Raw genomic sequence first — 57,143 nt, forward strand, 5'->3', positions numbered from 1 at the left:
GGTTGGTCAGCGCGGTGTCACTGGCGCTCGCCTCGCGTAACGCGCGGTGATGAGCCTTGGCCAGTTTTGCCTCGGGGCAAAACAGGTAGGCGGTGCCGATTTGCACTGCACTGGCACCCAGGGCAAACGCCGCCGCAATACCGCGTGCATCGGCGATACCGCCTGCGGCGATCACCGGCACCGACACGGCATCGACAATTTGCGGCACCAGGGCAAAGGTGCCGATTTGCGTGGTCAGTTCGCGGTGCAGGAACATCGCCCGATGCCCGCCCGCTTCGTAACCCATAGCGATAATCGCGTCACAGCCGTGGTGCTCCAGCCATTGCGCCTCGTCAACCGTCGTGGCCGAACTGAGCACCTTGGCCCCGCTGGCCTTGACCCTGGCCACAAACTCCGGCGCCGGCAGGGCGAAATGAAAGCTCACCACTTCGGGGCGCAGTTCCTCGACGAGGGCGCAGGTGGCGTCATCGAATGGCGCGCGGCTGGATACCGGGGTCGGCGCGTCATAGTCGGCGCCGAGTTCGCTGTAGTATGGCTTGAACAGCGACTTCCACTGCTCGATAGCGGCCTCGTCGTACTCCGGGGGCTGGTGGCAAAAGAAGTTCAGGTTAAGCGGCTGGTCGCAGACCGCACGAAAAGCGGCTACCTCGCTGCGAATGGCATCAAGACTCAACGTGGCACAGGCCAGGGAACCCAGCCCTCCGGCCTTTGCGACGCCGATCATGATATCGGCGCCAGCGCCCAGCATCGGTGCCTGGATCAGGGGGTGGGCAATGCCCAGCAGATCGGTGAAGCGCGAATCGGGCCAGCAGCTCATGAGGGCTCTCACGGTCGACAATCGGGAGCTGGATACTAGGGGCTCGGCTGCGGCTGAAGCAAGTTGCCCGGGATTATGTAGCAGCTGACGAGCGGAGCGAGGCTGCGTTCGGCGTGATGCGGCACCCCGACGCAGCCGTCGTAATGCCTGAGTGCAGATTGCAGCTGACATACCGTGGTGCCTGATTTCACGACGGCTGCGCCGCCGAACGCAGCCTCGCTCCGCTCGTCAGCTGCTACGAAAATGTGCAATTGCCGAATTATTTTTTGCCCGCCAATGCCGAAATCAGTGCCGGGTCATGATTATAGATATCCGGCGCATAGGTCACCTTGCCGTCCTTGTTCGCCTGGGCCGTCCAGTAGGTCATCAGGATCGGCGTCGGCTTGGACAGCCTGAACTCATGGGTCAAGCCGGTGCTCAACAGCTCTTCACTGCGTACTTTTTCGGCAGGTGTCACCAGCAGGTCGCGCAACTGGAATACCGCTTCGACCCGCACGCACCCCGAGCTGAACGCGCGCGGCGCCTTGCTGAACAGGGCTTGGCTGGGCGTGTCGTGCAGGTACACCGAGAACGGATTGGGAAAGCGGATGGCAATTTTGCCCAGCGGGTTTCTTGGCCCGGCCCCCTGGCGCAGGAGGATGTTGCCCGGGCGGTCCCAGTCGATATCCTGCGCCGCCAGCGGCTGGCCGTTGCTGTCGACGATCTGCAAATCCTGGCGGCTGAGGAAGGTAGGGTCGCGTCGAATCTGCGGCAGTTTGTCTTCGCGAAAGATGGTCGGCGGGATGGTCCAGGTCGGGTTGAGGGTCAGGCGATTGACCCGGGACTTGAGCAACGGGGTCTGGCGCTCGGCACGGCCCACCTGGGTACGGGTCTGCCACACCGGCACACCGTTCTGGTACACGGTCAATTGGGCGGCGGGTACGTTGACCAGCAGGCTGTCAGGCTCCAGATCCTGGGCGATCCAGCGAAAACGCTCCAGGTTGATGCGCAGTTGTTCGCGCCGGTCACGGGGGCTGACGTTCAGTTCCTTCAAGGTGCCGGCGCCGATAACGCCGTCGGCCTGCAGTGAGTGATCAAGCTGAAAGCTCTTCACCGCAGCCACCAGCTCATTGCTGTAATGGTGATCGACAGTCGTCGGCATGTGGTTCAGATAGCCTTCGCTGACCAGTCGCCGGGCCAGGTCCGGCACCCGCGCATCCTGCATGCCAGGGCGCAGCAAGGGGCCGCTGGCCAGCGACTGCCATTGTGGCAGCGGTTGCTGGCGCAGACGCGCATAAACCTTGCGCAAATTCTGGTACAGCTCATTTTGCGGGCGCGCCTGGGCAAAGGCCCGAGGGACATCGTTCAGACCCGGGCCGGCCAAGGCCAGAGTCCAGGCCTGACGATCTTGTGGCACTTCACTGGCATGCCAGACCGGCTCGAAGCGCGACTGTTGCAGACGGCCATAGTGCAGATCCTGCAAGGCCTGCAGGTAGTGCTGGCTGGTTTCGATGTCGGCACACAGGTCATGCCCGGCAGGCACCTTGTAGTTACCGGGATCAAGGCCGTCGTCGGCCAGTTGCGTCAGCGCCGCTTGCAGGGCACCCAGGCGGCCATTGACCGACCACACCGGCTGATCGCCCTGGCCCTGATAAAAGCCCTGCAGCAGTTGCTGCATCGGCTGACTGATGTGTGTAGCCAAACTTGGACAGGCCTGGGGCAGTTGGTTGAGCGCCTGTTGCACCGGGTTTTCGGCGCCCGCCTGTAGGGGATCGGCTACAGCGACCAGTGGCGCAGTCAGTAAGGCAATGCTCAAGTAAAATGCGCGTTTTTTGAACAACTGCTTTACTCCAATTAATGGCCATGAACTGAATCGGCCGTCACGGCAAACCCACAGGCTAGCAGTTAATACAGGCGCGCCAAGTTATCGGCGCAGGGTGCTGGCCAGACTACCTTCGAGAACACACGAACCATGCTGATCTTTTTACGTCGCTTTTGTCTTGCAGCCATTGCGCTGAGTGCAACCTGTAGCACTGCATACGCAGCCACCGCCAATCCCGTCCTGCTCAACAAACTTAGCCACGCCGCCCCCGAACTCAACCCGCAAGCCCTCAAAAGTGCCCTGAGCGCCATGCAGTGCGCGGTCAACAACGGCGCCAAGCAAGCCCGGCACCTGGCCGTGATCGATTACTCGGAGCCTTCGACTGCGCGCCGTCTCTGGATCTTTGACCTCAACCGCAAGACGTTGGTTCTGCGTGATCTCGTCGCCCACGGGAAAAAATCCGGGGAAAATTTTGCCACCAGCTTCTCCAACGCCGATGGCAGCAACCAGTCCAGCCTGGGCCTGTTCAGCACCCGCGAAAGCTATATCGGCAGCCACGGCTACTCGTTGCGCATGGACGGCCTGGAACCGGGGATCAACGATCTGGCCCGCGAACGGGCCATCGTGATCCACCCGGCCAATTATGTGAACCCCCTGTGGAGCAAGACCCAGGGTCGCATCGGCCGCAGCCTGGGTTGCCCGGCGGTACGCCCGCAAGTGGCGCGTCAGGTGGTCGACAAACTCAAGAATGGCCAGTTCATGTTCGCCTGGTACCCTGACCAGCAGTGGCTGCAATCCTCGGCTTACCTCAACTGCCAGCCACGCCAGGTGGCAAGTATCGTCTCGGCCAGGATCGGGGGTTGAAAGCTCGGCGTTAATGCCGCTAGATAGCGCACACCTGTTCAAGGAGTTACACCATGTGCGCACAGCCCTGCACTTACCGCCCCATGAGCCCGGCCGATTTGCCCGCGGCTCATGGGCTGTCCGCGCAACTGAACTGGCCCCATAGCCTCGAAGACTGGAGCCTGTTGCAGCGTACTTTCAAAGGATTTGTGGCCTGCGTCGATGATCAATTGATCGGTACGGCATTTGCCTGCCCCCAGGGCGCGTTTGCAACCATAGGCCTGGTGGTGGTCAACCCCGACTTTCAGGGCCGGGGCATTGGCCGCCGGTTGATGGAACAGGCACTTGAAGCCTGCAAGCCAGGCATTGCCATCCTCAATGCCTCCGTCGCCGGCGCCCCCCTGTATCTGAGCCAGGGCTTTGTCGAATTCGGTATCATCGAGCAACGCCAGGGCCCGGCGCATGCCGTAGAACTCCAGGCCTTGCCCGAAGCCGAGCATTGCCGTGCTCTCGGCCTGTCAGACCAGGCCCGACAACTTGCTCTGGCCAATGCAGGCAGCGCACTGGAGCGCAGCGCCATCTTTGCGCAGTTGCACGACACGCTGGAGCACACGGCAGGCATCGAACGTGACGGTCAGTTACAGGCCTTGGCGCTGTTGCGCCGTGCCGGTCGAGGTCATTGCATTGGCCCGGTCATCGCTGAAAACCTTGAGCAAGCCAAATATCTGATCGCTACCCTGCTCGCCCGGATCCCCGGCCAGTTTGTGCGAATCGATGTACCGCAGGACAGCGGCCTGAGTGAATGGCTGACGCTGGCCGGCCTTGAGCCAGTAGACTGCGTCACCCAAATGGCCCTCGGCACGCCCCCGCAACCTGCTGGCGGTGTTCGCCAGTACGCACTGGTTTCGCAAGCAATGGGTTGATCGGCAAGAGCCCACAGGACTGATCCGGCGATAAACCGTCAGGGCAGGTCAAAAAACTATGGGATAAAACAGAGATATGGGTGACTGGCGGGAGTGCGTCAGGCCATATGGCGTTAACGCTGAACTTGAAGATGCTTGCCCGATGCTGGACAAGATCTGGAATATGGCAGGGGCGGCTGGATTTGAACCAACGCATGGCAGGATCAAAACCTGCTGCCTTACCGCTTGGCGACGCCCCTGTAGATGTTGCGATGAATGCCTGGCATTCACTTATCGATTCTTGCAGCCTGCGAATGTTGCCAATCGCGCTGAACCTGTAAGGGTTCGCTGTGAGAACGAGCGCAAATATACCCGCACTCTCAGGATATGGGAAGCACTTTTTAAATAAATTTATTCAAAAACAGCTACTTAGTGGTACTCACGGGCAGAAAGTCCCGTTTTTACGGGCTTTGCCAGCGCCTGCGAGATTGCCCCATGACGCTCCCCTGTCGCAGCCGGCCTAGCGGGCCAGGTCAAAGGCAGGCCTGGGCAGAGCATCCAAAAGCGCATCAAATGCCCGCAGATCATACCTGCGGGTATTGGCAGAGGTTTGCGGGATCTTGAAGTCAAGCGGCAGATGCCAGAGCACCCGCCCAGGAAACACCTGCTCGATTGCACGGTACCAATCCAGCAGTGGTGCTTGCAGACTCAGGTGCAACTCGAAATTTTTGCGTGTACGGCCTGGGTCGCCCGCCATGTGCTGGCGCGCTGTCGCGGCGTCGATAGCCTTGACCAAATAAAGGTCGGCAAAACCCAGCTGCTGCGCGGCGACCGCACGGCGAGCTGCCTGCCAAGCGAGTTGCCACTGCGCCTCAGTGCCCTGCCCAACTTGCCAAAGACACCAGCTGTAATGCAGCTTCAACGGATCGGTGTCGCAGACGGCCACCGCGTACAACTGCTCAATCGCGCACGCATCACTCCAGCGCTTGGCATTCCAGCGGGTCCAATAGGCTGCTACCTGCTCGTCCTGCACAGGCTGGCTCATTCGATCCGCAGGAAATGACTCCGGCAACAGGCTGGCTGATGCGGCCTGATTGCACCAGGTGGTTTTACCTGCGGCACTGATCCCTTCAACCACCACAATCATCTTGCATGCCTCCTTGGCCAAACGGTCGATTGTTTCAGTAAACGGTCCTGGTGTGAATGGCAAAGCAGATTGATCTTATGGCCTGTTGAACAACACAACCGGCTGCAGGGCACGACCTTAACAACTCATCCAGTCAAGCGCTCAACCACCACAGCCCTTATGTAAGGCATGGACAATGACTCGCAGGCAACACCGACAGGCACAAAATTTACGGCGAGCATCAATTGCGAGACAACTGCCTGACCAGCGACCCCATGGAGGGTGCTGATAATGGTTACAAGCCATCGCCAAACTACAGGCTTCAACAGACGCTGCGCCTGCCGTTAGTCACTGGACAGGGCTACAGGGCTGCACTAGCCTCCAGACCAGGCGTTTCAACTCGGCCAGAGAATCATCCATGATGCTACTTTTAATTCTCATCTTGATCATTGCATCGATTTTGCTCGGCTTTTTTTTTCATACTGCCAAGCAGCCGTCGAACCCCAGAAAACTCCTTAAGGCATGTGCCTTCAGTGGCTTGGCATTTATTGCTGCCATACAGATTATTCAAGCAACTTACGAAGGCAAACAGTCCATTGCCGAACAATCGCCCTTGATATTCTTTATGGGTATGGGTGTCGCCATCGTCATTTGCTTCTTCTTGGGCTGGTCTTATGCCGGAATAAGACAAGAGAAAAAAATCTGAATCGCTAACCTGTGGCCCCTATAGCGTTGCGTAAATGCGCCCATACTGGGGCGTTCGGCTTTTGCCCGGATGATGCCCCGAGTGTTCTATTCAGCCAGCCCCCCTGAGCCCTTATTCCACCAGCGTCTGGCTGACTGTTTGGTGCTGCCCAAGTAGCGACCCTGGCCATTTCAAGCACGTCGCGGTCGATCATTACCTTGACCATCGCCCCAACGCGATTGGCCCGCTCGATGGCGCCGGGCTTGGGCTGTCTGTTTTTGGGCGAAAATCTGGCTCTCTTGATACACTTGCGCCCCTTCACACTTCACACGGATCTGCGCGGTATAACGTACCGTGCCGTCGGCGAGTTTTCTGGATCTGATCGTAACCATAGTAAAAGTGGTACACGTCAGTTTTCAGGTGGTACATTTTATTACCACCCACCCTAAAAAACGCCCTTTTACCCCCTAAAACACGCCTAAAACACGTAGAGCAAAATGCTAGAAAAATCAGCTACAACCCCCGTAAACAAAGGCTCTGCGGTGTCCAGGCGCTTTAGTGTGGCGCCTATGATGGACTGGACCGACCGCCATTGCCGTTTCTTCCTGCGCCTGCTCTCCAAGAACGCCTTGCTGTACACCGAAATGGTCACCACGGGTGCGCTGATCAATGGTGATGCCGACCGCTTTTTACGTCATGACGAGGCTGAGCACCCGCTGGCCTTGCAACTTGGCGGGAGTGTTCCGGCTGACCTGGCCGTTTGCGCACGCATGGCTCAGCAAGCAGGTTATGACGAAGTGAACCTGAATGTCGGCTGCCCCAGCGATCGAGTGCAGAACAATATGATCGGCGCTTGCCTGATGGCACACCCGGCGCTGGTAGCCGATTGTGTCAAGGCCATGCGCGATGCAGTCTCTATCCCGGTCACGGTCAAGCATCGTATCGGCATCAACGGCCGCGACAGCTATGCACAGTTGTGCGATTTCGTCGGTACGGTCCGTGATGCCGGTTGCACCAGTTTTACTGTGCATGCGCGTATCGCCATTCTCGAAGGGCTGTCGCCAAAAGAGAATCGCGATATCCCTCCCCTGCGCTATGACATCGCCGCACAGTTGAAAACCGATTTCCCTGAACTGGAGATCATTCTCAACGGCGGGATCAAGACCCTTGATCAATGCGAGGAACATTTGCAGGTGTTCGATGGTGTGATGCTCGGCCGCGAGGCCTATCACAACCCGTATATCCTGGCCGAGGTCGATCAACGCCTGTTTGGCAGTTCTGCGCCTGTCATTTCGCGGGCACACGCGCTGGCTCTGTTGCGCCCTTATATCGCTGCACATTTGGCTGCGGGTGGTTCAATGCACCACATCACGCGGCATATTCTTGGGCTGGGCCAGGGGTTCCCTGGCGCCCGACGTTTCCGTCAGTTGCTGTCGGTGGATATCCATAAGGCCAAGGACCCGCTAGCATTGCTGGATCAGGCCGGGGAATTGCTGGAAGGCCGCTAAATACCAGGCGCCGGGCCGCTCTGTTGGCCTGCATGGTTATTGCCTGCAGGCCACTGGTTTTACTATCGAGTTGCATCGACGCAGGCATAACTGCCGGCATCTTCTACATCGCCCTTGCCCACATAACGGGCCACCTGCGGCCAGGCGCACAGGGGACGTGTACGCACGACCTCGCCATCTTCAACTTTTGATGCAACGATGCGCTGCGGCGCCACGCCGTGCTCCACCCAATTGTCGATAGTGGCCAGCTTGTCGAAAGTGTCGCAGCCCGCCCCGCCATAGCAATGGCCCATGCCCGGGATCAGGAACAGGCGTGCCGAAGCCTGCGCCGCAGGGCCCGAGTCGCGCAGCAGCGACTGGTAGTAGTCGATCAGTTCCTGGCCGTTATGAAAGTCATTCCAGCCCACATACAACAGCAGCTTGGCTCCCCGGTCGAAAAACGGCGCAAGGTCGCTACCTACATGCAACAGCGGCCCGAGCTTGCTCACGGCCTCGTTCACGGTCTTGTCCCAGTCAAGGGTCGTCCAGTCCCAGTCCGGGTCCTGGAAAGCCGCGTACTTGAACAGGTCCAATGCCACCGGGAACGCTTTGCCATCGACAAAATCACCTAGCAGGCGTTCATTGCCCTTGGCCACGCCGGGGAAAATCACCTCCTGGGTTCGCGGGTTGATCGGGCCCCGATAGAGCTGTTTCATCAGTTCGACCTGCCCCGCTGTCAGGCAGTCGGCCGTCTCGTCTTGCTTGCACAGCAATTGTTCGGGTTCGAAGTCACAGTGCTGCGGGTCGTCGATAAACCCCTGCTTGAGGCCAATCGGTGAGGCGCAGGCCTTAAGTGCGGCCTGGCTGATCATCTCGAACTTGGCTTTAGTCATGTTCAGGTCACGGTTGCGCCCCAGCAGCCAGCCGGGCCAGAGCTGGGCGGCATTGAACTTGACCAGCGGATTGGGCGGCGCACCGGCGACGATGCCATCGTAGTCATCGGGAAAGCGCCCGGCTTCGATCAGGCCTTCAAGGCCACCCAGCGAGCAGCCAACCCAGTACGCGCGGCTGGCCGGCTTGCCATAGTAAGCCTTGACCAGATCCTTGGCATGCACCGTCATCAAGTGGTCAGCACGCCAGGCATAGTCGATCAATTTCTCCGTGTGGCCGAGAGCGAACCGTCCGCCCTGGCCCTCTTCTGTGCTGCTGTCGTGACCGGTATCAGTGGCCACCGTGGCGTAGCCCTGCTCAAGCCCGGAGAGCATGGCCGGGTACATCATCGCCCCGCCCCAGCCAAAGCTGCCCACACCGAGCAACTTGCCGTTCCAGCCCTTGAGCGGCAACCACACTTCGATCTTGATGTCTGAATCGCTGCTGGGCGCAAGCGTGGCCGCCACCTTGCAAAAGGCCGGGTTGGGCCCGATGGCGGCGCGCCCTGCCGGGTTCATGCCTGAGAAACTGGCCAGCCGCGTCAGCGGGTTCTGCGGCATGGAGTACTGCCCCGCGGCAATGACCCGGGCCTCGGTGATGGTCGCATCGGGCAAGGCCCTGGCGGCCAGGGCACTGCAGGCATCTTCGGCACGGGCCGCCGAGGCCATTGCCAGGGCCAGCAGACCCAGGGCAATAGCCCCGCGGGGCGTTGAGCTGTTTGGTTTCATTGGGGTATCCCTGCCGTTGAATCACGCTCGAGAACAGATGCCGGGCGCAACCGATCAATGATTGCGCCACCACGACCTTAGTTGCATCGTGAAGAAGTTCAAGGCACGACATAGTCCACCTGATGCCTGGCAATCCGCGAATCGCCCAGTTCCCGACGTACCCGCAAGTGCTCGGGGTGGGTGGCATAAGCAGCCAAGGCCTCATGCGAGTCGAACTCGCTGTAGAGCACGACATCACAGGCATAGTCGATGCGGCTGACATCAACCCCGACCTCTATTTTCAGCAGCCCCGGTATCAACCCGGCAAGGCCTTCGAAACGCTCTTTGAGCAGCAGGCAGGCCTGCCGATTCCTTTCCAGCGTGTCCCCTGCAAGGTTCCACATCACAATATGTTTGATCATTGCAGTCTCCCTGCGGTGTCATCCATGCCCGGCATATCAACCCTTGTTTTTCTGGTAAACGTCCACGAACACTGCCGCCAGCAATACAGCACCCTTGATCATTTGCTGGTAATCGATACCGATACCCATGATCGACATACCATTATTCAGCACGCCCATGATGAATGCGCCGATCACCACGCCCACCACCTTGCCCACACCGCCGGATGCCGAGGCACCGCCAATAAACACGGCAGCGATCACATCCAGCTCAAAGCCGGTGCCACCGCGGGGTGTCGCGCTGTTGAGGCGGGCGACAAAGATCAGCCCCGCCACAGCGGCCAGCACGCCCATATTGACGAAGGCGAAGAAGGTTACCCGTGAGGTATTGATGCCCGACAGCCTGGCTGCCTTGAGGTTGCCGCCGACCGCATAGACCCAGCGGCCGATCACGGTACGGTTCATGATGAAGGTGTACAGCCCGATCAATACACTCATGATCACCAGTACCGTCGGAATGCCGCGATAGGTGGAGAGCAGGTAACAGAAGTACACCAGCAGGCCGGCAACCAGGCCGTTCTTCAGCGCAAACATGGCCAGGGGCGCAACATTGCCGCCGCTGTTCTGGATACGCGCACGGCTGCGGTATTCGATCACCCAGAAGGTCACGGCCACGGCGATCCCCAGCAACAATGAGGTGATGCGCAGATGCTCATGGGCAAAGAAGTCTGGAATGAACCCCGAACTGATCGCCGCAAATTCTGGCGGAAACGGACCGATTGATTGCCCCTGGGAAATGGCAATCGTGGCACCGCGAAAGATCAACATGCCAGCCAGGGTCACGATAAAAGACGGCATGCCCCAGACCGCTACCCAGTAACCTTGCGCCGCACCAATCACGGCACCGGTAAACAGGCAGATCACGGTGACGGTGAAGAAATCCAGGCGATACTGGACCATCAGCACCGCCGCGATGGAACCGACCACGCCCACCACCGAGCCCACCGACAGGTCGATATGCCCGCACACGATCACCATCAGCATGCCTAACGCCATGACCACGATATAACTGTTTTGCAGCAGCAGATTGGTCAGGTTGAGCGGCTGCAACAACGCCCCGCCAGTGGCCACCTGAAAGAACACCATGATCACGATCAGCGACAACAACAGGCCGTATTCACGGGCGCCGCGCTTGAACGCTGTCAGGGCATTGGCCCTGGATGAGAGAGACATACTGGCTTCGCTCACTGGATCACCTCATTTCTCATGATTGCGTGCATGATTTTTTCCTGCGATGCCTCGGCTATCGCAAACTCGCCCACAAAACGGCCTTCATTCATCACATAGATACGGTCACAGGTTCCGAGCAGTTCCGGCATTTCCGAAGAAATCATCACCACGCCTCGCCCCTCACTGACCACCTGATTGACCACCCCATAAATTTCGTACTTGGCCCCCACGTCGATACCGCGGGTAGGCTCATCAAGGATCAGTACCTTGGGGTTGGCAAACAGCCATTTGCCCAGCACTACCTTTTGCTGGTTGCCACCCGAGAGTTTTTCCACCGACTGAGTCACGTCAGCGCTGCGGATACGCAGACGTGAGCGGTACTCCACTGCCACCGCCGTCTCGGCCAGCTCGTTCATCACCCAACGGCTGGACACTGCAGCCAGATTGGCCATGCTGGTGTTGCGCGTAATGCTCTCCCCCAGCACCAGGCCCGCGCCCTTGCGATCCTCCGTGGCATACGCCAGGCCCTGATCGATCGCCTTGCGCACGTTGCCCAGGTCGACCTCACGCCCTTCCAGCAGCGCCTTGCCGCGAATGTTCACACCATAGGAACGACCAAAAACACTCATGGCAAACTCGGTACGCCCGGCCCCCATCAAGCCGGCAATGCCCACCACTTCGCCACGGCGCACATGGAAGTTGACGTTGCGGATACGGTCGCGCTCAGGGCGCGCCGGGTCGCCCACTGACCAGCCCTGGACCTCAAACAGAACCCCGCCAATCGCAGCCACCCGCGCGGGATAACGGTCTGACAGTTCGCGACCGACCATGGAACGGACCACCCGCCCCTCATCGATGCCGACATCACGACAATCGATGACATCGACTGTGGTGCCGTCACGGATAACCGTGATTTGGTCAGCGACCCGGCCAATTTCGTTGAGTTTGTGCGAGATGATGATCGAGGTGATGCCACGACTCTTGAGCTCCAGCATCAGCTTGAGCAGCCTATCGCTGTCCTTTTCATTGAGGCTGGCAGTCGGCTCGTCCAGGATCAGCAAGCGCACATCCTTGGCCAGGGCCTTGGCGATCTCCACCAATTGCTGCTGACCAATACCCAGATTGCCTACCAGGGTTTGCGGCCGGGTATCGAGGCCAACCCTGGCCAGCAAGTCATTCGCGCGCGCATGGGCCTGATGCCAATCGATCACACCGTGGCGAGAGATCTCATTACCCAAAAACAGGTTTTCGGTGATCGACAGCATCGGCACCAGCGCCAGTTCCTGATGAATGATGCAGACCCCCAGCGCTTCACTGTCGCGTAAGTCCTGAAAGCATCTGGGCGAACCATCGAAGTGGATTTCGCCCTCGAAACTGCCGTGGGGATAAACGCCGCTGAGGATTTTCATCAGCGTCGATTTGCCCGCGCCATTTTCTCCGCAAATGGCGTGGATCTCGCCGTCGCCCACTTTGAGGTTAACCCCGCTCAACGCCTTGACCGGGCCGAAGCACTTGCGGATGTTGCGCATGTCGAGAATCGTTTGGCTCATTTTCGCTCTCCTGTCTGGCGGCTGGCCGCAGACAACGCAATCAACTAGCGCAACTGCTCAAGGGTGTAAAAATGGGTGTCGTCGACCAGCACTTTTTGCCAGTTCTGGTTGTCGACCAGCTGCGGGATCAGCAGTTGGGTCGGAACGATCATCGAGCCGTTGTCATAGGAGGTGCTGTCGTTGACCACCACGGTCTTACCGCTCAGTTCGGCATCCATCATGTCTGCCGCGGCTTGAGCCAGTACGCGGGTGTCCTTGAAAATCGTCGAGCTCTGCTCGCCACGAATGATGGACTTGATGCTGGAGATTTCCGCATCCTGCCCCGTCACAATCGGCATCGCCGACTTGCCGTTGCCGTAGCCCACGCCGCGCAGGGATGACACCACGCCATTGGCGATCTGGTCGTTCATGGCCAGCACCGCATCCAGGTGGGCAGTGCTGTAAAATGCGCTCAACACGTTGTCCATGCGCGCCTGGGCCAGGGCACCGTCCCAGTTGAGGGTGGCGACCTTATCCATGTCTTGCTGGCCGCTACGCACAACCAGCTTGCCACTGTCGATATACGGCTTGATTTGCGACATCACGCCGGCGTACACCACATGGGCATTGTTGTCGTCGGTGGAGCCGGCAAAAATCTCCAGATTGAACGGGCCCTTGCCCTGCTTCAATTCCAGGGCTTCGACCAGCGACTCACCCTGCAACACCCCAGTGCGGTAATTGTCGAACGTGACGTAGTAATCAAAATCCTTGGAATTGCGGATCAAACGGTCATAGGAAATGACCTTGATCCCCTTCTCCCGCGCCTGTTTGAGCACATCGGCCATCGTGGTGCCGTCAATCGGCGCAACGATCAGGCCCTTGATGCCCTTGACCATCATGTTTTCGATTTGCGACAGCTGAGTCGGGGCTTCGTACTGGGCATATTGCAGGTCAGTGTCATACCCCAGCTTTTTCAGCGAATCGACGATGTTGCTGCCATCGGAAACCCAGCGCGCCTCGGCTTTGGAGGGCATGGCAATGCCGATGGTGCCTTTGTCACTGCTCTCGCTTTTGGAGCAGGCACTGACGGCCAACCCCAGTACCACGGCTGCTGCAAGCTTGATGATGGTGTGCATAACGTCCTCTCTTTCTTGTTGTTGTGTTTCTCAGGGACGCAGCGGCCCTATCGGCTCGAATAAATCGAGCCGAAGGGGCACTTCGCGTACCGGGACTGCGCAGGTTTTACAACGCCAGGTGAACTTCCTGGCCGTTAGCATCGGCGGACTCGAACAGGGCTTCGAGGATCACGTTGATGTCATGCGCCTGTGTGGCAGGCACCGTCGAAGGGCTGCCGGTGCGCAGCGATCGGGTGAAGGCTGCGGCCTCGCGGTCGAAGTACACCGGGTTGCCGATTTCGGCGATTTCCGGGGAGTACACGGTTTTGCGCACTGCCCAGATTTCCGGAAAGCTGTTTTCGTTCCAATGCGTCCAGCCTTGCTGATGGCCGTTCTTGCCATCGTGGTAGAGCTTGTACGAGGCCGGCATCGGCGTGGAATGCATCACCCCGTGGGTGCCGTAGGCGGTAATGTCCCAGCTCTCGGTCCAGGGCATGGGGTCCCAGGACATAAAGTCGATGGTGATCAGCTTGTCGTCGTAGTTGAGTACCGCACCGACCGCATCTTCACGCGCTGACTCGCTCATCTGCCCGGCGAACTTGCTGATCCGCGCATTGACCGAGCGCGGTTTGCCAAAGTGCAGCAGGATGCGGTCGATGGTGTGGCAACCGATCACATAAAAAGCCCCGCCACGGTCACCCGGCTGTTTCATGTGGTTGGTATCGGCCTCATCATGGGAGCAACCAGCGTGGGCACGCACCTGCAACACCTTGCCGATTTCACCGCTTTGCAGCACTTGCTGCATCTTTTCAACCGACGGCGCGTAACGCCAGCAGTAACCAACCTGAAACAGCCCGCCGGTACGCTCGACCGCGTCGACAATGCGCCGGGTGTCCTGAGTGCCACGCCCGGCCGGTTTCTCGCACAGCACCGCCTTGCCAGCCTCAAGGGCGGCAATGGTCCACTCGGCCATCAGGTAGCTTTTGGGGTGTACCAGCACCACATGCACATTGGGGTCGGCGAGGATTGCTTCCATGCTGCGGGCCTGCAGGCCCAGCGCTTCGCAGAACGACGCCAGCAGCGGGCTGTCATCATAGGCCCCGAGAAACTGCACGTCGGCCATGCGCTTGAACGCTTTTACCCGACCCGAGGTGTGCGGGTGAGTGATCCCCAGGCATGCCACGCCAATGGGGGTGCCACTCTCAAGTTGGTAGGACATAACGGTTCTCCTGATGTTCTGGTGTAAATATCCGAATCAATGAGGTGGCCTCAGAGCCTGACTGCACGCCCGGTCTTGACCGACTCTACGGCGGCATCGGCCAACTGCAGCGCCTTGAGCCCGTCCTGTACGGTGGTTGGCATCGGTTTTTTGTGTACCAGTGCATCGATATAAGCATCCAGCTCGGACTTGTAGGCTTGCTGATAACGCTCAAGGAAGAAGTTCAGCAACGGCTCGCGCGCATCGGTCACGTCCTGGCTCCAGCGGCGAATGGTGGTCGCACGCAGGTTATCCATCTGCAGCATGCCGGTTGAGCCAAACACTTCGATACGCTGGTCGTAGCCGTAGACCGCCTGGCGGCAATTGTTGATATGGCACTGCTTGCCGGATGCCGTTTGCATCTGCACCATCGCGGTATCGTAGTCGTCGTATTTCTCCATCAACGCCGGGTCAATCAGACGGCTGGCAATGGCCGTCAGCTCGACCGGTTCTTCGCCCAACAACCAGCGGCCGATATCGAGGTCGTGGATGGTCATGTCACGGAAAATGCCGCCCGAATGCTCTATGTAGTCTTCCGGGGCCAGGCCCGGGTCACGGCTGCTGATGATCACCTGGCGCACTTCACCGATATCGCCGGCGTCAATGGCCGCACGCATCTGGGCAAACGTACTTTCGAAACGACGGTTGAAGGCCAGCATCACACGGCCATTCAGACGCTCCACCTCCTCCACTGCCGCCAGGCTCTTGGCCATGTCCAGGTCGATCGGTTTTTCGCACAATACCGCCTTGCCCTGGCGTACCGCACGCAGCATAAGGTTGATATGGGTGTGGGTCGGGGTGCCAATCACAATGGCGTCGACATCGGCCCGGTCAATGGCCGCTTCACAGTCGGTCATGGCTTGCGTGCCAAGCTCATCGGCCAGGCTGGCAGCGGCATCGGCGAAGGGGTCTGCGACCACGACCAGGGTTGCGAATTTGCTGGCTGCCACGTTGGCTGCGTGAATCTTGCCGATACGACCGGCGCCGAGAACTGCGATACCCACCATAGTTGTCTCTCCTGAAAACGCTATTGTTCGTTGTTGTAGCCAAGGAAAAATCGGTTATTGCCAGTGCATCAAGCCGGGAACTGGATGTTTTCAAACTGCGCCATCGTCGTGTCGAAGGCCCTTTTGGCCGCAACGTCCAACGGCAGCTTGCGCAACTGGGCACTGATCAGTTCCACGCCCCACGGCCCGCGATAACCGACATTGACAACCTGCTGGATAAACGCGGGAACATCCAGATCCCCTTCGCCGCATAACTTGCGATGATGGGTCGAGTCATTGAGCAATGACTCGACAATGGCGTGGCTGGCATCGTCCAGCTCGATGGACTTGATCAGCTCCAGCGGCAACTTGGCGATTTCGTCAAAATTCATGCCGCCGCGCGCTACATGCCAGGTGTCGACGAGCAAGCCACCGTTGGGGCGCACGCCCTCGGTAACGGCCTTGGCGCGATCAATGGTGTTGACGCTGGAGAACGGTAAAAACTCGATCACCACGTTGACGCCACAAGGCCTGGCCCGGTCGCACAGGACGGCGAACGCATCGCGCATGCGCGGTATATCGGGCGGGCCCTCTTCAAACAAACCACCGGCGACCTTCAAGCTGCGCGCGCCCAGTTCGCCAGCAATCTCCAGCAGCTCATCGCGAACCTTGTCCGAGGCCGCACGCAGCGGGCCATCGAGGTGCCAATCGGTCAGAAACTCGACTTCAAGATGCTTGATACCGTTATCCTGGAAGATACTGCGTACCGTGGGCAGCCCCAGTTTGGCGACGTTATGTACCAGGTCGGCGTGCACCAGGCCCATGCCGCGCCAGCCGGTCCGGGCGGCCGCTTCGGCGCGCGACTGCAGGGAAAAAGGGCTGATCTCGCTGGGCGCGCCCGGGTAGGTATCACCCGCGAGGGTCCAATAAGCAGCAAGCAATTCAACAGATTTGTCGGGCATGACGATCACTTTTGTGAGGTGTTTAAAACGAAAGGCCGCTGTCTCAGGCCGGGCTCAGGACAAAGTCCCAGTTGACGGCCAGAAAGGGGACTTGCAGGTCATAACGCCGGGCTGTGGCCTGGTCGGTTTGGCGGGTGAACTCGGCGATCAATTCTTTTTTCACGCCAAATACCGTGTCTTCATGCAAGTACGGGCAATCGGGGGTGAAGATATGGGTGATAACCTGATCGAAGCCCGGCGCCGTGACGATAAAGTGCAAGTGCGCGGCGCGGTGGGGATGACGCCCCAGCTCGCCCAGCAACTGGCCCACCGGGCCATCGGCCGGGATCGGGTAATGCCGTGGCTTGACCGTGCGAAAGGCGTAGAAGCCATCGACGTCAGAGGTGAACAGGCCGCGCAGGTTGTAATCTGGCTGTACGCCTTTTTGCTGCACGTCATAGAAGCCGTCGTCGTTGGTTTGCCAGATATCCAGGGTTGCCCCGGCAATCGGATTGCCTTGGGTATCAAGCACCCGACCGCTGACCAGGGTCGGCTCGCCCTTGCCGTCCAGGCAAATATTGGCGCCGTTCTCATAGCGGGGCGCATCGGCCACATAGAACGGTCCCAGAATGGTGTTCGGGGTCGCCCCCTTGGGGCGTCGGTGGTTGATGGCATCCACCAGCATGGTGGCCCCCAGCACGTCCGACAACAGGATGTATTCCTGGCGCCAGTCCGTGCACATTTGCCCGGTGCGGGTCAGGAACTCGATGGCCCGCAACCATTCGTCGTGGCTGGGTTCGATTTCCTTGATCGCGGCATGCAGGTGCCGGGTCAGCACTGCCATCACCTCACGCAAACGCGGGTTGGCCTGGTCGCTGATCCGGGCATTGACGATGTCGGCCGAGCGTTCTTCTTCGAAGAGCCCGCCTACCGGGATCTGGTTATCCGAGTACACAGTCATGGCGTGATGTCCTTGTTTATTATTGTTGAAGTCGGGTGCAGCACTGGCTGTCAGCTCAGTAGAGGTTGGCGCTGGCTTCGCCCGCACGCCATCTGCGCCCGCTGAGACGCTGCTGCATATGCTGTTCGATCTGCTCCAGGGTCATGCCCTTGGTCTCGGGAAGCCACAGGGTGCAAAAGATGATCGAGCCGATATTGATCAGCGCAAAGAGGAAGAACGTCATGCCGCCCATCTCGCTCAGCAACACAGGGAACAGGAAGGCGACGATGGCGTTGAACACCCAGAACAGACTGACTGCAATCCCGTTCATCAGGCCCCGGACATGGTTGGGGAACAGCTCTGACATCAGTAGCCAGTAGACCGGGCCGATGCACATCTGCATAAAAAACAGAAACACCAGCACCCCGGACAAAGCCATGTAGCTCTGCAGCAGCGAGTGCGGCATGAAGTTGATCACTACGCCGAGGAAGATTTGCGCCAGCACCACCACAATCAGCCCCATGAGCAGCATCGAGCGCCGCCCCATGCGATTGATCAGCCACATGCCAATCAAGGCCGCGATCACCGAGACCACACCATTGCCGATGGTGGCCACCAGGGCTGCGTGGGTGCCCATGCCGGTTTCCTTGAGAATCATCGGGGTGAAATACACAAAGGCATTGACCCCGGTGAACTGCAGGACAAACCCCAAGGCAATACCGATGCCCAGCAGCTTGAGCAGCCACGGCTCCTTCAGTGCGCTCAAGCCAGTGCCTTGGCGTTGTTCCTTGACACATTGCTCGACGATTTCTGTCAGCTCGCTGTTCACCTCGGCCTGCGTATCGCGGATACCTGCGAGGATAGTTCTGGCCTCATCAACCCGGCCTTTACCCACCAGCCAGCGCGGCGATGCAGGTACCAATTTCATGCCGACATACAGCAGCACGGCCGGGATCAGCGAGATGGCCAGCATAAAGCGCCAGGTTAACGGGCTGTCGAACAAGTGCGCCAAACTGGCACTGGCGATATAGGCCAGGCATTGCCCGGAAACGATCATGACCTCGCTCTGACACACCAGCCGCCCGCGATGACGTGGTGCCGCCAGCTCGGCGATCAGCACAGGTACAGTAGAAGACGCACCGCCGACGGCAATGCCGAGGATAAAACGGGTGGCAACCATGGCCCACAGCGTCGGCGCGACGGCGGTGCCCAGCGCTCCCAGTGCAAACAACACCGCCAGCGCCTTGAGCACGCCCAAGCGGCCATAGCGATCGGACAAATGCCCGGCAAACAAGGCGCCAAAGGCCCCGCCAAAAATCAGCGCCGATGCCACCAGCCCCTCAGAGACAGGGTTCAACCCCAAACCGCCCTGGCTGGCATCGAGCGCCATAAATGGCAACGCGCCGGAGATCACGCCGGTGTCATAACCAAATGCCAGCGAGCCCATGGTCGTGATGGCGGCGATGCGCCAAAGAATTTTCGACGACGCACTCGCCGTGGTTGGGTGATTCGACATGAGGTCAACCTTTATTGAATTTATGTGTTCGCTCAGTGGGGGTGAGACTACTGCGATTGAATCGGAAAACAAATGCGCGATCGGCAAATGTGTTTTCCACCTGGTGGAAAACTGAAGATCACGATCACGGGTGGGCACTGTCGAATGCAGTGCCTTGAAAGGGGTCCGGCGCTTATGCAAGTTCGTCTGAACAAACAGCCGTCAGCGCCGCGCAGCGGATAACGGCATTAACGCGTCCAGTAACGCTCATGTTCATGTTTCTTGAAGTCGGCCAACAGGAACTCGATAAACACTCGCAACTTGGCCGGCATATACCGACGACTTTGGAACGCCATGTTAATGGTCAGCCTGGGCAAGTCCCAATCGTCCAGAACCGGAATCAAACGCCCCGCCACCAGATCGGCATTAATGATGTATTTGGGTTGCACCAGAATCCCCCCGCCCGCCAGTGCCGCAGCCCGCACGATTTGCCCATCGTTGGTTTCCATGATGGGCTCGGCTTTGAACGCCACTTCGTCCTTGCCTTGGGTGAAGCGCATGACACGAGGCTGATTGGCGTGGCTATAGATCAACAGGTCGTGGCGGGCCAGGTCGTCAATGGTTTTAGGCGTGCCCATGCGCTGCAGGTAACCGGGCGATGCGGCAAGTACGCGGCGCGTCTCGGCCAGGCGGCGGATGGTGATATTGGAATCGGGCTCGTACTCCTTGGTTCGGATGGCCAGATCAATATCGCTGTCGATGATGTCGAAGTAGCGGTTTTCCCCCAGCACCTTCAGGGTGATGTGCGGGTACATTTTGCGAAAGGCCGGAATCAGCGGTGCAATATGCAACATGCAAAACGAAATCGACGCGGTCACCGTCAGCGTGCCCACTGGCTGTACCAGCGACTCGTTGAGCGATGCCTCGGCCTCCTTCAACTCGCCCAGCAGACTTTTGCAGCTGCCGTAGAACTGATGGCCCAGATTGGTCAGGGCCAGACGTCGGGTGTTGCGGTCGATCAAACGAACATTGAGACGCTGCTCCAGAGCCACCAGATGCCGGCTGGCTGCCGCATTGGACAAACCCAGCAGTTCGGCTGCTTTGGTCAAGGTCCCCACTTCAGCTGTTAATACAAAAAGTTCAAGTTCGGTCAGTCGATCCAAGGCGTACTCCTTTTTTATTCTTTCATATATGAAATAAAGAATTCCATATACGGCCTTTTCTTACATTCTGCGGAACTATAACGTGCGGCGCTATGGCAGAGAAGCCAATCCGCCGCCATTACTTGAGATGGCCAGGCAACTACAGAGCGCACATAGTCTGGGAGTCAACATGCGCAACTTGGACGAAATGACCATCACCCAAGCCGTGCTGGCCAATAACAGCGCTATCGGCGACACCCGTTTGTGCGAAATCATGACCAGCCTGGTGCAAAACCTGCACGCCTTTGCCCGCGATACCAAACTGACAGAAACGGAATGGCAACGCGGCATCGACTTTCTTGCCCAGACCGGTGCAGCCAACACGCCACAGCGCCAGCACTTTGCACTGTTGTCACATGTGCTTGGGCTTTCCACCCTGGTGCTTGCGCAAAATGACCGCAAGCCTGCAGGTTGCACCGAGACGGCGGCGTTCCATGCGCCATCGGCACAACCCGTCCTGCACCTCAATCCAGGCGCTGATCTGAGTGCCGGTGCCGCGCCCCCGAAAGGCTATGTGCGCGGTGCCGTGCTGGATACCAGGGGCAACGCCATCCCCCATGCCACGCTGGAAGTCCAGCCTGGCTGCACCCATGCGACCCGCCACATCGAGCGGGCCCTGCTGCAAGCCGATGAACAGGGGCGCTATCACTTTTGTACCTCCCTGCCGGACAACCCGCGCATTCTTCCTGATGGCCCTGCAGGCCAGTTGCTTGCCGCGTTGAACCGACCGGACAGGCGCCCTGCGCACCTTGAGTTCACCGTGCAGGCTCGCGGTTATCAGCGGCTGACCACCCAGGTGTTTCGCCAGGACGACCCTTGCCTGGATTCGGACCCGTTATTTGGCGTGCGCTCCTCACTTATTACGCAGTGGCAACGCCACCCGGGCGGTATGACCCCTGCAGGCACGTTCAGCAATGAACCGTTTTACACCCTGGCCTTCGATTTCGTTCTGGCGAACGAGTAGGCCGCATCACTGCACTGTTATCTACCCGCCGAGGTCAGCATGAACAGCGATTCAGCCACTACCGCCTTGATTGCGTCATTGGAAAACCAGCGCTATCAGGCGATGCAGCAGGGCGACCTTGACAGCTTCAAGCGCCTGGCCCACCCCGAGTTGGTCTATGTGCACTCCAATGGCGTGCAAGACGATCTCAGCCGTTACCTGCACAAGTGCCATAACGGGCTTTACCACTATCACCGCATCGATCACGCCGTGCATGACGTGCGCGTGTACGGCGATATCGCATTGGCCTTTGGGCACATGTCGGCCGATATCGTGTCCCACGGCGTGGCCAAGAGCCTCAACAACCAAACACTGAGCGTCTGGACCAAAACGGGAGAGCGCTGGCAACTGTTGGCCTATCAGCCCACCCCGGTCGCCCAGCGCCCTGCCCCATCCCCGCCCGCTACCTCTGGAGACCTGCCTTATGTCAACGCCCCCATTCATCTATAACGGCCAGCCGTCACGCGTCATATTTGGCCAGGGTTCACTGCAACAACTGGAGGCGGAAATCGATCGGCTAGGCGCCAGGCGAGCTCTGGTTCTCTGCACGGCGGAACAACATGCCCAGGCCGAACAGGTGGTGAACTTGCTCGGTAGCCGGGCAGCCGGCATCTTCGACAAGGCGGTGATGCACGTTCCTGTCGAAACGGCACAGCAAGCCCGGGAAGTGGCCCGCAAACTGGGAGCCGACTGCGCCGTGGCCATCGGGGGTGGCTCTACAACCGGGCTGGGCAAGGCCATTGCAATGGACTCGGGCCTGCCGATCCTCGCCATACCGACGACCTACGCCGGTTCCGAGATGACGCCCGTTTTCGGCCTTACCGAAAATGGCCTCAAACGCACCGGCAAAGATCCTCGGGTACTGCCAAAAACCGTGATTTACGACCCCCAACTCACGGTCAGCCTGCCTGTCGAGATGTCGATCACCAGCGGCATGAATGCCATCGCCCACGCAGCCGAAGGCCTGTATGCCCAAGATGGCAACCCGGTGATGTCATTGATGGCTGAAGAAGGTATTCGGGCCCTGGCCGAAGGCATGAAGGTCATCCGTCACAACCCGGCCGATCTTAATGCACGGGGGGACTGCCTGTATGGCGCCTGGTTGTGCGGCACGGTTTTGGGCAACGTGGGCATGGCGTTGCATCACAAGCTTTGCCATACCCTGGGCGGCAGCTTCAATCTTCCCCACGCCCAGACCCACACCATCGTGCTACCACACGCCATTGCCTACAACCAGTCGGCGGCACCTGGCCTGTCACGCATCTGCCGGGCATTGAACGTCAAGGATTGCAGCCCTGCGGCGGCCTTGTTTGACCTGTCCAGCTCACTGGGTGCGCCCACCCGGCTCAAGGACCTGGGCCTGAGCGAGGCCGATCTGGACCGTGCCACAGATATTGCCCTGTCCAACCCGTACTGGAACCCGCGCCCGATCGAAGCAAAGGCCATTCGACAACTGCTCCAGGACGCCTACGAAGGTGTGCGCCCCCGATAACCCCGCAGGCAAGCACTTGCCTGCTGCCCTGCAAAAGCCCCCCTGCCCGCTTGGGCAGGGGGGCCTTTGCGTGACAGCTGATGCCGCCTACTTGTCCAGGCTGACCCCGTAGAACGGCGTCAGCCCAAAAGGGCTGATCTTGAAGTCGGTCACTTCCTTGCGCATGGGCTGGAACACCGTCGAGTTGGCAATGGGGGTGATAGGCACCTGTTCCTTGAGGATTTTCTGTGCCTGTTGATACCACTGGATGCGTTGCTCACGGTCGTTGCTGACCTTGGCCTGCTGCACCAGTTTGTCGTACTGCGGGTTACACCATTTGGCGTAATTGCTGCCCTTGACCGCTGCACAACTGTAGAGCACGCCGAGCCAGTTATCCGGGTCGCCGTTGTCGCCCGTCCAGCCGTAAATCATCACATCGTGCTCGCCATTTTTCGCGCGCTTGATGTACTCGCCCCATTCGTAGCTGACAATATTGGCCTTGATCCCTACCTTGGCCCAATCCTGCTGGATGATTTGTGCCGACATGCGCGCATTCGGGTTGGAAGCGCGTTGCACGGTCATCGCCCACAGGTTGATGGTGGTGCCCGGGGCAACCCCGGCTTCTTTTAACAGCGCCCGGGCCTTGACCGGGTCGTAGGGGGCATCCTTGATGGTCGGGTCATACGACCATTGCGCCGGCGGCAAGGCGTTCTGCGCCAATTGCCCGGCGCTCTGGTACACAGCCTTGATGATCGCCGGCTTGTCGATGGCCATGTCCAGGGCCTGGCGCACCTTGAGCTGGTCCAGCGGAGCATGTGTCACGTTGTAGGCCAGAAAGCCCAGGTTGAACCCGGGTTGTTGTAGCACCCGCAGGTTGGGATCCTGCTTCATCACTTCGATATCCGCGGGCCGCGGGTAGCCGCTGACCTGGCACTCCCCGGCCTTGAGTTTCTGCAAGCGCGAGGCCGCGTCCGGGGTAATGGCGAAGACCAGGTTGTCGAGTTTTACATCCTCGGGCTTCCAATACTGTTTGTTGCCGACATAGCGGATCTGCGAGTCCTTCTGATAACGCTTGAACACAAACGGCCCGGTGCCCACCGGTTTCTGGTTGATCTCTTCGGCCTTGCCTTGCTTGAGCAATTGCGCCGCGTATTCGGCCGATTGCACCGAGGCGAAACTCATGGCCAGGTTTTGTACAAATGATGAATCGACGTTGTTGAGGTTGAAACGCACGGTGTGGTCGTCGATTTTGTCGACGCTCTTGATCGTGGTGTTCAGGCCCATATCGGTGAAATAGGGCGACTCGGAGGGGTAAGCCTTGCGAAACGGGCTCTCGGCATCCAGCAGGCGAGTGAAAGTGAACAGCACGTCATCTGCGTTGAAATCCCGGGTCGGGGTGAAGAAATCAGTGGTATGAAACTTGACGCCCTCCCGCAGGTGGAAGGTATAGGCCAGGCCGTCTTTGGAGACATCCCAGCGGGTGGCCAGGCCGGGTTCGACTTCGGTACCACCGCGCTTGAACTGGGTCAGGCGGTTGAACACGGTTTCGGCGGAAGCATCAAAATCGGTGCCGCTGGTGTATTGGCTGGGGTCGAAGCCGGCCGGGCTGGCCTCGGAACAGTAGACCAGCGTGCTGGCGGCATGGGCAATAGGCATAAACGCCAGGAGGCCAGCGGCAAGGAGGAGCGGTTTGAAGGCGATTCTGTCCATGGAGACCCCAAAAATGGCAGGTGTAGAAGCAGCGGCACAAACGCCAGCGGCGCCCGGCGAGAGTACCGCCGTGGCGGCGTATCAGTCGAGTGGCGCGTGCGCCTGCAGGGTTTCCAGGTCACTGCATGAGGCCAACACCTGGAACAAAATCTCGGCAGCCGTATCTTCGGCGTCCATTCGATTGTTCAGTTACCGCTGAACGTGCTTGAGAAGCCATCGATGATGATGCCGATTGCGCCTTCCAGCTAACTGCGAGGATCTCCCCGCTCCTGCATGGACACGATGATTTCAGGTAGTAACTATCTAACTCCACTCACTCACAACCTGCCCCTACATTTTCAGCCAATTTCCAAAAACCTGTGCATCGTAGGAGCGTGAACCGTGACGATTGGATCACCGACAAAAATGCCCTGGGATGCGCCAAGCTGTATCGCGCAGGCACCTATTACGAAGCGGTTAGCTTGATGAAGTACAACCGCGACTATGCCCATGTCTCAGGCCTGTATTTATCCGGAGAGTCGTTTTCCGTCGATGCGGGCTGGACCGAGCCTTGTTTGCGTGGCGCGATCGATGCCGTCATCCACCTGTGCCATACCACGCACGCACAATTCAACGGAGGCTTTACGCTGGCTGACTATCCGGCGTACCAGGCACGCCCCTAAGGTTGGCAATTAAACAGCTTGTCTACGCGCCAACACCTCTCCTCATGTAGTCCATACATACAGGTCGCTCAAAATTTACGCCTACGGACTACAGCCTGAGAGGAATCCGGCGATAGACGCTGGCACGGGTAACTCTTCCTACTAAATGGCCACCATGAGGTGGCCCCATAACAACACAACAAGAAGAGGTGTCAGTCATGAGCGAGTCTGTCGCAGTCAGCCCGGTACGCGTTGCAGTTATCCAGTTTGATCCGCAAGTGGGCACCGATAATTGTCTGTCGAATCTGGACATGAGCCTGGAGCTGGCTGCACAAGCGGCCGAAAACGGAGCGAATCTGATTGTGCTGCCCGAGCTGTCCAACACGGGCTATCTATTTGCCAATCGCCAGGATGCCTTCAACCACGCTGAGAGCATTCCAGATGGCCCCAGCGTTCAGGCATGGACCCGCTTTGCTCAGGAATATGAGGTGTATCTGGTTGCAGGCCTGGTCGAACAGGACGATATGCAGCTGTTTGACACGGCGGTATTACTGGGACCGGACGGCTATATCGGCAAATACCGCAAAGCGCATTTATGGAACCAGGAAAAACTCTGGTTCACCCCCGGGGATATCGGTTTCCCAGTATTTGAAACCCCGATCGGACGCATTGGTCTGCTGATTTGCTGGGATATCTGGTTCCCCGAAGTACCCCGCCTGCTGACTCAGCAAGGCGCCGACATTATTTGCAGCCTGAACAATTGGGTCTGGACGCCACCGCCGCTGTTCGATGCTTCCGGCAAATGCATGGCCACTTATCTGACGATGACCGCAGCACACGTTAACAATGGCTTTATCGCCGCCGCCAATCGGATTGGTCAGGAGCAGGATGCACGCTATCTGGGCTGCTCGCTGATTGCAGGCACCAATGGCTGGCCCATCGGGGAAGTGGCCCCGGCGGACGAGCAGACCATTCTGTATGCCGATATCGACCTGTCTACCGCGCGCAGCGCACCCATCTGGAACAACCTGAACGACCTGTTCCGTGACCGCCGCGTCGATGTATATGACGAGATGCTTGGCTATGGCCATCACTTCCGCTTCCCGCGTTGATCGGGGGCAGTCATGGAACATACATCTGCAAGAGAAGTTTCAGGATCTGCTGCACGTCTGCTGATTATGCTTATTGGCATTGCGCTGATGTTTGGCGCAGTAACCGCCTGGGTGGCCGTGGGGTATTGCGCAACCAGCACCGCTTGCTGGCCCACCTACAGCGACATGATGAACAGCATGCCCTCCCCCTGGGCCTGGTTGCGCTGGGTGCTTGGCGATATCAGCGAAGTAGCGTTTTACAAGCATGAGCTCGCCTCACTGGGCTTGTTACTCGGAGGCGCGCTGGGTTATTGGGCCAGCCGCTACGCCCAATCCTGGCAAGGGTTTAGCATCAGCTATGGCTCGGGATTATGGCCGTGGTTAGTGACCAGCTCACTGTTGGGGTTGCTACTGAGCAATGCCCTGTGGGGCTGGACCCTGACCGCTGACACCTGGCAACCCACCTTCGCCGCTTTCGTGTCATTACCCGCAGCCATGGTGCTGTTCTTTGGTGCCGGCTGGAAAGTCACCCTCAATGGCGCAATTCTGGGTGCGCTGCTGGTCACGCCGTCCTGCCTGCTGATCGTGAACTTCGTGTGCGTGCCCCTGGGCTTGCCGGCAGTGATTGGCAATGTGCTAGGCATGGCACTGGGCAGTGTGGCGGCCTTTGTGTTGTGTCAGCGATTTCCCGCGCTGGTGACACCCAAGCATGAGCAAAAACCAGAAAATCTACCCATAACTCCTGAGAAAAAGCCGAACTACGGCGCGATCTGGACATTACGTCGCGTACTGGCGGACTTTTCCGAAGCGCCCTTTTATGGCAATGAGTGGGCCAGCCTGGGCATGCTGGCGGGTGTGCTATTGGCTTACGCCTTGAGCCCGTTAAGCCCTGCCTATGGCTCTGGGCTGCTGTTGCCTATGCTCGCTGCGCAAGCGTTGACCTCATTGGTGGGCGTCATTGTCTGGCGCCGGCAATGGCAGAAACGTGGTTGGTATCCCACGTATGTGCCACTGGTTTCAGTCGTGCCTGCGGCGGTATTGACTTATGGCGGTGGTTTTACGGTGATGATCGCCAGCGCACTGCTCGGTGCCCTGATCGCACCGCCACTGGCCTGTGCCATTGCGCAGCAATTACCCAAGTACCTGCATCCCTATATCGGCAATGTGCTGTCGATGGCAATCAGTACCTTGGTGATCTTGCCTGTGATCGGTTTTATGATTGCTGAATAGCTTTAAAACCTGTCGAAATCTCGGAAGGCCTCGGTTTTTTGGGGCCTGCCCCTCACTCAAAGTCAAAGCACATACATTTGAATCAACGTACAGAGATCCCAACTGTACCTTTAGCAGCGCTCACCATCAGCGCAGGCATTCCTTCAACGCTCATCTGGCGGTGCAGGGTAATCAACAAACTTTCGTCGAGATCACTCGGTAATACTGCCCCTCCAGCCCATCGATGCGCTGAAGCCTGTCCTGATCGTCGAGAATCGAGCCGTTCGGGGAGCTTCTAGCCTAAGGGCGATTCAGTTTGGGGGATTTGATCTGGCCGCTCATTTTATCTGCGTAAAATAGCATCAATAGTATGATAATATTCTCGCTATTGAGTATTAATCTGAGGGTTGAATTATGGGAACTGTGCGTAAAACCATTACGGTGACTGATCAACAGGATGGCTGGATCAAAGCGCAGATTGAAGCTGGGCACTACACCAATGACAGCGAGTACATTCGTGATCTGATCCGTCGTGAGCAGGAGCGCAGCGCTGAGGTTGATGCCATTCGTGCCGCGCTGCGCGAAGGTGAGGCCAGCGGGCAACCTCGTGCTTTCGACCCTGATGCGTTCAAAAAGAGAATGCTGACTGCACATGGCTGAGTATCGACTGACTCCTGCGGCTGAGTCAGATCTTGAAGGGATCTGGCGTTACACCGCGCAGGAATGGAACGTGGCTCAGGCTCATCATTACATCGACATGCTGACAACTGCTTTTGCCGAACTGGCGGAGCAGCCTAAAACAGCTCCGGCCTGTGATCACATTCGACTAGGCTATCGCCGTCGTCGTGTTGAGCAGCACATGGTCTACTTCCGCATTACAGCTTATGGGATTGCCATTATTCGTGTTCTACACGACCGGATGGATTCGCTGCGGCATCTGTAAGTCTTCCGATCACTCCCCCATACCCTTGGCATGCTGCCATGCGTGATCAGTATTTGGTCACAGTTGCCGGTTATTTCGATAATTCGTTGAGCATATGGGGAGGCACTGCGTCAACATTTGTAGCGGTGGTGGCGAGCACACCTTCGCAACTAATCACCCAGCAGCAGAGTCCTGCCTCATTCCATCAGACAACGGCCTGTGACAGCCCCGCCATTGGTGGGGGGTTTAGTGGGGGTATTTCGCAGACATGAAAAAGCCCAACCTTCACAGATTGGGCTAAGTCATTGAATAATATGGTCGGGACGGAGTGATTCGAACACTCGACCCCTAGCACCCCATTCAAGCTGGACTTACTCAGCGCCAGTAAATACGGGACTCCAGCAACAGGCGCTCGCTGCAACGACGCCCAACGCTGCTGGATACCGAGTAACGATGTCACTCGAAAAGTCACTGAGGTTTTCTGTCTCTCCCAGTGTTATGCCAGGCAAACAAACCAAAAGTATTTAAAGCCACTCAGGAGCTTAAACACCGCGACAATTCGTGATTTTGTAAATGCTCAACAGCGGCCTGCAGGGTAGGGTTTTTTCGGAATTTCTAGCAAGCCTTCCCCCTACGGACCACTGCCTATCACACAACCTGAGGCTGAACACCTACGAAAACCCAAGTTCTATGAAAGCTTTTGTTACTATATTTCTTCTCTGACCAAACGAGAATTTCGTTAGAGCTCATAAATCTAGGCAAGAGAGCCTGCGACTCATGCGCTTACGATGACTTTAAGTTCAGTTCCAGAAATTGCTTTTACATATGAATAGCTTGTTCCCAAAACCGCTAGCATTTCATCAGATATTTTTGCTTTCGAGATAGCAGGCTGCACTATATAAAAACCCAATCTCAGCTCCAAATCCCTGCATTTATTTTTCAAGATATCAAGTTGCACTGCATCGCCCTTCAGCAGCCGATTGAAACCACTTTCCAACGAATTACTGTACCTAAACAATAACTGGCCAAATAACTCCCCCCCATTATGAAGCCATTTTGCAGAGCGACTTGCCTGCCCAGAGATCACATATGTATCTTCAACCCGAGCACCAGGCACATCCCCTTTCCTGCAATACTTGCAGTGATAGAAATCCACTTGTATATGATCGGCATTTTCACGAATCGCTACTAAATCCGCAACCTCACCTGCCCCATCATCATTAAAAACAATGTCGTAGCCATCTTTTATCTTAGTAAAGGTAAACCCTTGTACGGTATCAAGCTCTCCAAGCTTGCCCATAGACTCCTTATTTATCCGTACGCCTTTCCAGTCCCAACTACTTAGTAGCTTAGCGGGTAGCAATACATTGAGCGTTTTCGGACAGTAATTTCTATAGTTCCCTAAAATTACAGAACCATCGGTCTTTAACAGTTTCAGCGGGTTGCTTTCTAGGTAGTCAGAAAACCTCATCCCACCCTTGAATATTATTTCAACATTATTACAAACAACCTGATACCCATCCTGCACAAGCACTAGCTGTATGGAGAACACCTCAACATCTTCTTTCAATACAGGAATGGACAACTCTTTCTCGCCAACATATACAGGCGTACCACAAGAGAGATCCATGAGACTATACTTAACCCCTTCCACGACAACATAAGTACGACGTTCATTTTCTATATATATCGTCTCAGGCCAATCCGCAAAAAAAAGCCCCTTAGGCCACTTCCCGACAATTGGCTCCGTGCGAACCACATATTCAAGAATATCTTTAGTATTTATCTTATCATCATTGATTTTTTTTGATACGGCATCACACCAGCTTGTCCAACCATCAATGGAGTCAGAATCCATTTTCCAAATTTTACCTTTCGCAGAACATCCAGCAGTATTTTTATCACCGTTCTCAAATCCAATACCAAAAATATTAGATTTAATTGCCGTACCGTCTTCCAAATCACCTAGCACAGCAGTAACATCCCGTCCTACGTGCATTGTAAACCTTAGATCACGCGTACCACGGGTAAGTCCAATATTTTGGAACTTCAAGAGCTCCATATTATGCAAGACTCTAAACGTCTTATCACCAGTAACTTTTACAGCCTTACGGGAAATTCTATTTTTAAATTTTAACGCTTGCCTTTCATCCCCAGAGCAGTTAATAAACAGCGTACCTGTTTCCCTTTTATAGTATGCAAGATACAAATACCAATTAACTGAAGATATTTCTTCTGTATTAGCCCACGCCACAGAACACTCTTCGCGCGTAACCGCCATCACCAGATCTTGTTTTTCGCTGACCGTATAGAGTCTAACCTCTTCACCAGCAGAGTTCATTTCCTTTGCGCCAAAGGGTAGCCAGTCAACGGGCAAAACTGAATATGCAATTGCACTAATATTAGGCGCAGGATTTAAGGCAAGTATTTGATTTCCATCTTCAACATCATCGAACTGAGCATTGAAGGCCTCACGCTGCAACTCTCGAGATATTTTTTTCTCACTTACATCTTTAATTACAGAGCTCCAATCCGCGCTTTCAGAATACAAGGCTGACATTTGACCATCTACATTTTGATTGGCAATATTAGCGACAAACTTAGCAGCCCCCAACTTTGCATCCACTCGCGTTAAGCGACCAATAAATTGCAGCGTAATGGCTGGACTACAATGTTGATCATGCAAAGCGGCTATCTTTAACTCTGGAAGATCAAACCCTTCTCCGAGCATATTTACGCAAACGATGATGCGGTGCTTTTTGCTTTTGATATCATTTATCAATCCATCAGCAACACCACTTTTACTATGTACAAGAACAGGACATAAATCATCATGCGCTTTGTAAATACTAAATATCTGCTTGGCCTTTGTGATTGTTTTGGCGCGAGCCATCAAAATGTGATCTTTCCCCTCAGCAAGATCCTTTCGAAGCAACTCAATTGCCTTGTCGGCAATTGCTTGATCGGCAAGACTAGATTGATACTCTCTTACAGGGTGAAACTCTATATCTTGGAAATATCCATCACTCTGAGCATCTTTAAGTGGGTAATTGTAAATTATATCTCCTTCAAGAGCAGCTTTATCCTCTCGAAAAGGAGTAGCCGTAAATTGCAGACATGGCTTACCATCAAAAGCACGTTTAATCTTAGACCAGGTTCTCGCTGCTACGTGATGAGCCTCATCGACAACTAGATTACTAAAAGCAGCCACTAACTTGGCTAACGTTGCGTCATCGCATAAATCCAGAGCGTTTGGAGTAGAGATAACAATATTACTAGCAATGATTTTTTCAAAATCACCATCATTCAGTAAGCCACTCATTAAATGAATTACAGGAGCTAGTACAGCATCCCCGATAGCCCCCATTTTGCGAAGGTTTTTCAACTCAAGAAATTTATCCGCTGTCTGGCGCCGAAGTGCATCAGATGGTACGACAACTAGTGTTCTTTCGAAGCAACCAGCTAAAACTATTGCAATAATAGTATCTGTTTTTCCAGTGCCTGTAGGCATCACTACCGTGGCCGGCTTTGCCGGAGAAGATATCAGGTGCGCAAGCGACGTAAATACTGCAGCCATTTGAGGCTTTCGAAAGCCGAAATTATTATTAATCGCGCTTGGAGCAATTACTTTTAATGGATTATCTACCCAGCTTTTATAAACTAGGTTATCAGCATACATATCTAGGTTGAGCGTCATAGAATCCTTTCATACTTCCAGTTGAGGGAAAGTTTTCCCCTCTCTCTGATGGCTAAATACCATCACGCCCAGTAACAGTCAATTGGCCAAAATACTCAGTCTGCAGACAAAGCAGGCTTGATAAATTGATCTTTGGGTCAGGATGCAAGTCGGAATGTTGACGTATTACTACAGCTGCGCCTTTTATTTCATGCCTGAGACTTTTTTTGCGTAGGTCTGACAGGCTTGCAGCGCGATCAGTCCCTGATCGCCGTCGCCGGTGATTCCGATAATTCGTTGAGCATGCGCGGGGTCAAGTTGGACTCTATGGGCACCATGAACCACGCCGCCGGGGCTGGTGGTGGTTTGCACTGCGTCACAACCAGTTGCGGCGGTGGCGTCGAGTTGGACTGACAGCCGCAGGTCAGCACTAGCAAGGCGATCACGCAGACGTGCTTGTTTGGTTTTTTCATCGGTCAGGGCTCGGTAATGGGATTGGTCACTGGCTGCCAGCCACTGCTCCAGGGCGAGGCGCTTGCCCTGCTCTGCCAGAATTTGCGCGGAGTTGGCGTTGGCCAGATTGGTGCGCTCGGTTTGTTGGGCAGCTTCCTTGGTGGCCAACTGCTGACCATAGGCGTTGGCCTGCCACTCCCATGCGGCCCACGCGCTGCCCGCCATCAGGGCCAGGATGATCAGCAGCACCCCACCCCACTTCACCGCATCGATCTTCACGCCAACACCTTGAGCGCACGGGCGTACAGCGCCTGCCGATCCGCCGCGCCATTCTGGCCACCGTTGATGCGCTGGGTGATCTTGTCGAACTGGCCCGCGTCGGCCAGTGTGCTCAGGCCCTTGGTCGCCCAGAACCATGCCGCTGACATGCAGGCGTGCTGTGGTTTTTCCAGCAACTCGGGCTGCGTGATCAGGTCAAGGCCCAGCGCTTCGCCGCACGCCATGTAGTTGGCCCGGCCGGTGATCTGGATCAGGCCACGGCCACGGTACTTGGAGCCGTCACCGGCCACGGTGTTGCCCAGGTCTTTGCGGCCTTCGTATTTGGTTTGAGCGGCCGTTGGGCCCCAGATTTCCTTGACGTATTTGAGCTGGCCAGACTCATGGCCAATCTGCGCGATAAACGCGGCTACGCGCTTGGGGCCAATGATCTGGTAATGCCCCATCGCGGCGTTGAGTACCGGAACAAAAACGCCGGCAACTGGGCCAGCGTTGGGGAGAATCTGCAGGAGTTGTTGCTGGGTAATCGACATAAGTTGCCCTTACGAAAAAGCCCGCGCAAGGCGGGCTGGGAGTGGGGGTTTTCGGGTTAGAGTTGAACGATTTTCAGGGTCTTCTGAGGCTTCTTGCCTTTGACCTTGGCCTTGCCCTTCTTGCCGGCATTGCACTCGATCGTCGTCGACCAGCCGGATTGGGTGAAAACTTGTTCCTGGGAGTCCACCAGATACTCGCCATCGAGCCCGTCCTTGAACCCCTGCGCGTTGATCATCCGCTCTGCGAACAGATCAGAACGCCCGGGCATTTCCAGCCGCACACCGGCCGTGGAACGATTGAACGCGGCCAAGCGCGCCTTGGCGGCCTGCTCTGCGGCCGTCTTGTTCGGGTGGATATGCCGATCGGTATGCACCGGCGGAAGGCCGTCCGGAGCGTCGTCGTTGTTCAGATTCACCACCGCCAGTTTGCCGGTGGCTTTGTCCTGGTACTTGGTGCTCACAGCCTTGTGGGTCGAGCGATCGCCCAGCCGAAAGCTGTAGCGGCTGACGTCCGTTTTGTTGATGGTCACGACGCCCAGCGTCTTGCCGCTGGCCGTGACACCGCCCTGACGCGGCATAACGATCAACTTGCCGTCAGCGATCTTGGCCGTGCAGTCATGCAGCCGGGCCAAGCGGGTAATAAAGTTAAAGTCCGACTCACCCAACTGGTCAGCCCGGGGCACGATAGTGGCCACCGTACAGGCCGGCTCCCAGCCGTTACGCCGCGCCACGGCACTGACGATGGTGGCCAAGCTATCGCCCTCCCAACTGCCGCTGCGCGTGGTCTTGCCGCTGCCGCGCATATCACTGGCTTTGCCGCGTATCACCAAGGTATCCGGCGGGCCTGACACCTCGACCTCATCGACAACGTAGCGACCCTCCCGGGACAAGGTCGACCCGGCATAGCCCAGATAGATTTCGATACTGGCACCCCGCGACGGCAACGTCACAGCGCTGTCACGGTCATCAATGCGCAACTCAAACTCGTCCGACTCCATCCCCGGCTTGTCCGAGGTACGCAACAGCAACAGCCGGTCGTTGATCATGCGGGTGATATCGCTTCCATCGGCGACGATGCGGAAAACGGGCGTCATATCCAGCTCCAACAAAAAGCCCCGCACAAAGGCGGGGCTCAGGTTTTAAGGTGCGTTACGCGTAACGATCAGCTCCAGAGCTGGACGGCCTGCTCATCGCTGGCCAGCGCCAAGTCCGGCAACACGATCAGCACACCACCACGATACGGCTCCGGCTCGGCGGCCAGCCCGGGGTTGGCTTCCAGCACCGCCTCCACGCTGCCGTTGAGGTGCCCATAGGCGTTGTGGCAAATGGTGTAGAGTTTGTCGCCGTCAAGCGTTCTGCAGGTCTTCGCCATAACGGACGAACTCCAAACTAAAGCCCTGCTTGCGGGGAATTCCGCCCTGCAGGAACGCGCTTTGGTCCTCAGTGATCGAGGTCAGGCACCAATCCCCCAGGACGTAGCCATAGCCCGTGGTCAGGCCCAAAGGCACCAACAACCCACCAATACTGCGCAGGGTGTCCAGTTGCTTGAGGCCACCCCGGTGCCCGGGAAAGATCGAACCCTTGAGGGTGATTTTGTCGTCACCCATGCCCACCGCCTGCTGTGCCGGCCGCCGCATCAGGCGCTCTTGCGAGGCCCAGCGAAAGCCGCTCTGGCGGTTCAGTTCTTCAAAGGCCGCCGTGTCCAGGTTGAAGTAGTACGTTGGCGCTTCGTGCTTGTGCGGCTGCAGGATCAGCAAGTGAGGGAACGGCTTCACCGCTTCCACCGCCGGCGTGGTGTCCGTCGCAAAAATGCTGGTCGGCAGGATGTTGCCCAGTGCGGGATTGATCTTGCCGGCAATCTGGTTGATCGCGTTTTTTGCCCGGGTTGCCTGCTCTCCCAGTACCTCCAGCCGCTGCTCGATCTGCGAGGCGGCGCGGGTGGCTTGGTTGTAGACCGCGACCACCGACCCCACTTTGGCCTGCGCCGCGCTGATACTGCGCATGACCCGCTGCAGCTTTTCTCCGACCATCGGCCCAATGACCGGCAGGGTCTCCAGCTCAGAGGCCGCGCCGGTCATTTCACTGATTGCGCCGTTTACCGGCCCCATCATGCCGTCAAGGTTGCGCCGTCCTGCCTCCCCGGCCGTGGCCAAGTAACTGACCGTGCTTTGCATCTGCTCCATATAAGCCATATCACCTCCTTACCCGGTATGTGGGGCGTCGTATAACTTGCGGTCATTGGCCCGGCGGGCGTTGTCTTCCATCTGCCGGGCGAAGTCATTCAAATGGCCCTGCATCATGGGTTGCAGCTTGCGCATCAGCTCGTCGGGGTCTTTCACATCACCCTGAACCGTAATCGGCATATGCGGGGCAAAAGTGAACTTCTGATCGATCGGCGCCGGCTTGGATTCAGACTTGAGCACCAAAGGCGACGGGGCTTGTGACCGACCGGACTGCGCGCTCATCGAGCGCACCACATCACCCGGCTCTGCATCGCTGCCAAACAGCGACTTGGCAAACGACGTTTTACCGAACATACCGCCCACGGTGTCGCCACCCATACCCCCCAGGAACGCGCCGACCAGCCCGCCCATCGCCGTGCCAATGATCGGAACCACGGAGCCGATCGCCGCACCGGCAGCAGCACCGGCCATAGTGCCCGCCAGTCCGCCTGCAGCTCCACCGTAACCCTCGGCCTTCTCTTCGGCCGTTTTTGCCGTGGTGTAGGTATCAAATGCCTTGATGCCCGCCTCAAATAGCGAGCCGGCAGGGATGGCTTTCCCCGCCTTGCTGATAGTGCCCACGGCGTTCATCAATCGAGCGCCCAAACGCGGCGGTACGGGTGGCGGTGCCGGCGGGCGTGGCGGCCCTCGGCGCCGCGATCGACGCCCACCGCGACCTCCACCACCCGGGCCACCGCCGCCGATTTCCCGGGCGTTGACCACAAAGACCTTCTGCGTATGGTCAGGCCCGGCCTCATCGTCTCCGCCCTTCGCCTCCCGGATCACATCGAGCAGCTTCAGCCCAGTTTCGACCGGGTCCAGCTTGGTATCAGCAGCGCCCTCACCCTCGGCCGCCTCATCCTTGCGGCCCATCAGCGCATTGAGGCCTGCCGAGACCAGCGACTTGACCGCGTCCCCCTTGCCGTCCCCGTCATCATCACCACCGCCCAGTGCGTCCTTGGTGTTGGTGACAAAGACCGACTGCACGCCGGCACGACCTGCACCGCCACCACCGCCCAATCCGCCCCGGGCCAGATTGACCAGCCCCCGGCCAATCTTGAGCGCGCCCAGCAGACTGGTCACGACGCTGGCACCGGTGGCCAGAGCCGTCAGCCCCATCACCAGCTTGGGCGACTCGTCCGACAGCTTGGTGATGCCCTTGACCACCGTGGTCAGCCCAGTGGCGACCGCATCCGTAACGGGCCGAATGGCATCGCCCACGCTGCGCATGGCATCGTTGCCCGCCTGAATCGTCTCGGCCCATTTTTGCGATGAGGTATCGCGCCGTTCCGACAGGTTTTTGTCGAGGATGCCCGAGGCGCCTGCCGCCTCATTTTTAAGCTGCTCGTACAGCGCCTTGTTCTGCACATAGGCAGTCAGCGCCGACTTGACCTGCATGTCCGCAAAGATATCGCCGGTGCGCAGGGCCTGCTCCAGACTGCTGAGCATGGCCTTGGCTTTTTCCGGGTTCGCCTCTTTACTGATCTGGGCCGTGGCCTCGGCCATCTTGGCCGCTTTCTTCGGGTCGGTGGCCTCGATGTACCGCTTGGCCAACCCAAAACTGGCCTCCAGCGTGGACATGCCTCCCTGAATGCCGGTGTTTAGCGAGCCCTGATAATCAATACCGGCCTTCTTGTAGGCATCCACTACTTCGCCGGAACCGATTTTCTCCATCCAGTTTTTCAGGTTGTTGGCCGCCTCGTCGGAGGTGCCGGCGGTTTTCATCTGCACTTGAAGCATCGCACCCAGTTGCGTCACGGCGTCCATGCCAGTGATGCCCTGTTTCTGCATACTTGCGAGCAGTTGCGGGAACCAACGCGCCATGTCGCTGGCTTCAAAGCTGCCCGCCTGCCCTTGGAATGCCACCGCCTCCAGCGCCTTTTCCAGCACCTTGGGGTCGGTGATATTGGCGTTACTCTGCAGTGCTTGGATCATCTTGGCGGTATCGACACCAGACGAGCCCTGCCCGACGACGAACTTGGCCGCCACCGGCGCAAACTCCATCGCCTGCTTAAGGTCCATCCCCGCGCCGACCAACTGGTTAACCACATCAGCCACTTCGTTGCGGCCCATGCCGATATCGTTCGACGTCGCGATGATGCTGCGCGACATGTCGGCCTCTTGCGCCGAACGGGCCACCCCGGCCTTGATCGCAATGTCCCGGATAATCGCCTGATAATCGGCGCTGACCTTGGCGGTTACGGCCACCATACCGGTGGCCACGACCCCCTGCGCTACTCCTGCGCGCACCTGCTGCTTGCCCTGATCGATCTGGCCAAAGCCTTTGGCCTTCAGCTCAGCGCTACGGCCGGCGCGGCCAAGGCGCTCGTACTCCCGAGACAACCGGCCGACTTCCACGCCTTCCTTGCGCAGCACCCCCAGGTTCCGCTCCAGTCGGTTCTTGAGTGCTTGCGCGCCCTTCTCGCCTTCAGCGTGGGCCTTTTTCCACTCATCGCGCAGGCGCATGGTTTCGCCGATCGTGCTCTGCAGAACCCGGGCTTTCTTGCCTTGCTCACTGAGCTTTTTGACGCGGCTTTCAACGTCTTTAAAAGCAGCGCCCACGGTCGAGCTTACGGCCCCGCCGATCACCAGACCGAGCTGCATTTTATTTGCCATAGGAATGCCCTGTTACGCGTAACGGAAGGGGTGGCTCAATCCGTGAGCCACCACAGCATGCGGTTAAACGGCATGGTCTCGATCTCACTGGCCGAGAAATGAAACTCCCGGGCCAGATGCTTGGCCGCCGCTTTAATCGTTGTAGGGGTAAGGTTCATCATCTTCGACCAAGCGAAAATAGCCGGCCTGCAAGCGGTTGTAGTCCACCACCGTCATGCCGGCGATATCCTTGTCCCCGGCCTGAGTCAGGGAGGCAAACAGGATCAGCTCGCGTTTCTCGGCGTCACCGCCGGACTGGACAGTGGCTTGCTGCACGTCCTTGACGGTTGGGGCTCGCAGGCTTACTCGGTTGACCTTGATCTGGTTGATTTCGACTGCATTGCGCAAGGTGATGGTGGCACCTTCCTCGGTCAGTTCCAGCCAGCTCGGCAGCTTCTTGGTAGCGGTTTCAGTAGTGCTCATGTTCATAGTTCCTTAGAGGCCCAGGACGTTGCGAACGTCCGCCAGTTGGTCCACGCCATCAATGACGCGTACAGCGTTGATCGGGTCGATTTCAAACATGACGCGTCCGTCGATTTCGAGCTTGTAGTAGGTGACGTCCACGGCGTACTTGAACTCGGCTTTGGAGCCGGCCGACCATTCGCCCGGGTCGACTTCGCGCAGGCCGCCACGCAAGGTGGCCACCACGCCGGTGATTGCGCCTTTCTGACCCTTGAAGGCACCGCGAAACGACGCATCAAAACCGGTCTGGTCAAAGGCGCCGAAGTACTTCAGAACCTCACGGCGCACACCGTTGGTGGCAAAGCTGGCCTCCAGCTTTTCCAACCCCATGTCCATCGCCACCGGGGCATCCATGCCGCCGCCGCGATATTCCTCGGTTTTCACCGTGACCTTGGGCAGGCTCAGGCTTGGCACGTCGCCCTGCAGGCTTTGGCCGGCGATAAACATGTTGGTGTTAAACAGGGTTTGCGGAATCATTGAACGCCTCCTTAGGCTTCCAGAACTTCGGTCAGCCACTGGTTAGTAACTTCAACTTGAAAAATCGGGTTTTCCGCCGGCGGAACATCGGTAAAGCGGATGGTCCAATAAACTTTGCCCTGCTCGATCTGTGTGGCCGTGGTCTTCTCAAGGTCGGGGTAGACCTCAAAGTTGATAACCGCGCCTTGTGCCTTCAGGTCTCGCATAAAGGCGTTGATCGTCTCGGTGACGTCCTTGACGTAAGTCTTGGTGATGCCCCGATCGACCGCCCATTTCATGCCCGCTTGAATGGCATCCATGACCATGTCGGTGGTACGCACACGGGTGACAAACGCCCACTTCACATCCGAGGACAGGGTGCGGTTGCCCCACAAGCGATAGCCGCCGTCACGGATGATGGTGGTGATATTGGCGCCGTTGAGCAGGTTGGCGCGGCAGGTCTTGTCGCCATCCAGATACTCGACCGGACGCACCGTGCCGGTGATACCGACAATTTCTTTGTTCGACGGCGACGACCAGAAACCAAAGCGCGAATCGGTCTGCGCGAACAGGCCTGCAGCGATCGCAGAACCTGGCACCGACACGTCGCCGTTGAGCGCTGTGCTCCACTGCTTGACCGCCGGATCAACCATAAACAGGCGCTTGGAACCGAAGTTTTCGGCGTAGGCAATCGCCGCCTCGTCGGTAGTGTTCGGGCCGTCAATGATGCCGATCGCCTTCAACTTGCCGGCCAGCACATCCATCGCGGTGGCCACCGCTTCCGTGGCGCTGTGCTTGGGCGCAATGACCAGCCGCGGCTGCAGGTTAAACAGGCTCTTGCCGTCCAGCAGCGCCTGCAGGCCGGTACGCGTGCCATCGGCTGACACGCCACCAATCACGGCACTGGTCAGCACGGCCGCCTCGGTATCTGCCGGCACACCCACAGCCACGATCGCGGCAGCCGACTGGTTAAAAATCGCCTTGCACGCCCGGGTAATGGCCGAGTCAGCACCGAACGCGGCCACCGCTTCGCTCTCACGGGTCAACAGGGTGGGCACGTTGGACTCCACCAGACCCAGCCCCGGGCTAAAGGTATCGACAATGCCAATGATCGAAGACGAGGGCAGCGCGATGGTGCGGGCGCCGGTCTCGACCAGCGACACGGTAATGCCGTGAAAGAAGTCGGTAAGACTCATAATTTTCTCCATAGAAACGAAAAAACCGCCCTATTGGCGGTTGCGGTACTGCGTTGAAACCTGTGTTTACATCGGTGTGACGCGATACCCGACCGCGATCCAGCGAAAGCCGAATTGCTGAACCAGAGGGGTATATTCTGTGAAGCTCAGCAGGCAGTCCGTGGCTGTTATGTTTTGTTCGTTCAACGTACACGTCACCGACGCGGCCGAAACAACACCGCCGGGATACTGCGTAACCACCGGAATAACGATAAAAGGCTTGGTATCGAACGGATAAGTAAAAACAACCTTTGCGTTGAGCATGCCACCGGGCAAGTCCCCCATCCACCGGCTGCCCCACTGCACAAAAAAACCGGTGTCCTTATCCCACCAGTAACCCGCCGGGTCGTGATACAAGCTCGAAGGCACACCGGCCCCTAGGGCGGTGCGGGCTGCAGCCGGCGTATCACCACCAGTGCCTCCCCGCACGATCGGCAAAATGCCGCTGCTCAACTTGCCGGTGTCCAGCGCGGCCAGAGCCAACTGGATGTTGACGTCGCCACTGCCGTCGAACCACCCCATGCCCGTGGCAGCGCCGCCAAAGGTCAGCGCCCGACCGGTCTGCAACTTGGTCGCCGTACCGGCGTTGGCCGAGGTCGGGCGGCTCAAGGTACCGGTGGTAATCTTGCTGGCATCCAGCGCCGGAATATCCCCCTGAATCAGCGACTGGGCGCCAGTCACCAGCCCCTTGGCGTTTACCGTGACCTTGCTGTAAGTCCCGGCCGCCACACCCGAATCGGCAAGGGTCATCGGGATATCAATGTCGCCACTGCCGTCGAAAAAACCCTGCCCCGTCACCGCACCTTTGTAGGTCAGAAACCGGCCGGCATACAGCTTGCTTGCCGAGCTTGCATTGCCCTTGGTGATTTCTTCACGCACGGTCGACAGGGTCGCCGTGACCAGCGTCGGATCGTCCTGAATCGTGATATTGGCCGTGCTGCTGACGAGGATCTGCAGGCGGATGCCTTGGGTACGGCCGGTGCCCTGAGCCAGTGTCGGCTTGTAGGTCGGCGGGTAGCTGGCCACTGCCACCAGTGCGCCGGTCGAGTCATACAAGCCGACCTCACGCACCCACCAACCGCCGATATCGGACGGCAGGATCAACTCGGCGCTGATCACCGGCCGATCGGCCCGCACCGTCAAACGGTTGAGCTTGAGTCGCACGTTCTCGTGGATCAGCTTTTTCTGCAGCTTGGATGGGATCGGTGTTACGCCATTACCATCGCCGACGCCCATATGGGTGATGTTCCAGGGCGTACCGCTTGCGATCGCCTTGGCCTGCTGCGCCGCGCCAACATCCGTTAGCATGGCGATATACAACGTGTTTTGCTCTGCCATGAATGTGCCTAATTGAGTGAGTTACAGCGGCATGGGAGCGCCGTAGATATTCGCCCCGGGGCCAAGGTTGCGGTACAGGATGTACAGGCCCAGGCCGCGCAGAATCTCCCCGGCCCAAAAGCCGAAGAACATGCCGTTATCCGTGCCCAGCCGCACCGCCGGCGACCAACAGCCGTTCATGGGTTGGCCCGGTACCGGCGTGACCACATAGTGGGTTTGCAGCTCGGTCACACAGGCCTCGATCAAACCGTCCAACCCCGCCACCTGACTGCCCGCCAACCCCGCCAGACAGGCACCGGCCAGCCACAGCCCGGTCATATGGCCGGTGAAGTCCTCCGCCATCGGCTTGGCCGTGCTGGTCATGGGAAAGTCCGTGGGCAGAATGCCGCCCGAGGCTTTAACAAACTGGACCAGCCAACTCAGCCAGTTTTCCGCGTAGGCCTTGAGCTTTGCCGGCACCGCTTTGCCTTGGCTGGCCAGCTCGTACCACGCCCGGCACGCGCCCATCATTGCTCGGGGCTGGTAGCCGCTCCACGCCGTGCCGTTGCCCCAGTGGTACATCGTCCAGGTATCCGGCTTGCCGTACTTGTAGTTATCCCAACGGTTCCACACATAGGCCGATGCGCCCGGGCCCAACTGGCCGAACTTCTGCGCGTACCACTGCTGCGAGTCGTACAGAAACTCGACCATCTGATTGAGCCGGGGCCCGTATTCATTGAGCGGGTCGATGCAGTAAATCAGCGGGTACTGATAACCCGGGTACGGCATGCCGTGCCATGCGCCGATCTGGTCGGTGCCCTCGGCGTAGATATTGGAAAACGGGATTACCCCGGGGCAGTACGCCAACGAATCGTCACGGTATTGCAGGATGGTGCAATCCCCCACCAGCGCCCGGAACTTGGCCTGCCCCTTGACCGTCAGCCGATAGTTCAGCGTGTAGCCATCCTCGGCCGCAAAGGCCGGGGGGACGTCATTGATGCAGTAATACGAGAACGTCAGATTGGTGTCTGAGCTGTCATCCATCAGGATTGAAAAGCCGTCTACCTCGGTGTACTTCGGCGCGCTCGGCTCGGGACGATCCTCGGCCCCGGGCTGGTAGCCCGACAGCGTGGCGTCCTCGGGCCGGATCACCAGCGTGACCCAGGCACCCGCCGTTGCCGGCAACATCCACCACCACCGCCACCCGTCAGCATCGACAATGCGCAGATTGAAATTGCCGTCAGCGCGGTAGGTGATGCTCTGCAGCGGCGCCTTTTCGGTTGGCAGCAGCCAGTGCCCGACGCTGTACCAGCCATCATCGGTGGGGAAAATCGAGCTGACCACGTTGCCGCCGCGCCCTTCAAAAATCCCCGGCTCGTAGCCTTCCTCAGACACGATATCGTCCGAGTGCGAGACGGCACGCAGGTCGGCCATGATGTACTCAGAGCCGTCATCCTTGCTCAGCCGGGTAAAGCTGCTCAGCGGGATATCGTGGGCGACCACTTCGATGTTGGACACCGACTTGGGCAGCGCACAGCTGTACTTGATCCCGCTGCCCTCGACCTTGCTGGGCGACACCACCAGCTCGACCTTGGCATTGAGCGGCGCATTGAAGGTGTCCACGCCGCCGTAACAGGTGCGTACCAGTGAGTCCTTGCTGATCCTGAACCACACCGCCTGCTGCTCCAGGGACACTTGCGCCGCATCGGCGCAATCCACGGTGATGTAACCCATTGAGTCGCGGTTGATCACCGGCTCTGCATCGCTCGGGTAACTGAACTGGTAGGCAATGCCGTCCGTGTAGGGCGTCAGCTCGGTGCGGCTTTGCCGGAAAAAGCGGTCGCTGGAGTCAATCTGCGTGTACTCATGGGCGGTAAAGCGGCACGCATCCATCGCCTTCTTGTAGCGGCTCTCGCCGGTGATCCGCCAGAGCATGTAACAGGCGTCCATGTACCACTGTTCACCATCGGCCGCGTTGCCCATCTGGTTGACGCTGCCCAGCAACGGCACATGCAACGGCCGGTTGTGCTGTACCGCGTTACGCGGGATCAGGTAGCCGCCGTGCTCCACCGGCTGACGGGTGGCGTAGTTCAGCTTGTGCTCCCCGTTCACCGCCGTACTTTTGAGCTGGACCTGCCCGCGCTCTTCCAGCGGGTGGCCTTCGGAAAGCACGTCACCATCGGCGTTAATCTTTTGCCCGGTCCACGCGATGATCCAGTCCACATCGAACTGGCTGCCCGTCTTGTCCCAGTCAATCGAGCCGTCTTCTTTGACTGCCTGCACCGTGGCGTTGATCGCCTCCCAGGCCAATGCGCCGTCAAAGGCAAAGGTCGCCTTGTCCAGATATTCGCCCCAGTGCGGCGCACCGTGGGGAATCGACAACGCGCCGTTGGCGAACTCAAAGGGAACACCCTTGAACCCGCTGTGGGTGGGCTCGGCAGCATCAATCGGCCAGTTGGCCAGCACCGGTTCCTTGGAATTGACGATCCAGTTGGCAATGCGCCGCTGTGGCGTGTCAGGGATTGGCTGGCCCGCGTAGAAATACGCCTCGTAAGCCTCCCAGTGCCACACCGCCGCGTCCAGATAGCGCTGATCCTTGGTCGCCAGATAGGCATGCGCGTAACCGAGGATATGCAGCGCCTGCCCCTCGGTGGTGCCGTCGCCGTTGGGCTGGTACTCCATTTGCGAGTGCGCGATAAAGTGCCGGTTGTTGGCCAGCACGCCCTGCAGGTTCTGCGCGTAGTGCTGCAGCGTGGCGTCGTTGGTGTCGCCGGTGTTGTGCTTGAGAAAACGGTGATGGCCTTCGATCATGCTCAGCGCATTGTTCAGGCCGGTTTTCTGGCTGGCCGGGCGACGGCTGTTAAGCGGGGACAGATGCATCGAACCAACTCCCATCAAAAAAGCCCAACCAACCGCCACCGTCTGACATGAATGTCAGCACGTCCGCCGCGCCCGCCTCGTAGGCCAGCACCGGCGGGCGCTTGCTTGACCAGTGAACGCTGGCCGGAAACGTGACCTTATTCGCCCCGGTGCCCTGACGCAGGCGCACCGTGAATGACCAGGTGTAACCCGCTGGCACATCGGTATTGAGAAACGTGAGCAAGCATTGCGGCTTGTCCAGCGTCACGTCGAAGAACGACACGCCGTTGGTGTAGGCCACGTCCAGAGCCAACGCGGCGCCGGCAGACGGGATCGCCCGCTTGCGCGGCAGCAACAGGCCGCCGGTCAAGTCGGTGATCATCTTGGCCAGTGCCAGGAGCGTGGGCGAAGGCCCGGAAGCGGTCTCGACAACCACGTCCGCCGGCAGGTGAACAATGTCATGGGCCGTTTGCGCTGCTGTTTCCATCAGCTCGATAGCCGCCCGTTGGCGGTCAGACATTTCGCTCATGTAACCCTCATCAGGCCCGGTAAGGCGAAGTTGGAGAAGTAATAGAGGTCGTTGGCCGACAGCTCCAGATTGATCAGGTCGAGGTCGTCCGACCACAGCTCAGGTGATGAAATAGTGACCTCGTCACCCGAAGAAATACCGGCGCCGATGTAGTAGGTGCCGTCCGGGCTAAAGGTGATGCTCAGCCCCACCAGATGCCGGCTGACCGGCTTGGTGTCGTTGATCATCCGTTCCAGCTCGGCAATGGCCGTGTCGCTCAGGCCGCTGTCGAACAGGGCCAGACTCATGGTGAACGTGCCCGGTTCGCCCATCGGCTCCAGTTCGTGCCACTCGGTGATATCCAAAATGTCCGCGAACGGTTCGACCACCCGGCGCAGCGCGCCCACGGTGCCCTTGCGCTTGTGGACTTCAAACGCATCCTTGACCACCTTGCGCTTGATCGTCTCGGACCATTCCGGGTCCCAGCGATCGACACTGCGCTGGATGGCCAGCCACGGCAGCAGTGCCGCCGGGCAGTTCTCGACCGAGTGGACTTGACGCAGCACGTTGGCCAGCTCGACGTCACCCGTCGAAAGCTGGGCAAGCGCCTCTTCCAGCGACACGCGATTGCTCGGCAACAGGCTGGAATCACTCATCAGTGCCACCGATTACCACGCTGGCCTTGATGCAGTTGGCCGCTTGCGTATCCAGCACCACCACATCCGCCGCCGGGTGTATCAGCTCGACCCGCTGCACCCGGGACACATGCAGCGCGGCATGGATGGCCGATTTGCGGATATCCCGCCCCAGACGGCGCTGCGTGTTCACATAGCGCTCCAGCGAGGCGTTGGCCTCGGCCAGACTCAGCTCCATTTCCGGGCCCGGGTACAGGTACAGCACCGCCTCAATCTTGTAGTCGACCAGCTCGGCCGACCGCACCAGAAGGCGATCACCCACGGGGCGCACGTCCTCATCACTGAGCGCGACCCGCACCTTTTCCAGCAGATCGGCCGACGCCTTACCGTCGCCAAGACGGCTCAGAATGCTGACCAGCACCGTGGCCGGGCTCGGGCTGCTGGCCCGGGCATCCGCCACCCGACCATCCGCCGACAGCGCATGAAACACATAAGCATCCCGGGGGCCCGCGATCGACATGCCCTCAAAGGCCAGCAACGTGCGCTCGACCAGAGAATCGTCCGACTCGTATTGCGCCTCGATCGGCGACACTGCAGCGGGGTCAGCCTCGACCACGGTCAGGCGCTTGACGTTGTAGTTAGCCGCCAAATGGTCCACGTCGCTGCCCCGAGCAAACGCCAACAGCAGCGCCTTGGCCGCGTCGTTGATCCGCGCCCTTTCCATCATCTTGTCGTAAGCGCGCTTTTCCAGCAGCTTGACCACCGGCTCAGACTCCAGCGGAGCCGACCAGTTCTTGCCCATCAAGGCGCGAAAGTCGGTCAGCGCCTCCTGATACAGCGTCTCAAAATCCAGCGGCTCCAGCACAATCGGCGCCGGCAAGCGGGACAGGTCCAGAGTACTCATACAGTCACATCCAATAGCTTGCTATCGCCCAGAAAGGTGCCCGACAGGCGAAAGGTGATACGCCCGCTCAGCACGGACACGACTTGAACCCGGGTCAGCTCCAGACGCGGCTCCCAGCGATTCAGGGCGCGGGCAGCTTCGGCCTGCACGGCGCTTTTCCAGCCCTCAGAAACGGGCAAGTCAACAAAGCGGCGGATCGTGCTGCCGTACTCGGGACGCATCAGCCGCGACCCCATAGGCGTGGTCAAAATGTCTTCAATGGACTGCAGCAGGTGATCGAGGCCCGAGATAGGCTGCCCGGTGTGGCGGTCCATTCCGATCATGGGGCTACTCCGGCAGACGCTCTAGGTCGGGGTGTTTATCGAGAAAGGTCTGCGCTTCAGCGTCCGACACCTCGACGCGGTGTTTTCTGACCTCCAGCGTTCGGCCGTTACGCATCACCAGCGTGCGGGAGATAAAAGCAGTGTCGCGATAGGCCACCGGGGCGCTGGGCGCCTCATCAATCGGGGTTGGTTTGCTCGCCATTGTTTTCTCCTGGCATGAAAAAACCCGCACTGGGCGGGTCTTGGTTTAATGCTTGTGGTTGGGTGTATTGCCGCTGGTGTCGATAATTGCCCCGCCACCATTGATATCGCCCGTTACGCGTAACGCGCCATTTATCAGCACTTCGCCATAGATCGTCACATCACCATCCAGCGCGATCGCCCCGGACGTGACGACCACGGCGTTATCCGTAACGGTGGCCGAAGAACTACCAACCTTGATATCCACCGAGCCTGACGGCAGCTCAATGATGTAGCTGTGGGCCTGCCAGTCGTAGGTCAGCGAACCACCATCATCAAACAGCCAGCGCTCGACGTGATCGCGGTTATCCGGGGCTGGCCCGGCATCGCCAAACAACCCCGGCACAAAGGTGCCTTGTGACACGTCACCGCTCGGGCTGAGCAACGCGCCCTGCTCACCCATACTGGGCACCCGCCAGTGCCGCGCCTTGCCCGCTGCCTGACTGTGCCAACGCACCCAGGCACTGATCCATTCCCCGTCAGACACTCGACACACGGGCGGCCTGACAGTCAGGTCAAGGGCGACCACATAGCACTCCTTGACCACCCCGGCGATCATGCGGTCGTGCTCGGCAAGGGCATGGCTCACGGGTCAACCTCATCGCCCACGCTGAACATCAGCGAGCCGGGCGTTTCGTCGGGCCACGGCCATTCAAATTCGCCAAAGTGAACAACCTGCATCCACTCAACGACCCACACGCAGAACTGAGCAAGCTCAGGCGTGGAGCCATCTGGCTGTACCTGTATGTTTTTAGGCGCGTCGACAAAGTCGAGGTCCCAATACTGATTGTGCAGCACGGTCGCAACCCGCCCCGCCAAAATGGAAGCCTGCAGCGGCGCCCGCTTGCGCGTGGCATCGACCAATACCACTGCCTGAAAGCGACAGGTCAACGAGGTTTTACCCGTGCCAGTGTCCGAGGCGTCGCCCATGCCAGTCATGGCGAAGACCAAAGCCGGCTCCCCCATTTCCTTGTTCAGCTCGGGGTATGGCTCGACATGCTTAAAGGCGGGGATGCGCTCACGAAAGATCGCCTCAATGGCATCGTGCAGCATCGTCAGCTCACTGACGGCCTCACTTGATATCGTCGGATCGTTCACTGTCTGCCCCCAAAATCAGATCAACCATGCCCGCACCGTCCGGCTCAGGCCTGACCATCTTGTAACGACCGCCGCCATCGACAGCCGGCAGGTCAATGGTGATGAATGCCCCACGCTTCACATTGGCGGCATCGACTGAGCGCACGGTAAACGTGGGCTCCTTGATCTGGTCGGTATTGATCGCCGCGCCAAGGCGAAAGCCGCTCGCCTTGGCGCCGATCTGCGCACCGAGAAATGGCGACACAAACGCACCGCGAATCGTTGTGCCATCTTCCAGCGTGGCCTGATCGCCAAGGCGATCGATCAGAACGCGGTCCATCCGCGCCGCTCGCTCGCGAAAGCGATCAGCCGCCATCAGGGGATCAACAACGCGGTGGCCACGTTACTGACCATATCGCTGCTCAGCTTGCCGAACGGCACTGAATCAGCCGTGGCAGGGGCCACCAGAACGCCCGCTTTGACGCTGACTTTCTGGCCCTTTTTAAGGGCACCATCAGCCTTTACACGCCACTCGCCACGGGTATGGCCCACCAGCTTGTCGCCTTCCAGACCACCACTGAGCGGGATCAGTACCAGATCATTGATGGCCACCGGCACACCAGCAACGGCGCCGCCGGCCGGGGCGATAAATTCTTGGGTTTCGCCACTGCTTACAAAATTCTTGGCCATAGCCAATTTCTCCTGCTTTAAGAAACAACAAGCCCCGCACAGGGCGGGGCTCAGGGGTTACAGCGCGGCTTAGGCGCCGTTCGACTTGTTCAGACCGCGAGAGTCCAGCGGCGCAACACCTGCATCGATACGCACCTTGGAGATAACACCGTCATTGGTGAAACCTTGTTGCTGCTCCAGGTACGGCAACTCAACACCGTCAAGGTAGGCCACCTCAATGGTGTCGCTGCCCTTCTTGGCCGCCAGATACCACGCGGTAGACGAATTATCATCAAGACGCGGCTCGGCGATCACTTCGGCAAAGTTGCGGATCGGGTTGTCGATACCGGCATTGGTTTCGGCACCGGGCACCGAGGCCGAGCGGATCAATTGCTTGGCCTTGTCTTCCAGTGCCACGGGCACCAGTACGAAACCCGGACGGATGTTGAGGGTTCGAGCCTTGCCGCCTTCGGTCTGGTTCTTCTGCAGTGCCATCGCGGTCTTGGCTTTGCTTAGCGACTCGATCGACAACGCCGAGCCGGCTCCGGTGAACAGGTTCTTGCGCGAATCAGCAAACAGCTTCTTGTCATCGCTCAGATTCTGGTTATTGATTAGGGTGTCATACACCAGATCGCCAATGGTGCCGCGTGCCGCCTCACCCATGCGTTTCGGGATGGTGGTCAGTTGGTCCAGGTCATCGTTGAGGATCGCCTGACGGGTGATCGAGAACAATTCACCGTAGGTGGCCAAACGGATGGTTTCGCCACGGTCGCCGGTGGTGATGTACTTGTACTCGGCACCCGGGCGTACTTCACGCAGAGTCGGGAATTCGCCCATGCCCACACGCTTGGCGGTTTTAAAGTCGCTCAGGCGGCCGGTCTTGGTCCAGAGGTGGAAGGTTTCTTCCGCTTCATTCCAGCCCTGCAGCACCGACGCGGCGGCAATGTCGACGAGGATGTTGCCGAAGTCGCTGGTGTCATGGGTAAACGCCATGCCCACCATCTGCATCGGGGCCAGGGTCGCCACCAGAATGCCGCGATCCTGCAGCGAAGCACGGGCCAGCTCGCGCAGGCTCATGTAGTTGTAAGCGTTATCCTTCTGGATTTCGCCCTGCCCCGTTCGACTTACCAACGACGCACGCACCGAGTCGCCGACCAGATTGCCGTTGGTGAGGTGCCCGGGGTGACGCGGCGCTGGCCCACCCGTAGGGGTGGTGTCTTTGCCCAAAGCCACCAGTAGCTGCTCACGGGCGTTTTCGACGCTGCATTCCATGTCGGTCAGGCAGGTATTGAACAGTTCGGCATGGGCCACGTTGAAACCACCGAACGCGGCTGTAATCGCGGTACGGCGCTCGGTCTCGGCCTGCACCACCTGAGCGCGAATTTGCTCAGGGGTCGGAACCGATCCCGCTGGAGCAGGCGCAGGGGTTGGAGTAGGCGCTGGGGGAGTGGTCGAGCCACGCGGCTCCCACAGTTTTTTAAATGCTTCGGGCATGTTGGTGAACTCCTGCATGCGATTAGATTTGATATGGGCGGCGGCCTTGATTGGTTCAATGACGGTGTCTGCGAACCCGGCCACCACCGCTTCAGTTCCGTTCATCCACGTCTCATCCTTCAACAAGGCGTGAATTTCATCGGCGGTTTTCCCGGTCTTGGCCACATAGGCCATGACCAGTGAGTCTTCGACCTTGTCCAGCAGGTCGGCATAACGGCGCAGGTCCTCGGCATCGCCACCCTGAATGCCCCACGGCTTGTGGACCATGATCATGGCGTTTTCGGGCATGCTGATCGTGTCGCAGGCCATCAGGATCACGCTGCCCATCGACGCGGCCAGACCATCCACAAACCCCTCGATACGCGCCGGATGCGCCTTGAGCAGGTTGTACATGGCCATGCCTTCAAACACGTCACCGCCGGGCGAGTGGATGTGCAGGTTGATCTGTGACACGTCACCGAGGGCTTTCAAGTCGCGGGCAAACTGGTTGGCCGTGATGCCCCAGGCACCAATGTCGCCGTAAAGCATCAGGTCAACCACGCCCCGGGCCTTGGCGCGCAGCGTGTACCAGCTCTCACCCGCGCTACTTGTTGACCCCCTCGGGGTCATCGTCATCTGGTTTTTTTTCCGCTTCATTCGCTTTGTTTTTCCCGTAGTACAGGTGATAGGCGTCCGAGCTGAACACCAGCCCTTGCGCCCGGTTGGTTTCAATCTCTGACTTGCGGGTGCGCTTCAATTCCTGCGGGTTGCGCTGACGCGCCCGGGCCACTTCGGCCTCATCGGCAAAGCCCGCCTCAACAAGGATTTTCCAGGCATTGGCCTCATGCACCGGGTTGATCCAAGGCATGACCGGCCCCTGATAGATCGCGCCATAAATCGTGCTGGGGTCGACGGTCTTGGGCACCACCAGCACCCCGCTGGCGATCGCAATGCGCAACCACGCCCGGAACACTGGCCGGCACCAGTAGTCGATAAATTCGTGCTGCAGCAGGTCATAACCCAACTGCCCTTCCACCAGCTCCTGACGCTGCGCCGAGTAGGTGCCGTCATAGCTGCGGGCCACGCTGGAGTAAGTGCCCCGGGTGCCCGCTGCCACCGCCTTGAGCTGACCATTGCGGAACCCCTCAAGAAACGGGTTAGGTCGGTTGCTTTCGATCATGCCCACGTCTTCGCCGGGCAACAGGGTGTCGACCACGACCCCGGGGGCCAGCGGAAAAGTCCGCTCGGGCGCCTTGGTCTGGCTGGGCACAAAGTCGTCTGGCGTGCCCTTCTTGATGTACATCGCCAGTGCCGCGCTGATTCGTGCGGCCACCCGCTCGCTTTCTTCGTAATCCTTGATATCCGCCAACCGGATAATCACGGCATGCAGCAGGGGCTGACCACGGTTCTGGCCAATCCGTTTGCGGTGCGCGATATGGATCATGCGATCGGCCGGGACGCTCTTGGTGTCGAGGGTCATGCCATAACCCAGACCATCGCCCGGGTGCTGCTTGAGCAGGTGATAGGCCTTTACCCGCCGCCAACCGTTACGCTCAATGCCTTGGGAAATACCCTTGGCCAAGTCCGTGTAACTCCACGGCAGGTAGTCCGGCTCCAGCAGCTCCAGGGCAAACGGCACGTCATGCAGATGGTCATAATTGGCCACCCTACCGATCAGCATCTGGGCCAGCCCCTCACCGTCTCGCAACCAAGTGCGACACATCAGGCGCTCCATTTGCGGCCGCGATAACTCGCCAGAAGTCTCCGGCGACAACGACCACTCGGACCACTGCGCCTTGATCGCGGCGGCAAATTCCAGATCAACGTCACCGGCATAGGTGAGCGGGATCGGCTCTACCGATATACCCGTACCACCCACCACCCGCTCTTCCAGCCGGTCAAACAGGCCGGTGACAATGTCGTGATCTTCGTCCAGCTTGCGGCACTGTTCACGCAGGGATACGGCCGACTTCTGCAGGGACTTGTCAGCACTTTTTGACTGCTTTTTCGCCTTGTGCGTACGGGTAATATCCGACGCCTCAAACGCCTGAATCACGTTACGGGCTCGCAGACGCTCGGCCACGACTCCGGGAAATACCGGGGCCAACATACGGTCGAACAGGTTCATGCGACTCACTCAAACACCGCGAGGGAATACCCCGGGCGGCCCCCTGCAAGTGCTCTTTGCTGCGAGGCCAGACGGCGCTCCCACTCAAGTCTGCCCGCACGGATTTGGGGCAAGTCGGCCATCACCTGCTTGCGGCCGTTGAAAGTGATTTCCTTGCCGTCCAGCACGGCCAGCTCGGCCTCCAGATAGCGGTCAATCATGGTTTGCGGGTCTACAGCCATGCGCCTTGTCCTGTGTCGACCCAGCCGCCAACAGATATCGGCTCAGCTGGGGGTTGGTGGGCCGCCGGTTCCGGCTCGGCGGCCGGGGCGGATAGTTCGGCCGGCTCGTCTTGCGGCCGCTCAATGACTTGAGGCAGCCCCCTTGAAAGCTCGTCCAGATCCAGACCAAAACGCTGCTGGCTGATCCGTAGCGCCGCGATGGCGTACACGTAACAGTCCAGCGCCTCGTTACGCCGCTTGCTGGCATCCCAACGGAACACCCGGCGCCCCCTGACCACGACCCACTTTTTGCTTTCCGAGGTGAGCTGCTTCAGCTCGGCCTCATCGCAGATGTTGTCGTCGGCAGGGAAATGCACGCAGCCAGGTACCGGCTGATCGCCGTCTGGCTGGATTTTGAGACGGTTGTAAATAATCTCTTTGGCGTTGTCGGTGCCCACCTCGGTGAGGTAGGTCTTGCTCTTCTTTTCTTTCTTGCGCGGGAAGTTGGCAATGGGCTTGCCGTAGACGCTTGCACCGAAAATCGGAATGACCCAATGCACGCCATGTTTGCGGCTTTCCAGCCGCACCTCGTCCGAGTAGTGGCCGCCGGAGTCCCAGCACCATCGCTCGACGCCCATCACCTGACCATCGGCCCGGGTGAACTGGCGGTGCAGCTCCACGCCCACCTTTTTGCGCAGCACCTGACTGGCCGGGTCGCCGTACAGAATGAATCGGTAAACCAGCCAACTTTCCTCACCGGCGCCGAACGCCCAGACACGGCCCTCGTAACGGTCGTCCTGCGTGTCGATGGAACCGAACAGCGCCACGGCGCGGCCCGGTACTTGTGCGCCGTAGTTCTCGCGACGGTCGCGCAACTGCTCCCAGTCGACCTTTTCCGTCTGGTCTTCTTCCCAGACTTCGCCCAGCGTCGTGTTTACAAAGGTCTTGAGCTTGCCCAAGTCCTTGCCGACCTCGATCCGCTCGGCCGCAATATCCACCCAAGTGGTGAACGTCGAATAAATCGTCCAGATATGAAACGTGACCGAGCGCGGCGTGGGGATCGGCTGGTCATCCGCGCCGAACCACTCCATGCCGTTGCGCGTCCATATGCCCGTGCGTTCGCAGATGTAACGCCCGAACTGGGCCGCCTCGACCATTTCGTGATATTCAAAAGTACCGCCCTGACAGTGCTCGCACAGATACCAAGCGTTCTCGACTTCGCCCAGCTCGTTGGTGCACCACTTGAGCCCGTAAGGCTCATCCTTGCCGCCCCACTTCAGGTGCTGTTCACCTTCACAGCACGGCGGTTTGATATGGAATCGCAGGTAGTGCGGCGACTTCTCGGCCGCCCGGCTGATCTGGCATTGGCCGGCGATACCCAGCGTTGAGCCGCGTATGGATTTCTTGTAGGTTGCACCCTCAAGGCGCTTGTCCCCCAAAGAGGTGGGCGAGCCCTCCCCCTCAATGTCGTGGTCGAACTTCGACAGCTCGTCGTAGATCACCTCGTCCGGGCTTTTCTCCCGGTAGTTGCGCGCTGCCTTGCCGCCCAGGCACCACAGCATCTTCTGGTTATCGAAACGCTTGGCGTCTTGCGTGTTGTCGCTGTGCTTGCGGCCGAACCACGGTGCCAGGGCCAGCAGCACCGGAACGTCACGGATCATCGTGTCGACGTGCCGTTTCATCAGCTCGTCAGCGTCGGGATCGGTCGGGCAGTAGCTCAGCACGTTGCGTTTTTTGTGCTGAATCTTGTAGCCGATGTTGGCCATCAGCATCTTGGTGTAACCCACGCGAGCCGACTTGTGCAGGTTGAACACCCGAATCAGGTCATTGCCCATAGCGTTGAGGATCGCCACCTGAAACGCGGCCGTCACCCAGCGGCCTTGCTGATAAGAGGACTCCGACGACAGATAAAAATGCGTGTCGGCCCACTCCACCGCCGTCAGCGGCGGCTCTTTGTACAGTGCATTGAGTCCCCGTCGAACGGCGTCAGCCAGCGCCCTCATCCAGGGTGGCGATGTAGTCATCCAAAATCTCCGGTATGGCTTCGGACAACCCAGCAGCCTCGTTACGGGTTACGGCAATCTCGCGCTCAAGCGCCTCCAAATGCCGAATGGCAATGTCGGGGTGCTTGCGCTTCAAACTCTTGGGAATGGTGTCCAGGGTGGAGCCCAACATGGCGGCCAGACGGCCAAGGGCAAACACCATGAAATCGACCGGGACCAGCTCTTTTTCAGTGACAAGGTTTTTGCGTTCTTGAGCTGTCGCCTGACCGGCAGTCAGACGCAAACGCTCTTGCAACAAGCGGTACTCAATGAACGGGTCGATGGTTTCGCCATCGGGGCCGGCAGGTTGGTGTTTTACGCCCTGATGCTTGAGCCGGTTATCGAGAATAGAACGGACGTCGTAGAACGACTCGCGACCTACTTTCGCGATGGCCTCAACGCCCCATTTGTCGAAGGCTTGAACAGAAATCCCGAGACTTTCTGCCATGCGTTTTTTGTTCAGCCAGAACGGCTGTCGTGCGATTGATGTATTGGCCATAACTAAACAACAACCAACCTCTGAAAATTCTCGTACATAGCGTAAGAGCGGGGCCCGAATTACCCCCATCCCCCCACCCCCTCAGGAGTACCTTTTCAAAAATAAAAAGAGGGGGGAATTAAAAAATCAATAAAAATATGCAAAAATACACAAAAATGAAAAAAACAAGCAATTTTATGTATTTATTGCTCTTTTTAATTATTTTCGATGATTATCACTGCATTTAGCGACAATCTTTAGCGGGGGAGTGCAGTAGACATGGCAAAGTCCAGCGCATCAGCAAAAACCCGATCTTTATGGGCCGTGACAATGTTCTCAGCGATCTTGAAGAACGGGAAAATGGTCCGATACACAGGCGCGCTATCACTGAAGATGAACACAGGGCGGACTGCTGCACCCCACTTCGTGTTCATGCGCTCCCACACCCCCGACTCATCACCTACAACACCGCCAAAGTAGCGCCTGTTACCCTTGGCCATACTGCGCTTACTGCCTGTGGCGTTCGCCTTGAAACCGCTACTGGTTTCGGCAGCGCCCATACCAGACAGCACCTTGGTCATCAGCCCCCGGGACACGTTGCCGTATTGATTGAGGAAAGACACTGAGGGCAGCGCGTACTGGCCTGACTTCATAATCCCCCGGGCTATCAACGCTTTCTCAAATCGCTTATGTGGCCGCACACCCCCAAAGACCGCCTGCTGCAGGTATGCGTCCGCCGGTATCCCAGTGGTCCAGGAGTCCTTGAACCAGACCTGCGCCGGCTTGCCCTTAGTGGCGGGCCTTACAAACAGGCTATTGAGCGTGGTCGGGGTGGGCCGATCGAGGCGCTTGCGCATCACCGAAAGCTCACCCTTTTTGACCAGCTGGGCCAAATTTGTCGCAGTTTTGAGCAACACAAAGGGAATGTGACGGCGCTGCAGCTCCATTGCCGACTTGGTCAGCGGGGCGCTATCGACGTCAATATCAAGCTTGAACATTTGGCCGTCTTCCCACTATGAATTACGAGAGTCGATTCCGGCTTTCTTCGCCAAGAACTGGGTATAGAGACCACCAGCCACATCGGCACCAATCACGGCAATGACAATGCCCAAGCCTGCGGCCAGGTACAGATTGCTCCATACCGCCAGCGCGAGTAGCAGTGTTGCCATGCCCAGCAGACCCGATGCCAGAAAACGAAGGGCAACACGTTGCAGAATCTACCGAAGCCTCAGGTCAGTGCCTGAAGCTCGCAACATTTCCCCGGACAAACCGGCCATGCTCAACAAAACCAATAGCCATAGGGGCACATCGGCGAGAGCCTGCTGCTCAGTGTTCATCTGCGGTCCTCAATAAATCCGGCCTCCATGACTCAGTCATCCGCTTGGAGCAAAGAGACTGGCATCGGGCCGAAAACGAAAAAGCCCCGGCAAATGCCGAGGCTTATAGATAGGGAACAAAAAACCCGGCTCAGTGGCCGGGTTTTGGAAGCGTCTCGCTGCGTTCACAGCAATTCACGCTGCTATGAAAACAAATCTATTCCGCGTGGAAAAGCTTTTTAATGTGATTACTCAATTGCTTCTCGATTCCCGCTAGAGATTCAGCTTATCTATTGCTTACGCTCAAATAAATTTGGAATTATTTTTATGAGATCTTTGCTGAGCTGAGACTCGGCCTTCGCCCTTTCCAACTCTACCGTAGTCTGGCCTTTTTCCAACACAAAATTCCGCTCCGTCTTTGAAAGAGACTCGATGGAGAATTTTAAGGCGTCCTCATTTTTAGTCACGTAAGCAAACTCAGCAGCAGTTAACTTAGATTCGATATTGGTAAGTTCATTTTGAAAATATTTTATTTCCGACAGCCCATTACGATAAAGCCGTAAG

The 57,143-nt window shown here is 58.3% G+C and carries 54 protein-coding genes, 1 tRNA gene and 2 pseudogenes (2 of these 57 running past the window's edge); 12 read left to right on the forward strand and 45 right to left on the reverse strand.

The window, feature by feature from the left end; all coding sequences use genetic code 11:
• Both BLU25_RS04950 and BLU25_RS04955 read right to left on the reverse strand, forming a co-directional pair.
• Positions 1–817, reverse strand: partial view of an NAD(P)H-dependent flavin oxidoreductase gene (locus tag BLU25_RS04950; RefSeq protein ID WP_016781277.1) — the 5' portion only. Its footprint begins 266 nt before the window's first position; 817 of the gene's 1,083 nt are visible here — the first part of the coding sequence; the start codon lies at positions 815–817; its stop codon lies off the left edge, out of view.
• Positions 818–1,076: 259 nt separating this feature from the next.
• Entirely contained in the window at positions 1,077–2,636 is a 1,560-nt protein-coding gene (locus BLU25_RS04955; protein ID WP_016781278.1) for a L,D-transpeptidase family protein, read from the reverse strand.
• A gap of 132 nt (positions 2,637–2,768) precedes the next feature.
• Here BLU25_RS04955 and BLU25_RS04960 point away from each other — a divergent pair, with 132 nt between their 5' ends.
• Both BLU25_RS04960 and BLU25_RS04965 read left to right on the forward strand, forming a co-directional pair.
• Positions 2,769–3,482: a murein L,D-transpeptidase catalytic domain family protein gene (locus BLU25_RS04960; RefSeq protein ID WP_016781279.1), complete on the forward strand. Its 714-nt coding sequence runs from the start codon at positions 2,769–2,771 to the stop codon at positions 3,480–3,482.
• A gap of 53 nt (positions 3,483–3,535) precedes the next feature.
• Positions 3,536–4,384, forward strand: a complete 849-nt coding sequence (locus tag BLU25_RS04965) for a GNAT family N-acetyltransferase (RefSeq protein ID WP_016781280.1) — start codon at positions 3,536–3,538, stop codon at positions 4,382–4,384.
• Positions 4,385–4,548: 164 nt separating this feature from the next.
• Here BLU25_RS04965 and BLU25_RS04970 read toward each other — a convergent pair.
• Positions 4,549–4,623: transfer RNA gene (locus BLU25_RS04970), tRNA-Gln, on the reverse strand.
• Between the two features lie 260 nt (positions 4,624–4,883).
• Positions 4,884–5,396, reverse strand: a complete 513-nt coding sequence (locus tag BLU25_RS04975; RefSeq protein ID WP_197676920.1) for a hypothetical protein — start codon at positions 5,394–5,396, stop codon at positions 4,884–4,886.
• Positions 5,397–5,907: 511 nt separating this feature from the next.
• Here BLU25_RS04975 and BLU25_RS04980 point away from each other — a divergent pair.
• Entirely contained in the window at positions 5,908–6,195 is a 288-nt protein-coding gene (locus tag BLU25_RS04980; protein ID WP_016781282.1) for a hypothetical protein, read from the forward strand.
• 476 nt (positions 6,196–6,671) lie between these two features.
• On the forward strand, positions 6,672–7,682 hold the full coding sequence (gene dusA, locus BLU25_RS04985) for a tRNA dihydrouridine(20/20a) synthase DusA (protein WP_029611466.1): 1,011 nt from the start codon (positions 6,672–6,674) through the stop codon (positions 7,680–7,682).
• A gap of 62 nt (positions 7,683–7,744) precedes the next feature.
• On the opposite strand, the gene BLU25_RS04990 is transcribed toward dusA, so the two are convergent.
• The 11 genes from BLU25_RS04990 to BLU25_RS05040 all read right to left on the reverse strand — a co-directional run bounded on the left by BLU25_RS04990 (position 7,745) and on the right by BLU25_RS05040 (position 20,356).
• Positions 7,745–9,319, reverse strand: coding sequence for a tannase/feruloyl esterase family alpha/beta hydrolase (locus BLU25_RS04990; protein ID WP_016781284.1), 1,575 nt, complete (start codon positions 9,317–9,319; stop codon positions 7,745–7,747).
• Positions 9,320–9,417: 98 nt separating this feature from the next.
• Positions 9,418–9,720: a Dabb family protein gene (locus BLU25_RS04995; RefSeq protein ID WP_016781285.1), complete on the reverse strand. Its 303-nt coding sequence runs from the start codon at positions 9,718–9,720 to the stop codon at positions 9,418–9,420.
• 36 nt (positions 9,721–9,756) lie between these two features.
• Positions 9,757–10,947: a multiple monosaccharide ABC transporter permease gene (mmsB, locus tag BLU25_RS05000; RefSeq protein WP_016781286.1), complete on the reverse strand. Its 1,191-nt coding sequence runs from the start codon at positions 10,945–10,947 to the stop codon at positions 9,757–9,759.
• Positions 10,944–12,479, reverse strand: coding sequence for a multiple monosaccharide ABC transporter ATP-binding protein (gene mmsA, locus BLU25_RS05005; RefSeq protein ID WP_016781287.1), 1,536 nt, complete (start codon positions 12,477–12,479; stop codon positions 10,944–10,946). The genes mmsB and mmsA overlap by 4 nt, the downstream gene beginning before the upstream one ends.
• 44 nt (positions 12,480–12,523) lie before the next feature.
• Positions 12,524–13,594 (reverse strand): multiple monosaccharide ABC transporter substrate-binding protein, encoded by a 1,071-nt coding sequence (gene chvE, locus BLU25_RS05010; RefSeq protein WP_016781288.1) that lies wholly within the window; start codon positions 13,592–13,594, stop codon positions 12,524–12,526.
• Between the two features lie 106 nt (positions 13,595–13,700).
• On the reverse strand, positions 13,701–14,792 hold the full coding sequence (locus tag BLU25_RS05015; protein ID WP_016781289.1) for a Gfo/Idh/MocA family protein: 1,092 nt from the start codon (positions 14,790–14,792) through the stop codon (positions 13,701–13,703).
• Positions 14,793–14,842: 50 nt separating this feature from the next.
• Positions 14,843–15,838, reverse strand: a complete 996-nt coding sequence (gene iolG / locus BLU25_RS05020) for an inositol 2-dehydrogenase (protein WP_016781290.1) — start codon at positions 15,836–15,838, stop codon at positions 14,843–14,845.
• A gap of 68 nt (positions 15,839–15,906) precedes the next feature.
• Complete coding sequence (locus BLU25_RS05025) at positions 15,907–16,779, reverse strand: sugar phosphate isomerase/epimerase family protein (RefSeq protein WP_016781291.1); 873 nt, start codon at positions 16,777–16,779, stop codon at positions 15,907–15,909.
• A gap of 43 nt (positions 16,780–16,822) precedes the next feature.
• A complete protein-coding gene (locus tag BLU25_RS05030) occupies positions 16,823–17,719 on the reverse strand; it encodes an intradiol ring-cleavage dioxygenase (protein WP_016781292.1) in 897 nt (298 codons plus the stop codon).
• Between the two features lie 55 nt (positions 17,720–17,774).
• Positions 17,775–19,214: a sugar porter family MFS transporter gene (locus BLU25_RS05035; RefSeq protein ID WP_016781293.1), complete on the reverse strand. Its 1,440-nt coding sequence runs from the start codon at positions 19,212–19,214 to the stop codon at positions 17,775–17,777.
• Positions 19,215–19,441: 227 nt separating this feature from the next.
• A complete protein-coding gene (locus BLU25_RS05040) occupies positions 19,442–20,356 on the reverse strand; it encodes a LysR family transcriptional regulator (protein WP_016781294.1) in 915 nt (304 codons plus the stop codon).
• Between the two features lie 169 nt (positions 20,357–20,525).
• Between BLU25_RS05040 and BLU25_RS05045 the strand changes: the two genes are divergently transcribed.
• From BLU25_RS05045 to BLU25_RS05055, 3 genes are read left to right on the forward strand one after another with little or no spacing between them, the layout of a single operon-like run.
• A complete protein-coding gene (locus BLU25_RS05045; RefSeq protein ID WP_016781295.1) occupies positions 20,526–21,359 on the forward strand; it encodes a dioxygenase in 834 nt (277 codons plus the stop codon).
• Positions 21,360–21,398: 39 nt separating this feature from the next.
• Positions 21,399–21,848, forward strand: a complete 450-nt coding sequence (locus BLU25_RS05050) for a nuclear transport factor 2 family protein (protein ID WP_016781296.1) — start codon at positions 21,399–21,401, stop codon at positions 21,846–21,848.
• Positions 21,823–22,890: a maleylacetate reductase gene (locus BLU25_RS05055; RefSeq protein ID WP_016781297.1), complete on the forward strand. Its 1,068-nt coding sequence runs from the start codon at positions 21,823–21,825 to the stop codon at positions 22,888–22,890. The genes BLU25_RS05050 and BLU25_RS05055 overlap by 26 nt, the downstream gene beginning before the upstream one ends.
• 87 nt (positions 22,891–22,977) lie before the next feature.
• Here BLU25_RS05055 and BLU25_RS05060 read toward each other — a convergent pair whose 3' ends face one another.
• Positions 22,978–24,579 carry an ABC transporter substrate-binding protein gene (locus BLU25_RS05060; RefSeq protein ID WP_016781298.1) on the reverse strand — a complete coding sequence of 534 codons (1,602 nt, stop codon included), beginning with the start codon at positions 24,577–24,579 and terminating at the stop codon, positions 22,978–22,980.
• Between the two features lie 389 nt (positions 24,580–24,968).
• On the opposite strand from BLU25_RS05060, the pseudogene BLU25_RS05065 reads away from it, so the two are divergent.
• The 5 genes and pseudogenes from BLU25_RS05065 to BLU25_RS05085 form a co-directional block, all read left to right on the forward strand.
• Positions 24,969–25,241, forward strand: a pseudogene (locus BLU25_RS05065) (amine oxidase); the annotation flags it as partial.
• A 197-nt stretch (positions 25,242–25,438) separates the two neighbouring features.
• Positions 25,439–26,332 (forward strand): nitrilase family protein, encoded by an 894-nt coding sequence (locus BLU25_RS05070; protein WP_016781301.1) that lies wholly within the window; start codon positions 25,439–25,441, stop codon positions 26,330–26,332.
• Between the two features lie 66 nt (positions 26,333–26,398).
• Positions 26,399–27,541 carry a hypothetical protein gene (locus BLU25_RS05075; RefSeq protein ID WP_016781302.1) on the forward strand — a complete coding sequence of 381 codons (1,143 nt, stop codon included), beginning with the start codon at positions 26,399–26,401 and terminating at the stop codon, positions 27,539–27,541.
• 393 nt (positions 27,542–27,934) lie between these two features.
• Complete coding sequence (locus BLU25_RS05080; RefSeq protein ID WP_016781303.1) at positions 27,935–28,180, forward strand: type II toxin-antitoxin system ParD family antitoxin; 246 nt, start codon at positions 27,935–27,937, stop codon at positions 28,178–28,180.
• Positions 28,173–28,463, forward strand: coding sequence for a type II toxin-antitoxin system RelE/ParE family toxin (locus tag BLU25_RS05085; protein ID WP_016781304.1), 291 nt, complete (start codon positions 28,173–28,175; stop codon positions 28,461–28,463). The genes BLU25_RS05080 and BLU25_RS05085 overlap by 8 nt, the downstream gene beginning before the upstream one ends.
• Before the next feature lie 754 nt (positions 28,464–29,217).
• On the opposite strand, the gene BLU25_RS05090 is transcribed toward BLU25_RS05085, so the two are convergent.
• The 29 genes and pseudogenes from BLU25_RS05090 to BLU25_RS05230 all read right to left on the reverse strand — a co-directional run.
• Positions 29,218–32,139: a DEAD/DEAH box helicase gene (locus tag BLU25_RS05090; RefSeq protein ID WP_016781305.1), complete on the reverse strand. Its 2,922-nt coding sequence runs from the start codon at positions 32,137–32,139 to the stop codon at positions 29,218–29,220.
• A gap of 183 nt (positions 32,140–32,322) precedes the next feature.
• Positions 32,323–32,850 (reverse strand): lysis system i-spanin subunit Rz, encoded by a 528-nt coding sequence (locus BLU25_RS05095; protein ID WP_016781306.1) that lies wholly within the window; start codon positions 32,848–32,850, stop codon positions 32,323–32,325.
• Positions 32,847–33,380: a glycoside hydrolase family 19 protein gene (locus tag BLU25_RS05100; RefSeq protein WP_016781307.1), complete on the reverse strand. Its 534-nt coding sequence runs from the start codon at positions 33,378–33,380 to the stop codon at positions 32,847–32,849. The genes BLU25_RS05095 and BLU25_RS05100 overlap by 4 nt, the downstream gene beginning before the upstream one ends.
• Before the next feature lie 56 nt (positions 33,381–33,436).
• Positions 33,437–34,474 carry a phage late control D family protein gene (locus tag BLU25_RS05105; RefSeq protein ID WP_083369551.1) on the reverse strand — a complete coding sequence of 346 codons (1,038 nt, stop codon included), beginning with the start codon at positions 34,472–34,474 and terminating at the stop codon, positions 33,437–33,439.
• A gap of 68 nt (positions 34,475–34,542) precedes the next feature.
• Positions 34,543–34,752, reverse strand: a complete 210-nt coding sequence (locus BLU25_RS05110) for a tail protein X (RefSeq protein WP_016781309.1) — start codon at positions 34,750–34,752, stop codon at positions 34,543–34,545.
• Entirely contained in the window at positions 34,727–35,572 is an 846-nt protein-coding gene (locus BLU25_RS05115) for a phage tail protein (protein WP_016781310.1), read from the reverse strand. Before BLU25_RS05115 ends, BLU25_RS05110 begins: the two co-directional genes overlap by 26 nt.
• 9 nt (positions 35,573–35,581) lie before the next feature.
• Positions 35,582–38,218 (reverse strand): phage tail tape measure protein, encoded by a 2,637-nt coding sequence (locus BLU25_RS05120; protein WP_169716042.1) that lies wholly within the window; start codon positions 38,216–38,218, stop codon positions 35,582–35,584.
• A 132-nt stretch (positions 38,219–38,350) separates the two neighbouring features.
• On the reverse strand, positions 38,351–38,680 hold the full coding sequence (locus BLU25_RS05125; RefSeq protein WP_016781312.1) for a phage tail assembly protein: 330 nt from the start codon (positions 38,678–38,680) through the stop codon (positions 38,351–38,353).
• A gap of 12 nt (positions 38,681–38,692) precedes the next feature.
• Positions 38,693–39,196 carry a phage major tail tube protein gene (locus BLU25_RS05130; protein ID WP_016781313.1) on the reverse strand — a complete coding sequence of 168 codons (504 nt, stop codon included), beginning with the start codon at positions 39,194–39,196 and terminating at the stop codon, positions 38,693–38,695.
• Between the two features lie 11 nt (positions 39,197–39,207).
• On the reverse strand, positions 39,208–40,371 hold the full coding sequence (locus tag BLU25_RS05135; RefSeq protein ID WP_083369553.1) for a phage tail sheath subtilisin-like domain-containing protein: 1,164 nt from the start codon (positions 40,369–40,371) through the stop codon (positions 39,208–39,210).
• A 66-nt stretch (positions 40,372–40,437) separates the two neighbouring features.
• A complete protein-coding gene (locus BLU25_RS05140; protein ID WP_016781315.1) occupies positions 40,438–41,748 on the reverse strand; it encodes a phage tail protein in 1,311 nt (436 codons plus the stop codon).
• A gap of 21 nt (positions 41,749–41,769) precedes the next feature.
• Complete coding sequence (locus BLU25_RS05145) at positions 41,770–44,607, reverse strand: hypothetical protein (RefSeq protein WP_016781316.1); 2,838 nt, start codon at positions 44,605–44,607, stop codon at positions 41,770–41,772.
• A complete protein-coding gene (locus tag BLU25_RS05150) occupies positions 44,588–45,115 on the reverse strand; it encodes a hypothetical protein (RefSeq protein WP_016781317.1) in 528 nt (175 codons plus the stop codon). The genes BLU25_RS05145 and BLU25_RS05150 overlap by 20 nt, the downstream gene beginning before the upstream one ends.
• Positions 45,112–45,750: a phage tail protein I gene (locus BLU25_RS05155; RefSeq protein ID WP_016781318.1), complete on the reverse strand. Its 639-nt coding sequence runs from the start codon at positions 45,748–45,750 to the stop codon at positions 45,112–45,114. The genes BLU25_RS05150 and BLU25_RS05155 overlap by 4 nt, the downstream gene beginning before the upstream one ends.
• Positions 45,743–46,633, reverse strand: coding sequence for a baseplate assembly protein (locus tag BLU25_RS05160; RefSeq protein ID WP_016781319.1), 891 nt, complete (start codon positions 46,631–46,633; stop codon positions 45,743–45,745). The genes BLU25_RS05155 and BLU25_RS05160 overlap by 8 nt, the downstream gene beginning before the upstream one ends.
• Entirely contained in the window at positions 46,630–46,956 is a 327-nt protein-coding gene (locus tag BLU25_RS05165) for a GPW/gp25 family protein (RefSeq protein WP_016781320.1), read from the reverse strand. Before BLU25_RS05165 ends, BLU25_RS05160 begins: the two co-directional genes overlap by 4 nt.
• A 4-nt stretch (positions 46,957–46,960) precedes the next feature.
• Positions 46,961–47,158, reverse strand: a complete 198-nt coding sequence (locus tag BLU25_RS05170; RefSeq protein WP_016781321.1) for a hypothetical protein — start codon at positions 47,156–47,158, stop codon at positions 46,961–46,963.
• Positions 47,159–47,203: 45 nt separating this feature from the next.
• Entirely contained in the window at positions 47,204–47,785 is a 582-nt protein-coding gene (locus BLU25_RS05175; protein WP_016781322.1) for a phage baseplate assembly protein V, read from the reverse strand.
• Positions 47,782–48,249 (reverse strand): hypothetical protein, encoded by a 468-nt coding sequence (locus tag BLU25_RS05180; protein ID WP_016781323.1) that lies wholly within the window; start codon positions 48,247–48,249, stop codon positions 47,782–47,784. Before BLU25_RS05180 ends, BLU25_RS05175 begins: the two co-directional genes overlap by 4 nt.
• 19 nt (positions 48,250–48,268) lie before the next feature.
• Positions 48,269–48,649 (reverse strand): head-tail joining protein, encoded by a 381-nt coding sequence (locus BLU25_RS05185; protein WP_016781324.1) that lies wholly within the window; start codon positions 48,647–48,649, stop codon positions 48,269–48,271.
• On the reverse strand, positions 48,649–48,963 hold the full coding sequence (locus BLU25_RS05190) for a capsid cement protein (protein ID WP_016781325.1): 315 nt from the start codon (positions 48,961–48,963) through the stop codon (positions 48,649–48,651). The genes BLU25_RS05185 and BLU25_RS05190 overlap by 1 nt, the downstream gene beginning before the upstream one ends.
• A 69-nt stretch (positions 48,964–49,032) precedes the next feature.
• The gene (locus tag BLU25_RS05195; RefSeq protein ID WP_050901275.1) at positions 49,033–51,072 is read right to left on the reverse strand and encodes a ClpP-like prohead protease/major capsid protein fusion protein; all 2,040 of its coding nucleotides are present in this window, start codon (positions 51,070–51,072) and stop codon (positions 49,033–49,035) included.
• The gene (locus tag BLU25_RS05200; protein WP_016781327.1) at positions 51,020–52,543 is read right to left on the reverse strand and encodes a phage portal protein; all 1,524 of its coding nucleotides are present in this window, start codon (positions 52,541–52,543) and stop codon (positions 51,020–51,022) included. The genes BLU25_RS05195 and BLU25_RS05200 overlap by 53 nt, the downstream gene beginning before the upstream one ends.
• A 5-nt stretch (positions 52,544–52,548) precedes the next feature.
• Entirely contained in the window at positions 52,549–52,764 is a 216-nt protein-coding gene (locus tag BLU25_RS05205) for a hypothetical protein (protein WP_016781328.1), read from the reverse strand.
• Entirely contained in the window at positions 52,755–54,767 is a 2,013-nt protein-coding gene (locus BLU25_RS05210) for a phage terminase large subunit family protein (RefSeq protein ID WP_029611469.1), read from the reverse strand. Before BLU25_RS05210 ends, BLU25_RS05205 begins: the two co-directional genes overlap by 10 nt.
• Complete coding sequence (locus tag BLU25_RS05215; RefSeq protein WP_016781330.1) at positions 54,730–55,284, reverse strand: terminase small subunit; 555 nt, start codon at positions 55,282–55,284, stop codon at positions 54,730–54,732. The genes BLU25_RS05210 and BLU25_RS05215 overlap by 38 nt, the downstream gene beginning before the upstream one ends.
• A 236-nt stretch (positions 55,285–55,520) precedes the next feature.
• A complete protein-coding gene (locus tag BLU25_RS05220; RefSeq protein ID WP_016781331.1) occupies positions 55,521–56,261 on the reverse strand; it encodes a hypothetical protein in 741 nt (246 codons plus the stop codon).
• A gap of 15 nt (positions 56,262–56,276) precedes the next feature.
• A pseudogene (locus BLU25_RS05225) lies at positions 56,277–56,600 on the reverse strand (phage holin family protein).
• A 269-nt stretch (positions 56,601–56,869) separates the two neighbouring features.
• Positions 56,870–57,143, reverse strand: partial view of a hypothetical protein gene (locus BLU25_RS05230; protein ID WP_016781334.1) — the 3' portion only. Its footprint extends 776 nt past the window's final position; only the last 274 of its 1,050 coding nucleotides appear in the window; its start codon lies off the right edge, out of view — the gene reads right to left on this strand; it ends in the stop codon at positions 56,870–56,872.

Origin of the sequence: Pseudomonas fragi (assembly GCF_900105835.1) — a bacterium.
Taxonomy (GTDB): Bacteria; Pseudomonadota; Gammaproteobacteria; order Pseudomonadales; family Pseudomonadaceae; genus Aquipseudomonas; species Aquipseudomonas fragi.

Excerpts from the sequence above, each read along its gene's own strand:
- BLU25_RS04960 (WP_016781279.1), top strand. The coding sequence starts at position 2,769 with ATGCTGATCTTTTTACGTCGCTTTTGTCTTGCAGCCATTGCGCTGAGT.
- BLU25_RS04965 (WP_016781280.1), top strand. The coding sequence starts at position 3,536 with ATGTGCGCACAGCCCTGCACTTACCGCCCCATGAGCCCGGCCGATTTG.
- BLU25_RS04980 (WP_016781282.1), top strand. The coding sequence starts at position 5,908 with ATGATGCTACTTTTAATTCTCATCTTGATCATTGCATCGATTTTGCTC.
- dusA (WP_029611466.1), top strand. The coding sequence starts at position 6,672 with ATGCTAGAAAAATCAGCTACAACCCCCGTAAACAAAGGCTCTGCGGTG.
- BLU25_RS04990 (WP_016781284.1), bottom strand. The coding sequence starts at position 9,319 with ATGAAACCAAACAGCTCAACGCCCCGCGGGGCTATTGCCCTGGGTCTG.
- BLU25_RS04995 (WP_016781285.1), bottom strand. The coding sequence starts at position 9,720 with ATGATCAAACATATTGTGATGTGGAACCTTGCAGGGGACACGCTGGAA.
- mmsA (WP_016781287.1), bottom strand. The coding sequence starts at position 12,479 with ATGAGCCAAACGATTCTCGACATGCGCAACATCCGCAAGTGCTTCGGC.
- chvE (WP_016781288.1), bottom strand. The coding sequence starts at position 13,594 with ATGCACACCATCATCAAGCTTGCAGCAGCCGTGGTACTGGGGTTGGCC.
- BLU25_RS05015 (WP_016781289.1), bottom strand. The coding sequence starts at position 14,792 with ATGTCCTACCAACTTGAGAGTGGCACCCCCATTGGCGTGGCATGCCTG.
- iolG (WP_016781290.1), bottom strand. The coding sequence starts at position 15,838 with ATGGTGGGTATCGCAGTTCTCGGCGCCGGTCGTATCGGCAAGATTCAC.
- BLU25_RS05025 (WP_016781291.1), bottom strand. The coding sequence starts at position 16,779 with ATGCCCGACAAATCTGTTGAATTGCTTGCTGCTTATTGGACCCTCGCG.
- BLU25_RS05030 (WP_016781292.1), bottom strand. The coding sequence starts at position 17,719 with ATGACTGTGTACTCGGATAACCAGATCCCGGTAGGCGGGCTCTTCGAA.
- BLU25_RS05035 (WP_016781293.1), bottom strand. The coding sequence starts at position 19,214 with ATGTCGAATCACCCAACCACGGCGAGTGCGTCGTCGAAAATTCTTTGG.
- BLU25_RS05045 (WP_016781295.1), top strand. The coding sequence starts at position 20,526 with ATGCGCAACTTGGACGAAATGACCATCACCCAAGCCGTGCTGGCCAAT.
- BLU25_RS05050 (WP_016781296.1), top strand. The coding sequence starts at position 21,399 with ATGAACAGCGATTCAGCCACTACCGCCTTGATTGCGTCATTGGAAAAC.
- BLU25_RS05055 (WP_016781297.1), top strand. The coding sequence starts at position 21,823 with ATGTCAACGCCCCCATTCATCTATAACGGCCAGCCGTCACGCGTCATA.
- BLU25_RS05060 (WP_016781298.1), bottom strand. The coding sequence starts at position 24,579 with ATGGACAGAATCGCCTTCAAACCGCTCCTCCTTGCCGCTGGCCTCCTG.
- BLU25_RS05070 (WP_016781301.1), top strand. The coding sequence starts at position 25,439 with ATGAGCGAGTCTGTCGCAGTCAGCCCGGTACGCGTTGCAGTTATCCAG.
- BLU25_RS05075 (WP_016781302.1), top strand. The coding sequence starts at position 26,399 with ATGCTTATTGGCATTGCGCTGATGTTTGGCGCAGTAACCGCCTGGGTG.
- BLU25_RS05080 (WP_016781303.1), top strand. The coding sequence starts at position 27,935 with ATGGGAACTGTGCGTAAAACCATTACGGTGACTGATCAACAGGATGGC.
- BLU25_RS05085 (WP_016781304.1), top strand. The coding sequence starts at position 28,173 with ATGGCTGAGTATCGACTGACTCCTGCGGCTGAGTCAGATCTTGAAGGG.
- BLU25_RS05090 (WP_016781305.1), bottom strand. The coding sequence starts at position 32,139 with ATGACGCTCAACCTAGATATGTATGCTGATAACCTAGTTTATAAAAGC.
- BLU25_RS05100 (WP_016781307.1), bottom strand. The coding sequence starts at position 33,380 with ATGTCGATTACCCAGCAACAACTCCTGCAGATTCTCCCCAACGCTGGC.
- BLU25_RS05105 (WP_083369551.1), bottom strand. The coding sequence starts at position 34,474 with ATGACGCCCGTTTTCCGCATCGTCGCCGATGGAAGCGATATCACCCGC.
- BLU25_RS05110 (WP_016781309.1), bottom strand. The coding sequence starts at position 34,752 with ATGGCGAAGACCTGCAGAACGCTTGACGGCGACAAACTCTACACCATT.
- BLU25_RS05115 (WP_016781310.1), bottom strand. The coding sequence starts at position 35,572 with ATGGCTTATATGGAGCAGATGCAAAGCACGGTCAGTTACTTGGCCACG.
- BLU25_RS05120 (WP_169716042.1), bottom strand. The coding sequence starts at position 38,218 with ATGGCAAATAAAATGCAGCTCGGTCTGGTGATCGGCGGGGCCGTAAGC.
- BLU25_RS05125 (WP_016781312.1), bottom strand. The coding sequence starts at position 38,680 with ATGAGCACTACTGAAACCGCTACCAAGAAGCTGCCGAGCTGGCTGGAA.
- BLU25_RS05130 (WP_016781313.1), bottom strand. The coding sequence starts at position 39,196 with ATGATTCCGCAAACCCTGTTTAACACCAACATGTTTATCGCCGGCCAA.
- BLU25_RS05135 (WP_083369553.1), bottom strand. The coding sequence starts at position 40,371 with ATGAGTCTTACCGACTTCTTTCACGGCATTACCGTGTCGCTGGTCGAG.
- BLU25_RS05140 (WP_016781315.1), bottom strand. The coding sequence starts at position 41,748 with ATGGCAGAGCAAAACACGTTGTATATCGCCATGCTAACGGATGTTGGC.
- BLU25_RS05145 (WP_016781316.1), bottom strand. The coding sequence starts at position 44,607 with ATGCATCTGTCCCCGCTTAACAGCCGTCGCCCGGCCAGCCAGAAAACC.
- BLU25_RS05150 (WP_016781317.1), bottom strand. The coding sequence starts at position 45,115 with ATGAGCGAAATGTCTGACCGCCAACGGGCGGCTATCGAGCTGATGGAA.
- BLU25_RS05155 (WP_016781318.1), bottom strand. The coding sequence starts at position 45,750 with ATGAGTGATTCCAGCCTGTTGCCGAGCAATCGCGTGTCGCTGGAAGAG.
- BLU25_RS05160 (WP_016781319.1), bottom strand. The coding sequence starts at position 46,633 with ATGAGTACTCTGGACCTGTCCCGCTTGCCGGCGCCGATTGTGCTGGAG.
- BLU25_RS05165 (WP_016781320.1), bottom strand. The coding sequence starts at position 46,956 with ATGATCGGAATGGACCGCCACACCGGGCAGCCTATCTCGGGCCTCGAT.
- BLU25_RS05170 (WP_016781321.1), bottom strand. The coding sequence starts at position 47,158 with ATGGCGAGCAAACCAACCCCGATTGATGAGGCGCCCAGCGCCCCGGTG.
- BLU25_RS05180 (WP_016781323.1), bottom strand. The coding sequence starts at position 48,249 with ATGCTGCACGATGCCATTGAGGCGATCTTTCGTGAGCGCATCCCCGCC.
- BLU25_RS05185 (WP_016781324.1), bottom strand. The coding sequence starts at position 48,649 with ATGGCGGCTGATCGCTTTCGCGAGCGAGCGGCGCGGATGGACCGCGTT.
- BLU25_RS05190 (WP_016781325.1), bottom strand. The coding sequence starts at position 48,963 with ATGGCCAAGAATTTTGTAAGCAGTGGCGAAACCCAAGAATTTATCGCC.
- BLU25_RS05195 (WP_050901275.1), bottom strand. The coding sequence starts at position 51,072 with ATGAAGCGGAAAAAAAACCAGATGACGATGACCCCGAGGGGGTCAACA.
- BLU25_RS05200 (WP_016781327.1), bottom strand. The coding sequence starts at position 52,543 with ATGAACCTGTTCGACCGTATGTTGGCCCCGGTATTTCCCGGAGTCGTG.
- BLU25_RS05205 (WP_016781328.1), bottom strand. The coding sequence starts at position 52,764 with ATGGCTGTAGACCCGCAAACCATGATTGACCGCTATCTGGAGGCCGAG.
- BLU25_RS05210 (WP_029611469.1), bottom strand. The coding sequence starts at position 54,767 with ATGACTACATCGCCACCCTGGATGAGGGCGCTGGCTGACGCCGTTCGA.
- BLU25_RS05215 (WP_016781330.1), bottom strand. The coding sequence starts at position 55,284 with ATGGCCAATACATCAATCGCACGACAGCCGTTCTGGCTGAACAAAAAA.
- BLU25_RS05220 (WP_016781331.1), bottom strand. The coding sequence starts at position 56,261 with ATGTTCAAGCTTGATATTGACGTCGATAGCGCCCCGCTGACCAAGTCG.